The following is a 56,197-nucleotide window of genomic DNA, read 5'->3' as shown; positions in this document are numbered from 1 at the left end:
CGGCAATCGGTGCAAGGCTTCTCCGCCGTGCTGGCGGGCCCGACCGCCGGCAGCTACTACTTCATGCCCGACAACGGCTTCGGCACGCGTGAAAACTCCGCCGATGCGCTGCTGCGCCTGTACGCCGTGACGCCGGACTTCCGCACCGCCAACGGCGGCACGGGCAACGTCATTGCCGCCCACCACGGCACCGGCGCGGCCATGAGCGGCTTTCATGCGGGCAGCTACATCACGCTGTCCGACCCGAACAACCTGCTGTCGCTGAAGATCCAGGCCGACTACACGCGCTACTACAACAACGCCGCCAATCCGCTGGTGGACGCGAGCATCCGCAACGACCGCCTGCTGACCGGCGCCGACCTCGACATCGAGTCCGTGCGCAAGGACAAGAACGGCAACCTGTGGTTCGGTGACGAGTTCGGACCCTATCTCGTCAAGACCAACGCCAAGGGCGAGGTGCTACGCCGCGAAATCGGCATGACGGGCGTGCTGTCGCCGCAGAACGAAGCGGTCATCAATGGCAGCGCCGCGGCGACGCTGGGGCGCTCCAACGGCTTCGAAGGCATGGCGGTCAACGCCAGCGGCGACCGCCTCTACACGCTGCTGGAAGGCACGGTGGCGGGCGACCCGACCAAGACGCTGCGCATCAACGCCTTCGACGTGAACACCGAGGCCTACACCGGCCAGCAGTGGCACTACAAGCTCGACGCCGCCGGCACCAACATCGGCGACATGACGGCCATCAACGACCACGAGTTCCTGGTCATCGAACGCAACGGCGCCACGGCCACCAGCGGCACCCCGTTCAAGAAGATCTACAGCATCGACCTGAACAAGCTCGACGCCAACGGCAACGTCGTCAAGACCGAGGTGGTCGACCTGATGAACATCGCCGACCCCAACGACCTGAACCGCGACGGCAACCAAGCCTTCACCTTCCCCTTCACCACCATCGAGAGCGTGCTGATCCTCGACGCCCACACGCTGCTGGTCGCCAATGACAACAACTACCCCGGCACCGGCGGCCGCGACCTGGGCTCGGACAACACCGAGTTGCTGAAGATCCATCTCGATCACGCCCTGGCCGTGTCGGCGGTGCCCGAGCCGGGCAGCTATGCCTTGATGCTGGGTGGGTTGGGGCTTGTGGGCTCGGTGGCCCGCCGCCGCGCACGCGGCTGACGGCTGCCGCGCCGGAAAAAAGGCCGCCCGGTGGGCGGCCCTCATTTGGCAGGCGTCGTTCAGTAAGCCTGCCCCAATTGCTCAAGGATCGCCGGGTTCTGGTGCTCGCTCACATCGCAGGCGATATGAGCAAGCCCCGAATCCCGCGCTCGGCTCCGCCGCCCCCGCACTGCGTGCGGCTTGAGCAACAGGGTCAGTACGCCTGACCCAATTGCTCAAGGATCACCGGGTTCTGGTGCTCGCTCACATCGCAGGCGATATGAGCAAGCCCCGAATCCCGCGCTCGGCTCCGCCGCCCCCGCACTGCGTGCGGCTTGAGCAACAGGGTCAGTAAGCCTGACCCAATTGCTCAAGGATCGCGGGATTCTCCAGCGTCGAGGTGTCCTGGGTGACCGACTCGCCCTTGGCGACCGAGCGCAGCAGGCGGCGCATGATCTTGCCGGAGCGCGTCTTGGGCAGGTTGTCGCCGAAGCGGATGTCCTTGGGCTTGGCGATGGGGCCGATCTCCTTGGCCACATGGTCGCGCAGCTGCTTGGCGATAGCCTTGGCTTCGTCGCCCATCGGACGGGGCCGCTTGAGCACGACGAAGGCGCAGATGGCCTCGCCGGTCGTGTCGTCGGGGCGGCCGACGACGGCGGCCTCGGCGACCAGCTCCGTGAAGCTGACCAGCGCCGACTCGATCTCCATCGTGCCCATGCGGTGGCCCGAGACATTCAGCACGTCGTCGATGCGGCCGGTGATCGTGAAGTAGCCCGTCTCGGTGTCGCGGATGGCGCCGTCGCCGGCCAGGTAATAGCCCTTGAGCTCGGCCGGGTAGTAGCTCTTCTTGAAGCGCTCGGGATCGCCCCAGATCGTGCGGATCATGCTGGGCCAGGGCTTCTTGACGACCAGGATGCCGCCCTGCCCGTTGGGCACATCGTTGCCGGTCTCGTCGACGATGGCGGCCGTGATGCCCGGGAACGGCAGCGTGCAGGAGCCCGGCACCAGCGTCGTCACGCCGGGCAGGGGCGTGATCATGTGGCCGCCGGTCTCGGTCTGCCAGAACGTGTCGACGATGGGGCAGCGGCCGCCACCGACATGCGCGTGATACCACTCCCAGGCGGCCGGGTTGATGGGCTCACCCACCGACCCCAGCAGGCGCAGGCTGGTCAGGTCGTAATTGCGCGGATGCACGGCGCCGTTGGTTTCGGCGGCCTTGATCAGCGAGCGGATGGCGGTGGGCGCCGTGTAGAAGATGGTGGCCTTGTGGCGCTGGATCATCTGCCAGAAGCGGCCGGCGTCCGGGTAGGTGGGCACGCCCTCGAAGACGATCTCCGTGCCGCCGAGAGCCAGCGGGCCATAGGCGATGTAGGTGTGGCCCGTCACCCAGCCGATGTCGGCCGTGCACCAGAAGATGTCGTCGTCCTTCAGGTCGAAGGTCCACTTGGTCGTCAGTGCCGCGTGCAGCAGGTAGCCGCCGCTGCTGTGCTGCACACCCTTGGGCTTGCCAGTGGAGCCCGACGTGTAGAGCAGGAACAGCGGATGCTCGGCCTCCACCCATTCCGGTTCGCAGGTGCTGGGCTGGCCCGCCGTGAGTTCATGCAGCCACAGATCGCGCCCCGCGTCCCAGCTGATCTCGCCACCGGTGCGCTGGTAGACGATGACATCCTTCAGCGTCGGGCAGACACCGCCTTCCAGCGCCTCGTCGACGATGGCTTTCAGCGGCAGCGCCTTGCCGCCCCGCGCCTGCTCGTCGGCGCAGATCAACGCCACGGCGCCGGCATCCTGCACGCGGTCGCGCAGGCTTTGGGCCGAGAAGCCACCGAACACGACCGAGTGCGTCGCGCCGATGCGGGCGCAGGCCTGCATGGCCACGACACCTTCGACGGACATCGGCATGTAGATGACGACACGGTCGCCCTTGCGGATGCCGCGAGCCTTCAGCGCGTTGGCGAGCTGGCAGGTGCGGGCGAGCAGTTCCGCGTAGGTCACGCGCGTGACGGCGCCGTCGTCGGCCTCGAAGATCAGCGCCGTCTTGCCGCCCTTGCCGGCCTCGACATGGCGGTCCAGGCAGTTGTAAGAGACATTCAGCCGGCCATCCTCGAACCACTTGAAGAACGGCGCGTCGGCGTCGTTGAGCGTCTTGGTGAAAGGCGTCTGCCAGCTCAGCAGCTCGCGCGCCAGGCGCGCCCAGTAGCCGGCGTAATCCTTCTCCGCCTCCGCCACCAGCGCCGCATACCCGGCCTCGCCCTTCACATGGGCGTTGGCCACCCACTCGGGGCTGGGCGCGTAGGTGTTCAGCGTGCTCATCAAAGTCTCCTTGGGTTGATTGGCGCGGACTGTGCTGGCGGCGTCTGACGAAGCCCTGACGGCGTGGTGTCGTTCACGCCACCTAGAATTTCCACCAATTCTGCTCGGCCCACGTCCATGTCCACCGATCCCCAACTCCGCCCCCTGCCCCGCCTGATCTTTGCCAGCCGCTGGCTGCAGTTGCCGCTCTACCTCGGTCTGATCCTGGCCCAGGCGGTGTACGTCTTCCAGTTCTGGACCGAGCTCGTGCATCTCATCGAGGCGGCCTTCGGTGACCAGCATGCGCTGGAGATCCTGGTCAAGAGCATTGGCTACAAGAGTGCCGCCATCAAGGATGCGGCCGACCATGTCATCGGCTACGAGCCCATCACCAAGCTCAACGAGACCATTCTGATGCTGGTCGTGCTGGGGCTGATCGACGTCGTCATGATCTCCAACCTGCTGATCATGGTCATCGTCGGCGGCTACGAGACCTTCGTGTCGCGCATGGAGCTCGACGGGCATCCGGACCAGCCCGAATGGCTCAGCCACGTGAACGCCTCGGTGCTGAAGGTCAAGCTGGCCACGGCCATCATCGGCATCAGCTCCATCCACCTGCTGAAGACCTTCATCAACGCCGACAACTACGCCGAGAAGACGCTGATGTACCAGACCATCATCCACGTCGCGTTCCTGCTCTCGGCCATGGCCATCGCCTACACCGACCGGCTGCTGCCGCAGCCGGCGCACCACGGCGACAAGCACTGAAGCGCCCGACGAGCGCAGCCAGCACCGCGCACACATTTGCTTGCACGCGGTTACCCGAGGTAAGGGTTGGGCGGTCCGTGATCACGCACACGCCTTAGCCGCCTAGGATCGCGCCTGCGGGCGTCGGCTCGCCACAATTCCTGGACGCCGACCTGCCATCCCATCGGGACACCAACGAAGCCATGTCTGACCAAGATCGCCGTGATTTCCTGCGCCGCTGGGCGGCTGCCGCCAGTGTCGTTGCCCTGCCCGCGTGCGGTGGTGGCGCCGGTGGCGCAGCACCGACCGATAGCGGCCCGTCCTCCGCAGCCTCTGCGCCCACGGCATCGGACGCTGCCTCCGCCGCAGCTTCGTCCCCTGGTGCGGACGCCAGCGCGCAGGCCTCCAACGCAAAGGCGCCGGTGCAGTTCATGCTGCGCGCCGCCACGGCCAATGCTCAGGCGCCTTTCAACCTCGGCTTCGCGTTCCGCAAGGGTGATGTCCCCACGGGCTACACCGTCGCCCCGACCAACATCGCCAATTCGCAGGTCGTCATCAAGAACCGCTGGCCCGATGGTTCGGCGAAGTTCGCTGTCATCTCCGGTTTCGCAGCGCTCGACGCCAACACACCGCTGACGGTGCCCCTGTCGTCCACTGCGGCAACGGCTGCCACGGCCACCGCGCTGTCGACGAGTCAATTGAAGGCCATCGGCGCCACCGCAGTGGTGGACGCGGGCGCGTTGGGCAAGGCCAGCTGGTCCGGCAGCGATTGGGAGGCGCCGTTTGCCAACTGGGTCAGCGGGCCGCACATGTCCAGCTGGACCTTCCGCAAGCCCATCGGCACCGATGCCCATCTCGTGGCCTGGCTGGAAGTGCGCCTCTACAGCAACGGCGCACTGGAAGTGCTGCCATGGATCGAGAACGGCTACCTGTTCGTCACCGGCCCGACGAACAAGCGCTCCACCTATTCGTTCACGCTCGGCAGCACTCAGCGCTTCAGCCGTGATGTGGACCTGCCGCATCACTGCCGCTTCCCGCTGGTGGATGGGCAGCTGCTTTCGCACTGGCTCGGCCAGGACCCGGGCGTCATCGCCCGCCAGGACCCCACCTACCTGCAGCAGACGGAACTGGTGCCGACGTATTACGGCACCGTCTCGCCCAGCGCCACGGTCGTCACCTCGTTGCCCACGAGCTTCACGCCGCTGCAGCAGGGCAGCTATTCGAACGCGATGGGACAGACGGCCTACCACCCGGCCATCGGTCTGATCCCGGAATGGGATGTGCTGTTCCTCACCTGCAGCGACGTCACGACCACTTACCGCGCCATGCTGCGCAATGCGTTCAGCGCGGGTCGCTACCCGATTCACTTCCGCGACGAGAACACCAACCGCCCGATCCGCTTCAGCGACTTCCCCAACCTCAGCGTCAACTCGTCGACCAAGCAGCAGTACACGGCGACGGCCACGGGGACGGCGGCGCCCGGCTGGGACATTCCGCACCACCCTTCGCTCGGCTACGTCGCCTATCTGACGACGGGGTCCTGGTATTTCCTCGAACAGCTGCAGTTCGCGGCGACCTACAACTACCTGTACCAGACCGACAACTATCGGCAGGCCAGCAAGGGCATCTTCCTGACGATCTCCGGCGCCGCCACGGTGCGCGGCACGGCCTGGGCCATCCGCACGCTCGCCCAGGCCTCGGTCGCCACGCCGGACGACGACACGCTGCGCCCGGAGTTCCTGAACTCCCTGACGGCCAACATCGATTTCAACTACTCGACCTACGTCGGCCAGCCCAACAACCCGTTCGGCATCGTCGCCCCTTATGGCGACACCTACGGCACGGCCACCGACGGCAAGGTTACCGAAGCCCCCTGGCAGCAGGACTTTTACACCGCCGCGTTCGGCTACACGCTGGCCATGCAGCCGGGCATCACGACCGACGCCATGGCGCGCCTGGGCGCTTTCTTCGCCTGGAAGGCCAAGAGCATCGTGGGCCGCCTGGGCGGCACGAGCGGCAGTGAATGGCTCTACCGGGATGCGGCCCTCTACAACTTTGTCGTCGCCACCAACGACAACCCCGACTGGCTGGGCGGCAAAGGCCCTTGGGAGACCGACTGGGGTGCGCTCTACAAGGCCACGCTCGGCTCGCCCAACCCGGGAGCCACGGGCGACCTGCGCGGCGGCAACTTCCCCGGCGGCACCAGCTACTGGGGCAACATCCTGCCCGCACTGGCCTACGCCGTGCGCCATGGCGTCTCCGGCGCTTCTGCAGCGCTGACCCGTGTCTCCGGCGCGAGCAACTGGGGCCAGTTGATCGCCACCTTCAACACCGATCCGGTCTGGGGCATCAAGGCTCCCGGCACGGCGACCGCCGTTGCCTCGCCGCCCGTGCCGGTCGTGCCGGCGCCAACGCCAGCGCCGGCCCCCACTCCGGCGCCGGCGCCCGCCCCCACACCAGCCCCGGCACCAGCGCCCACCCCCGCGCCGGCGCCTGCACCGGGCGCATCGCCGGCCGAAGCGTCGACGCCTGCCGTGACGTCTTTGCCGACCTGGGCCAAAGGCCTGGCCACCTGGCAGTGGGCGCCCATCGCCGGCACGGCGCTCTCCAAGGTCGAGCCAAGCCCCCGCCCGCTGGGTGCGACGGGCCCCAGTTCCAAGATCGACACCTGGTGCGGCGCTGCGCTCAAACGCAAGGGCAGCGTCTACATCATCGGCGCCGCGGGCGGCCATGCCGACTACGCCGGCAACGAGGTCAATGCGCTGAACCTGCTGGCCGACCAGCCCACCTGGACCCAACTCCGCGCACCGACGGCGAACGCCGACGTCGTCAACAAGGGGCAGTTCTACCTGGACAACCGCCCGGCGGCGACGCACACCTACTACGCGAGTCAGTTCATTGACCGGCTGAATCGCATGGTGGTCTTCGCCAGCGCGGGGCTGAACGGCCCGTTCCCCGACATGCCGGCAAATTACGCCCTGACCGGTGCAACGCGCTCCTTCAGCTTCGACCTCAACAAGAGCGACTGGGACACCCCCGACTACATCGCCCGCCTGCCCAACGACAACGGCAACGTCAATGCCTGCCTGTGCGTGCGCCACCCGCTGACCGGCGACGTCTACTACGCACGCAACAGCGTCAACGACTTCTATCGGTGGACGAGTTCGTCCAACCGCTGGGACCGCGTCGGCACCGTGGCGCGCACACTTTGGTACGCAGGCGCAGCCGTCGACACGAAGCGCAACCGCATCCTGGTGGTGGGCGGCTACGAAGCCGTCGCCCCGATGGTGCTGAATCTCGACGGCAGCACCCAGCAGGTCAGCTTCGGCGGCCTGGGCGCGAGTGCACTGACCCTCAGCGGCGGATATCCCGGCCTTGTTTACGACGAGGTCAACGACCTCTTCATCGCTGCCTTCAACGCCAGCGGCAGCATCAAGATCCTGACCATCCGCGCGTCCGATCTGTTCGTCGCCAGCCCGGGCATCACCGGCACCGCCCCCACGGCGCGCTCCAACGGCATCCAGAACTCCATCCAGTACGTGCCCGAGCTCAAAGGCATCGTCATCGCCAACAGCTACTACGGCGACGTCTACTTCATGAAGACGGCCTGACCCTCGGCCAGGCCCCCGCTCGAAGCGCCGCGCACCGTCCCGCCCGTTCGGGACGGCGCGACTGCCGCCCTACCGCCCGACCATGTGGGCCGGCACGACCCAGGCGTCGAACTGCTCGGCCGTCACATGGCCCGACGCCAGTGCCGCGTCGCGCAGGCTGGTGCCCTCCTTGTGCGCCTTCTTCGCAATCTGCGCGGCCCGGTCGTAGCCGATGTGTGGGTTCAGCGCCGTGACCAGCATCAGCGAGCGCCCCACCAGCTCCGCGATGCGCCCCTCATCGGGCTCGATGCCCACGGCGCAATGCGCATTGAAGCTGGCCATGCCGTCGGCCAGCAGCCGCACACTCTGCAGGAAGTTGTGGATGACCATGGGCCGGAACACGTTCAGCTCGAAGTTGCCCGACGCACCGCCGATGTTGATCGCCACATCGTTGCCCATCACCTGGGCCGCCAGCATCGTGACCGCCTCGCTCTGCGTCGGGTTGACCTTGCCCGGCATGATGGACGAGCCCGGCTCGTTCTCCGGGATGCGGATCTCGCCAAGCCCGCTGCGCGGGCCGCTGGCCAGCCAGCGCACGTCGTTGGCAATCTTGGTCAGGCTCGCCGCCAAGGTCTTCAGCGCGCCATGGGCATGCACCAGCGCATCGCAGGACGCCATGGCCTCGAACTTGTTGGGCGCGGTCACGAACGGATGGCCCGTCAGCCGCGCCAGCTCGGCGGCCACCTGCTCGGCATAACCCGCCGGCGCATTCAGCCCGGTGCCCACCGCCGTGCCGCCCAGCGCCAACTCGTGCAGGTGCGGCAGCGCCGCCAGCACATGCCGCTCGCCGTGTGACAGTTGCGCCACCCAGCCCGAGATCTCCTGGCCCAGCGTCAGCGGCGTCGCGTCCTGCAGATGCGTGCGGCCGATCTTGACGATGCCGTCGAACGCCTCGGCCTTGTGCCGCAGCGTGTCGCGCAACGCGCGCAGCGACGGCAGCAGCCGCTCCTGCAGCGCCTGCACGGCGGCCACGTGCATTGCGGTCGGGAACACGTCGTTGCTGCTCTGGCTGCGGTTCACGTCATCGTTGGGATGCACCAGCCGACCTTCGCCACGCGGTCCGCCCAGCAACTCGCTGGCGCGGTTGGCCAGCACCTCGTTGACGTTCATGTTGGTCTGCGTGCCCGAGCCGGTCTGCCACACGACCAGCGGGAACTCCTGCGGATGAAGCCCGGCGACGACCTCGTCGGCCGCCTGCACGATGGCCGCCGTCTTGCTCGCGTCCTGCAGCCCGAGCCCCTGGTTGACGACCGCCGAGGCCCGCTTCACCTGCGCCAGCGCGCGGATCAGCTCGGCCGGCTGGCGCTCGCCGGAAATATCGAAGTTCTGCAGCGAACGCTGCGTCTGCGCGCCCCACAGCCGCTCTGCCGGCACGTCGATCGGGCCGAAGGTGTCCCGCTCGACTCGCACGGAAGGTGCGACCGGGGGATGGGCGACTGGCTGAACCACAGGGGGAGGTGAAGAGGTCATGTCAGGTTCTCGTCGGTGAGACCCGTCAGCATATTCAGCCCCGACAACCCCTGCGGCCCGAGGGGCGCTGATAATTCCGCCGGCTCAATCGCCCGCGCTTTGCCATGACTACCACCATCCGCCAGCAAGACCTCATCGACAGCGTCGCTGCCGCCCTGCAGTACATCAGCTACTACCACCCGGCCGACTACATCGCCCATCTCGCCCGCGCCTACGAGACCGAAGCGTCGCCCGCCGCGAAGGACGCGATCGCGCAGATCCTGACCAACAGCCGCATGTGCGCCGAGGGTCGCCGTCCCATCTGCCAGGACACCGGCATCGTCAACGTGTTCCTGAAGATCGGCATGGACGTGCGCTGGGAAGGCTTTACCGGCAGCATCGAGGACGCCATCAACGAGGGCGTGCGCCAGGGTTATCTCAACCCCGACAACAAGCTGCGCGCCTCCGTGCTGGATGACCCCATCTTTGCGCGCAAGAACACCAAGGACAACACGCCCGCTGTCGTGCAGATGGACGTGGTGCCCGGCAACACGGTGGACGTCATCGTCGCGGCCAAGGGCGGCGGCTCCGAGAACAAGAGCAAGGTCTACATGCTCAACCCCAGCGACGACATCGTCGACTGGGTGCTCAAGACCGTGCCCACCATGGGCGCCGGCTGGTGCCCGCCGGGCATGCTGGGCATCGGCGTCGGCGGCACGGCCGAGAAGGCGGCGCTGCTGGCCAAGCAGGCGCTGATGGAAGACATCGACATGTACGAGCTGCTGCAGCGCGGGCCGCAGAACAAGCTCGAAGAAATGCGCATCGAGCTCTACCAGAAGGTCAACGCCCTGGGCATCGGCGCGCAGGGCCTGGGCGGCCTGACCACCGTGCTGGACGTCAAGATCAAGACCTTCCCGACTCACGCGGCCAGCAAGCCCATCGCGATGATCCCGAACTGCGCCGCCACACGCCATGCGCACTTCGTGCTGGACGGCAGCGGCCCCAGCTACATCGAGCCGCCCAGCCTGGACCTGTGGCCCGACGTGAACTGGGCGCCGGACTACAACAAGAGCCGCCGCGTCGACCTGAACACGCTGACGCCGGCCGAGGTGGCCAGCTGGAAGCCCGGCGACACGCTGCTGCTCAACGGCAAGATGCTCACCGGCCGCGACGCCGCTCACAAGCGCATCCAGGACATGCTGGCCAAGGGCGAGCAGTTGCCGGTGGACTTCACCAACCGCGTCATCTACTACGTCGGCCCGGTCGACCCGGTGCGCGACGAGGTCGTGGGCCCCGCCGGCCCGACGACGGCCACGCGCATGGACAAGTTCACCGACATGATGCTTAGCCAAACCGGCCTCATCGCCATGGTCGGCAAGGCCGAGCGCGGCCCCGTCGCCATCGAGTCCATCAAGAACCACAAGAGCGCCTACCTGATGGCCGTGGGCGGCGCGGCCTACCTCGTCAGCAAGGCGATCAAGGGTGCCAAGGTCGTGGGCTTCGCCGACCTCGGCATGGAAGCCATCTACGAGTTCGACGTGGTGGACATGCCCGTCACCGTGGCGGTCGACGCCAGCGGCACCAGCGCCCACATCACGGGCCCGGCCGACTGGAAGCAGCGCATCGCGTCGGGCAAGGGTATCGCCATCCCCGTCGCGGCGGGCTGACCCACCCATCGCGGGCCACCCGCTCCACCGGCAACAGCCGGTGGCCGGCCCGGCTACTTGCCGCGTGGGCCCGAGGCGCCGCCGTCCGGTGGCGGCGGCATGTCCTTGGGGCGGCAGGCCAGCGCCCTGCCCTCCGGCGCCGCGCAAGTTCCTTGCACCGTGCGGCTGCCATGGGTGACGCTGCAGGCGTCGCCGGCCTTGGCGGTCTTGCAGGCCGCCAGCGCCTCGGCCGGCGGGCCGCGATGCTCCCCCCCCGGCGGCGGGCCCTCGGGCGGCTGGGCGAAGGCGGCGGTTGCGGCCAGCCACAGGCCGCAGAGCAGAACAGGTTTCATCAGGGACTCCATCTAAAAGACCCCCGGCATCCTGCCGGCTGCGGGTGAACGCCGTGTATGCATCGCGTCCACAATGCTTCACGATGCCTGCGTCCGGCGTCACCCCCAAGCCAGGAGCCCCCGCATGACCCCGATCCGCGCCTACGCCGCCCACACCGCCGGCGCCCCGCTGCAACGCTTGGACTTCGACCCCGGCCCGCTGGGCGACGAAGACGTCGAGATCACCGTCGAGCACTGCGGCATCTGCCACTCCGACCTCGCGATGATCGACAGCGAGTGGTTCCCCGCCAGCTACCCCGTCGTGCCCGGCCATGAAGTCGTCGGCCGCATCACGGCGCTGGGGCCGCATGCCAAGGGCCGGCAGCTGGGCCAGCGCGTGGGCGTGGGCTGGCACACCGGCAGCTGCACCCACTGCAACTTCTGCCTCGGCGGCGAACAGCACTTGTGCGCCCAGCGCCAGCCAACGCTGATCGGCCGCCACGGCGGCTTCGCCGACCGCCTGCGCTCGCACTGGAGCTGGGCCATCCCGCTGCCCGACGCGCTGGACCCTGCCGCCGCCGGCCCCCTGATGTGCGGCGGCGGCACCGTGTTCCTGCCCTTCGTGCTGCATGCCGTGAAGCCGACGGACCGCGTGGGCGTCGTCGGCATCGGCGGCCTGGGCCACCTGGCGGTGAAGTTCGCGCGCGCCTGGGGTTGCGAGGTGACGGCCTTCACCTCGTCGGCCTCCAAGCGCGACGAGGCGCTGGCGCTGGGCGCGCACAAGACCGTGTCCAGCGTCGACAAGGCCGAGCTGAAGGCCGCGGCCGGCAGCCTGGACTTTCTGCTCATCACGGTCGGCGCCGCGCTGAACTGGGACGCGCTGCTCGGCACGCTGGCGCCCAAGGGCCGCATGCACCTGGTGGGCGTCGTCACCGACGCGCTGAGCCTGAAGAGCGGCGGCCTGCTGAGCTGGCAGAAGGGCCTGTCCGCGTCGCCCACGCCGCCACCCTCCGTGCTGGCGACGATGTTGCAGTTCGCCGCCCGCCACCAGGTGCTGCCGCAGGTGGAGCGCTTCCCGATGAGCCGCGTCAACGACGCGCTGGAGCACCTGCGCAGCGGCCGCGCGCGCTACAGGGTCGTGCTGGACGCCGACTTCGGCTGATGCTGCACCTGCTGCGGATAGGGAATGTCCACGCCCAACCGCCGCAAGGTGCGCAGGATGGCCAGGTTGACGTCGGAGCGCACGCCGCCGCTGCCGTTCTCGGGGTCGGCGATCCAGAAGTGCACGGTCAGCTCCAGGCCGCTGTCTGCAAAGCGGGTCAGCTGCACCGAAGGCCCCGGGTCGACCAGCACGCGCGGCACGCCGGCCAGCCCGGCAGTCACTTCCTGGATGACGGCATCGACGTCGCAGTCATAGTCCACCTGCACGGTGGTGGACAGCAGCACGCGCGGGTCCGCCAGTGACGAGTTCTCCACGCGCTGCGTGATCAGCAGCTCGTTGGGCACGATGGCCTCGCGGCCGCCCAGCGAGCGGATGACGGTGAAGCGCGTCTTGATGTCGGTGACCCGCCCCTCGAAGCCGTCCACCTTGACCATGTCGCCGATGCGCAGGCTGCGCTCGGCCAGGATGACGAAGCCCGACACATAGTTGGCCGCCAGCTTCTGCAGGCCGAAACCCAGACCCACACCCAGCGCGCCGCCCAACACGCCCAGCGCGGTCAGGTCGATACCGGCCGACGACATCGCGAACAGCAGGCCCATCAGCAGCAGCAGCGCCCGCACCGCGTTGGCGGCGATCTTGCGCATGGACAGGTCCAGCGTCTCGCGCCGCAGCAGTTGCGCTTCGATGGCCGAGGACAGCCACAAGGCCAGCACCAGCACCAACGTGGCCGTCACCCCGCCCTCCACGAGGTTGCGCAACGTCAAGCGCACGGCACCGAACTTCCAGCCGATGTCGTCCATCTCGTCGAGGATGACCGGCAGCAGCCCCGTGATCCACAGCACCGCGCCGATCCACACCACCCAGGACCCGATCTTCTCGACGGCCTTGATGAGTTGCGACTTCGGCCAGGCGGCGGCCAGCACGCGCGCCAGAAACCGGATGGCGGCCAGCGACACCAGCAGCGGCAACACCAGCTTGAACAGCGCCGGCGACAGCCCCCACACCGGCAGCAGCCGCCGCGCGCCGAACGCCAGCGCCAGCGCCAGCAGCGGGAACAGCGCGCCGTCGACAACCCGCTCGCCCAGCAGCACGCTGTTGTCGCGCTTCGTCGTCGCGCGGGCCAGGGCCCAGCAGAACAGCCCCGCGAACGTCAGGCAGGCCAGCAGCAGCGCCCATTCGCCGAACGCGTCGACACTGAAGACCCGGATCAGCAAGGCCTGCAGTTCGTTCAGGCTCAAAGGTTGGTGCATCGAATTCATGGGCGCCATTTGACCCGACCGCCACGCACCGGCGCCCCTCGGCGGGGCCGAGATGCGGAAACCGCTGGAAACAGCGCGTCAGAGGTCGGCCAGCGCCCGCAGGTGCACGCCGACGCTTCGCGCCAGCGCATGCAGGTTGTAGCCGCCTTCCAGCACCGACACGATGCGCCCCTTGGCATGGCGCTCGGCCACGTCCTTGATCTTGAGCGTCATCCATTCGTAGTCGGCCTCTACCAGGCCGAGCTGCCCGAGGTCGTCGTCGCGATGGGCGTCGAAGCCCGCCGAGATGAAGATCATCTGCGGCTTGAAACTCTCCAGCGCCGGCAGCCACATGGCCTCGACGATCTCGCGCACCTCATCGCCGCGCGTGTAGGGCGGCAGCGGCACGTTGACCATGTTGGTGCCCTTGGGCACGGCGCCGCTGTAGGGGTAGAGCGGGTGCTGGAACAGGCTGACCATCAGCACGCGGTCGTCGCCGGCGATGATGTCCTCGGTGCCGTTGCCGTGATGGACGTCGAAATCGACGATCGCCACGCGCTTGAGGCCGCGCGTGTCCAGCGCATGCCGTGCCGCGATGGCCACGTTGTTGAAGAAGCAAAAGCCCATGCTCTGGTCGCGCGTGGCGTGGTGGCCGGGCGGGCGCACCGAACAAAAGGCGTTGTCGGCACGCCCGTCGATGACCAGGTCGGTGGCCTGCACCGCCGCACCGGCCGCATGCAGTGCGGCGGCCCAGGTGTGGGCGTTGGCCGAGGTGTCGGGGTCCACGGCGGCACGTTCACCGCGCTCGGCGCAGCCGCGCAGCAACTCGCCGATCTCCGCCACATAACCATGCGTATGGGCGCGCTCCACGGCCTTCAGGTCAACGGGCGGCGCATCCTCGAACTGCAGCGCCTGGGCGACGCCCGACGCGATCAACCAGTCGTCGATGGCGGCCAGCCGATCGGGGCATTCGGGGTGGCCGTCGCCCATGTCGTGGCGGCGGCATTCGGGGGGATGGAAGTAGGCAGTGGGCATGGCGCCAGTCCGCGGAGCGGCGATGGTCACGAGCGCGGCTCGCGCGCACGCCCGCCGCTCTCGCCAGGGGTTGTCACTCAAAAGCCCACGCGGCGCGCAGCTGCGGCCGCCGGCGTGGGCTTTTGGGTGGCAACAAGTCCGCTCACGGGCGAACCGGCGCCAACTCTTGCTATGGTGCAGGCCCATGACGCCATCACGAACGCTGACAGCGCAACTGCAAGCGCTGCAAAACCAGATTAGCACGGTCATCAAGGGCAAGCCCGCGCAGATCGCCGATTCCCTGGCCTGCCTGATCGCCGGCGGCCACCTGCTCATCGAAGACCTGCCCGGCGTCGGCAAGACGACGCTGGCCCACGCCTTGTCGATCTCGCTGGGCCTGAAGTTCTCGCGGCTGCAGTTCACGGCCGACCTGCTGCCCAGCGACCTGCTGGGCGTCAGCGTCTATGAGCGCGAACGCAACGGCTTCGCGTTTCACCCGGGCCCCGTGTTCGCGCAGGTGCTGCTGGCCGACGAGATCAACCGCGCCGGCCCCAAGACGCAGAGCGCGCTGCTGGAGGCGATGGAGGAGCACCAGGTCAGCATCGAGGGCGTGAGCCACCCGCTGCCGACACCCTTCTTCGTCATCGCCACGCAGAACCCCAGCGAGCAGCTGGGCACCTTCCCGCTGCCGGAGTCGCAGCTGGACCGCTTCCTGATGTGCATCTCGCTGGGCTACCCCGATGCGGCCGCCGAGCGCGAACTGCTGATGGGCGGCGACAGCCGCGAGCAGCTCAAGGGCCTGCCGGCCGTCATGACACCGGCTGAACTGATGCAGGCCCAGGCCGCCGCGCAGCAGATCCACGCCGCCCCGCCGCTGATCGACTATCTGCAGGCCCTGATCGCCGCGACGCGCTCGGGCCAGTGGTTCGTCGAAGGCCTGTCGCCCCGCGCCGGCCTGGCCGTGCTGCGCGCCAGCCGCGCGCGCGCCCTGCTGCAGGGGCGTGACTATGTGTCGCCCGACGACATCCAGGCCATCCTGCCGCAGACCATCGCGCACCGGCTGCAGCCCCGGGCAGGCGCGGGGCGCGGGGCGCGGGAGCAGGTGCGGGCGATGATCGAGGCGATTCCTTTGCCCTGAGGCGGACCCGGCCCCGTGGCTGGCAGCCGCCCCTGGACGGGTCGCCATCAGCCGGCCCAGCCACCAGAAGTTGCGAATGATTCTCAATAACTCCCATAGAATCCGCCCGACCTTGGGGCCAGCCAGTGCCGTGATGGCAGCAGCCAGCGCCCTTGTGGTCGACGAAATCAATGCGGGCCTGTCCAAGCCCGATGCGCGGAGGGAAAGTGGAGTTCACGCACGAGGGTCTTTACCGGGAGCACCGCTCCTGGCTGACCGACTGGCTGCGTCGCCGGCTCGGCTCGGGCGCCGATCGGGCGGCCGACTTCACGCACGACACCTTCCTGCGGCTGCTGCAGGCGGGTGAATGCCCGCCGGCGCTGGCGCAGCCGCGCGCCTACCTGGCCACCGTCGCACGCGGGCTGCTGGTCGACCACTTCCGCCGCCAAGACCTCGAGCGCGCATATCTGGACGCCCTGGCCGCGCTGCCGCCAGCGCTGCATCCGTCGCCCGAGGAGCAGGTTGCCGTCGTCCAGTCGCTGCTGGCGCTGGACCGTCTGCTTGACGGCCTCGGGCCGAAGCCGCGCGAGGCCTTCCTGCTGGCGCAGCTGGAGGGCTGGGAGCACGCGCGCATCGCCGAGCATCTGGGCGTCAGCGTCAGCAGCGTGAAGAAGTATCTGCACAAGGCCGTGCTGCAATGCCTGCAAATGCTGTGATGCATGACCCGCTGCAGGCCGCAGCCGCGTGGCATGTGCGCCTCAGTGCCGGCGACAGCCCGGCCGACCGTGAAGCCTGGCAGGCCTGGCACGACGAGGCGCCCGAGCACCGGGCGGCCTGGCAGCGCGTCGAACGGCTCAAGGACTTGCTCGCGCAGGCACCGACGGGCTGCACGCAGGTGCTGCAACGAACCGGTCGCCATGGCCGCCCCGCCCGGCGCGCATTGATCGGCGGGCTCGGCGCGCTGGCGCTGGCCGCGGTCTCGTATCCATGGCTGCCCTGGCTTGGCGCGGCGCCGGTGGACTGGGTGGCGACCGGCGCGGGCGAGCAGCGCGAACTGGCGCTGCCCGACGGCACCCAGGTGCTGCTGGCAGCGTTGAGCCGCGTCGGTATCCAGGACGGCCGGCGTGCGCGCACGCTGCAGCTCACGCAAGGTTCGCTGCAGGTGCAAACCGCGCCAGGTGGTCACGACAAGCCGCTGTCCGTGCAGACGCGGGACGGCAGCGTGCGGCCGCTGGGCACCCGCTTCACCGTCACGCTGGCCGCGCAGCACACGCTGGTGGCCGTGCGCGAGCATGCCGTGGAGGTGCTGCCGAACGGCGCCGCCCTCCCCGTGCGCGTGTCGGCCGGGCAACGGGCGCTGTTCACGGCCGCGGGCGTCGAGCCGCCCACCGCGATCGACGGCAGCGAAGACGCCTGGGCCCGCGGCATGCTGCTGGCGCTGGACCAGCCGCTGGCGGGCTTCCTGCAGGCGCTGCAGCAGCAGTCGGGCGTCACGTTGAGCTGCGATCCGGCCGTGACGGGGCTGCGCGTGTCGGGCAGCTTTCTTGCGCGCGACCCGCAGCGCTCCTTGGCCACGCTGGCGGCGCAGCACGGGCTGAAGCTGGTGCAGCGCGGCGCGGGCTGGCACCTGGCCGCGCGCTGAGCGGCGCAGCCGCAAAAAAAGTTCAGGTGCCGTTGTCCTTTTGCGCTGCTCGTTCGGCCCACGGAGGTCAACGCATCGCAACCCACCATGCATTCCAGCCCGCGCGCCCTGCCGCTCCGCTCTTCCCGCCTGTGCAACCACCCGCTTGCCGCCGCCCTGATGGCTGCGGGCTTGCTGGTGTCCGCACACGCCGCCGAGACGCCCCAGCGCGCACCGACGGCCGCCACCGACATCCGTACGTATGACATCGCGCCCGCGCCGCTGGCCCAGGCGCTGAACCGCTATGCAGCCGAGGCCGGCGTCGTGCTGGCGTTCGATGCCGCGCAGCTTGCCGGGCTGACCTCACGCCGCCTGACCGGGCGCTTCGACGTGCCAGGCGGCTTCGCGGCGCTGCTGGCCGGCACCCCGCTGGAAGCCGTGCCGTCGTCGTCCGGCGGCTATCTGGTGCGCAGCCGCGTGCAGCCTGCCGCGCCGGCTCCCGCCCCCGATCTGGCGGTCGACAAGGCCCTCTCCCCATCGCCAGCGGGCGTGCTGCCCTTGGTGTCGATCGTGGGCACCCAACCGGCCAACGTCAACACGCTGGACCGCACGCTGCTGCGCGGCCTGGCCACGCTGAACGGCGACTTCACGAGCCAGCTCAAGCTCAACCCGCATGTGCAGTTCGACGAGTCGCAGCTGTCGTCGGCCACGGGCGGCGAGATCGCACCGGCCGAGATCTCCATCCATGGGGCCAAGCCCTACCAGAACGAGATCCTGCTGGACGGCATGTCGCTCATGAACGACCTGGACCCGGGCAACAAGATCACGCCGACCAGGGTGGACATGGTGCCGGGGGCTTCACAGGCCCAGGCCATCGACAGCAGCCTGCTGTGCGAAGTGACGGTGCGTGACTCCAACGTCTCCGCAGAATTCGGCCGCTTCACCGGCGGCGTCGTGGACGCCAAGCTGTGCTCGGCTCGCAAGCGCCTGGGCGGCAGCGTGGCCATGGGCTACACGTCATCGGCCTGGACGCATGTGTTCATCGACCCGGCGCGCCGGGAAGCGTTCGAGGACTCCTCCACCGCCGACCTGCAGCCCAACTACCGCAAGCGCAACTACCGCGCCACCGTCGAGGCGCGGCCCACAGCGGACTGGGGGTTGCTGGTCAGCGCGGCGCGTCGCACGTCCGACATCCCGCTGCGTGCCTTCACCACCGCCAACGACGGCACCAGCGCGCCCCGTGAAATCACGCAGACGCGCACGCAGGACATGCTGATGGCCAAGGCCGACTACACCCCCGCGGGCGGCACGCACAAAGGCGACCTGACGCTGGTGTACGCGCCGTCCAACAACACCTACTTCAAGGAGGACTACCGCGACAGCGAATACACCATCCGCACCGGCGGGCTGAGCCTGTCGGGGCGCTGGGAGTCGGCCTACGACAACCTGCGCCTCACGCAGCAGCTCACGCACAGCCGCAACGAGCAGTCGCGCCGCAGCGATACCGACTACTACCGCAGCTGGCGCTGGTCCACGGACAAGAACTGGGGCGACCCCAGCGTCAGTAACGCCGCCAGCGGCGAAGGCTCCTGGGGCGACGTCGATCAGTTCCTGGCCACCACGGGCTACTCGCTCAAGGCCACCCTGCGCCCGCTGCAGCTGGCCGCCGCCACGAATCGCGTGACGACCGGCTTCGAGCTGCGCCGCCAGAACGCCGACTACGAGCGTCTCAGCGTCAACCGCTACTACTCCACGGTGCGCGACCTGCCCACCACCGGCGCCATGTCGCGCTGCCAGTTCGCTGATGGCAGCCTGGACAGCGAGGCCTGCTCCGCCACCCCGACGATCAACAAGACCGTGGGCCAGTACTTCGGCCGGCTGCAGACCTACACCACCGGCCGCTTCGAGGCGCAGGCCGAGAGCGGCGCGCTGTTCGTCGAAGACAACATCGGCTGGCAACCGTTCTCGCTGCGCGTGGGCCTGCGCGCCGACAGCGACACGCTGACGAAGAAGACCAACCTGGCGCCACGCACCCAGCTCAACTGGCTGCCCACCGAAGCCGTGGCGCTGGACGTGGGGTTGAGCCGCTACTACGGCCGCAACCTGTTCGCCTATGTGCTGCAGGAGAAGATCAACACCTTGCAGACCACGCAGACCCGCACCGGCACCTTGACCTGGGGCACCGCGACACAGGCCAAGCCGCTGAACCGGCTGGAGAGCCTGAAGACGCCGCACGACGACGAGGTCAGCACCGGCCTCACGCTGGAGCCGGCCTGGCTGGGCGGCGCGCTGAGCCTGCGCTTCACGCACCGCGAGGGCAAGGACCAGGTCGTCAAGCGCCTCGTCACGAAGCAGACCGACTGCAACGGCAACCAGTGCTACATCTACACCAACGATGGCCGCAGCACGACGAAGGACTGGGCCCTGAGCTGGGCCAGCGCCGCAGCCGCCAAGACCGGCCCGGTCGTCACGCGCACCTGGGTGGCGATCAGCAAGAGCGACGTGCGCGCCAACGCTGCCGGCTACGAAGACCCCTTTGGCAGCACGCAGCTGGAAGACGCCATCATCCAGTACGACGGCAGGTTCATGCGCTACTCCGAGCGGCCGGCCGACAACTACAACCGGCCCTGGACGCTGCGCATCGGCGCCGTCAGCACCGTGCCGTCGCGCCAGCTCACCGTCACCAACCTGCTGCGCCTGCGCGGCGCCTATCAGCAGGTGCTGCGCAGCGGCACCACCACCTACGAAGGCGCCACCGTGGATGTCTATGCGCGCACGCCGCTGCCTCGCGCGTTCGGCATCGACACCGTCATCCTGTGGGAGCCGCGCATCCGCGCCGACCAGCGCCTGAGCCTGAAACTGACCATCGAGAACCTGACCAACCACCGCAACACGATGACGGTCAGCAATACCTTCGCGTCCTATGAGCGCGGCCGCTCGGTGGCGGTGGAAGCCGGCGTCGACTTCTGATGACTATGCAGCTGCTTCGATGGATGGCGGCGGCCCTGTGCGCCGCCGCGATGACCGGCACCGTCGGTGCTGACACGACCGACGACTGCCGCCGTCTGCTGGCCAGTGCGGGTAGCACGGGCAGCGCGGGCAGCGACGCCGACGCGCAACGCCGCTGTGCGGTGGCCGTCTACCGCGGCCCGACCGCGGGCTGGCCCAGCCCGCATGTGGACGCAGGCGTGACCTGGCAGGAACTGGCTCCGCGCACGCCACTGCCGGCCCAGCCACCGACCTGGGTCGCGCTGGGCGAACAGCTGTTCTTCGACCGCCGCCTGTCCCGTGACCGCGACATCAGCTGCGCCAGTTGCCACCAGCCGCACCTGGGCTTCGCCGACGCACGCAAGGTCGCCCTGGGCCACGGCGGCGCGGCCGGCACGCGGCAAACGCCGCACCTGTACGGCGTGGCCTTCGTGCCGCAACTGATGTGGGACGGCCGGGCCGCCGACCTGGAAACGCAGGCGCTGATGCCCATCGCGAACCCGATCGAGATGGCGATGGACCTGCCCGCGTTGCAACAGCGCCTCAGCACCGAAACCGACTACCCCGCGCGCTTCGACGCCGCCTTCGGCCCCGGCGGCGTGACGCTGCGGCGGCTGGGCGAGGCGCTGGCCGCGTTCGAGCGCCGCATCGAGGCGCCGCGCACGCGTTTCGACGAGTTCATCGAAGGCCGCCGCGACGCGCTGACGCCGCAGGAACTGCACGGCCTGCATCTGTTCCGTACGCAGGCCCGCTGCATGAACTGCCACAGCGGCCCGCAGCTCACGCAGCACGAGTTCCACCAGATCGGCATGAGCTTCATCGGCCGCCGCCAGGAGGACCGCGGCCGCCAGGCCGTGACGACGCGTCCCCAAGACCTCGGCGCCATGCGCACGCCGTCACTGCGCGGCGTGCGCCGAACGGCGCCCTACTTCCACCAGGGCATCACGCCCAACCTGCACGGGGTGCTGGAGCTCTACAACACCGGCATGCCACAGCCGCCCAAGGGCCATGCGAAGGCGGCCGAGATCCCGCCGCCGTCACCGTTGATCCGGCCACTCAAGCTGACGCTGCAGGACATGCAGGACCTGGAGGCGTTCCTGAACACCTTGTAGCCGCAGTGCCGGCTCGTAGCCCGGATATTTCGCGAGGTACGCGGGAATTGCGTGGCTGCCAGGCGCCGGGGGATGCGCCGAGACGGCCGCAGCCAATGCCCGTAGGCATTGGCGAGGCCTTGAGGTGCAGGCCACAAGCCTGGCGCCGCGCAAGCCCGCGTAGGCCCGTGAAGCCAAAGTGGATATCACCTTGAACGGCGAGATCGCCGTGATCATCGGTGTTGCAGGTCGGAGAGGGCCGGCCTCGCGAAATATCCGGGCTACCCCTTCAACCGATTCCGCGCCCAGCGCTCCTGCGCATTGAAGAGATGCACCCGCATCGCGGCCTGCGCGGCGAGTGGGTCGTGGGCTTCGAGGGCGTCCAGGATGCGCTCGTGCTCGCACAGCGCGTCTTCCCAGTTCTGCGGCGTGTCGGCCAGCGCGCTGAGCTGCAGTGACATGGGGCTGTAGCGGCCGTTGAAGAGCTCCCCGACGAGGCGCTCCAGCACCGAGTTGCCGGTCAGCGCGGCCACGGCCAGGTGAAAGCGGCGGTCGGCGTCCAGCGCCGACTTGCCGGCAGCAATGGCGCGGCGCATCTCGTCCACCGTCGCGCGCACCGCGGCAAGGCCTTCGACGGTCGCGCGGGCGCTGCCTTGCGGCATCAGCCCGCCCTCCAGCACCACGCGGGCCTGCATCATCTCCAGCGGGCTCTCGCCGAACCCCGCCGTCACCGGCGCTTCGCCGCTGCCGCGCACGTAGATGCCGGCGCCCATGCGCACCTCCACGCAGCCGGCGATCTCCAGCGCGATCAAGGCCTCCCGCACCGACGGGCGCGACACGCCCAACTGCTGCGCCAGCTCACGCTCGGGAGGCAGGCGGCTGCCCACGTCGAACCGCCCCTGACGGATCAGCTCGCGCAGCCGGTCGGCAATCTGGTGATACAGGCGCCGGCTGTCAGTGCCCTTGAGCTGTTCGATCATCCCGGCATTTTGCCAGCATTGGCCTGACCAATCCTCCCCACAATGGCCGATGGGGTTTCCACGGTAAGGCCAATTAGCAGGGTCTGCCTAGACTCGCCGTAATGACAACGCTGACATCCGTTGCACCGGCATCGCTTGCCGGCAAAACCGTCCTCATCACGGCAGCGGCGCAGGGCATCGGCCGCGCGAGCGCGCTGGCCTGCCTGGCCGCCGGCGCCGACGTCGTCGCCACCGACATCCAGACCTCGGGCCTGGAGTCGCTGATGGACGAAGCGCCCCCCTCCACCCGCCTGCGCACGGCGCGGCTGGACGTGCGCGACACCGACGCTATCAACGCCCTCGCCGCCGCCCTGCCGCCGCTGCACGGGCTGTTCAACTGCGCCGGCTTCGTACACCACGGCAGCGTGCTGGACTGCGACGAGGCCGCGTGGGACTTCAGCATGGACCTCAACGTGAAGAGCATGCTGCGCACGCTGCGCGCCTTCCTGCCGGGCATGCTGGCCGAAAGCCAGCGCACCGGCGCCGGCGCCTCGGTGCTGAACATGGCCTCCATGGCGTCGTCGGTGAAGGGGTTTCCGCTGCGTTTTGCCTACGGCGCGACGAAGGCGGCCGTCATCGGCCTGACCAAATCGATCGCGGCCGATTACGTGCGACAAGGCCTGCGCTGCAATGCGCTGTGCCCGGGCACGGTGGACACGCCGTCGCTGCGGGGCCGCATCGCCGCGGCCCCCGACCCCGCGCAGGCCGAGAAAGACTTCATCGCCCGCCAGCCCATGGGCCGCCTGGCCACGGTGGCCGACATCGCGCCGCTGGTGGTGTTCCTGCTCAGCGACGCCTCCCGGTTCATCACGGGCCAGGCGGTGTCGGTCGACGGCGGCGTGACCATCTAGAAACACCGTGACGGCAGCACGCACGCCCGCCCATCCCCCCGCATTGGCCTGCTCGGCCGCGCACCCCACCTCCACCACTTCTGATGCGCATTGACGCCCACCATCACTTCTGGCGCCTGAGCCGTGGCGACTACGACTGGCTGGACGTCGGCGACCCGGCGCTCGCGCCGCTGGCACGTGATTTCGAGCCCGCCGACCTGCAGCCGCTGCGCGCCGCGCATGGCGTGACGCAGACGGTGCTGGTGCAAGCCGCCGCCACCGAAGCCGAGACCGACCACCTGCTGGCGCTGGCCGAGGGCGATGCCAGCGTGGGCGGCGTCGTCGGCTGGGTCGACCTGGCCGACGCCAGCCGCCTGCCCACGCTGCGGCGCTGGGCCGCGCACCCGAAGTTCAAGGGCGTGCGCCCCATGCTGCAGGACCTGCCCAGCCCCGACTGGCTCGACACCGGCCCGGCACCGGCCATGGTGACCGCACTGCTGGACCTGGGGCTGCGCTTCGACGCCCTCGTGCGGCCCGAGCACCTGCCAGCACTCGCAAGGTTCGCGGCGCGCTGGCCCGCGCTGCCCATCGTCATCGACCACGCCGCCAAGCCGGCGCTGTGCCAGGGCTGGCGCGCGCCGTGGGCCCGGGCCTGGCGAACGGGGCTGACGGAACTGGCACGGCGGCCACAGGTCTGCTGCAAGTTCTCAGGCCTGCTGACCGAGCTGGACGACCACGCCGAGCCCGCCGAATTGCTGGCACCCGCCTGGCAGACGCTGGTGAGCCTGTTCGGCGCCCAGCGGCTGATGTGGGGCAGCGACTGGCCGGTGCTCAACCTCGCGGCTGACTACGACATGTGGATGGAACTGGCGAGCGAGTGCATCGCCACGCTGCCGGCCGCCGGCCAGGCCGACGTCTGGCGCGGCACGGCGGCGCGCTTTTACGGGCTGGCGACATGAGCCTCGCCCTGCCGCTGGACGCAGCGCAGCGCCCCGCCACCGAGGCCGCGCCTGGCGCGCCGGCGGCAGCCGCCCACCTGCTGGAAGCGCGCGGCCTGGGCAAGGCCTTCGGCGGTGTGAGCGTGCTGCAGGGCGTCGACTTCGACCTGCGCGCCGGTGAGGTGCACGCGCTGATGGGCGAGAACGGCGCGGGCAAGTCCACGCTGATGAAAATCCTCGCCGGCGTGCACCGGCCCGACAGCGGCGAGATGCGCCTGGGCGGCCGGCCCATTCGCCCGGCCAGCCCGCGCGACGCGCAAGACCTGGGCATCGCGCTGGTCCATCAGGAGCTGCAGCTCATGCCCGACCTGAGCGCCGCCGCCAATGTCTTCATCGGCCGCGAACGGCGGCGTGCCGGCTGGCTGCTGGCGCCGGCGCGGCAGCTCGCCGACACACGGGCGCTGTTCGCGCGGCTGGCGCTGGACGTCGACCCGCGCCGGCGCGTCGGCTCGCTGAGCATCGCGCAACAGCAGATGGTGGAGATCGCCAAGGCGCTGTCGCTGCGCGCGCGCGTGCTCATCATGGACGAGCCCACCGCCGCGCTGAACCCGACCGAGGTGGACGAGCTGTTCCGCGTCGTGCGGCAGCTTCGCGCCGAGGGCGTCGGCATCGTCTACATCTCGCACAAGATGGACGAGCTGCAGCGCATCGCCGACCGCGTGACGGTGCTGCGCGACGGCCGGCGCGTCGCCACGCAGGCCATGGCCGGCGCCGACATGGGCGAGCTCATCCGGCTGATGGTGGGCCGCACCTTGAACCAGGCCGTGCCCGACACGCCGGACCTGAGCGCCGCGCCCGTCGTGCTGGCCGCCCGGCATCTGAGCCGCGGCCGCAGCGTGCGCGACGCATCGTTCACGCTGCGTCGCGGCGAGATCCTGGGCCTGGCCGGCCTCATGGGCGCCGGCCGCACCGAGCTGGCCCGGCTGATCTTCGGCGCCGACCCGCGCGACGGTGGCGAGATCCTCGTCCACGGCCGGCGCGTCGAGGTTCGCTGCCCGGCCGATGCGGTGCGCGCCGGCATCGCCTACCTGTCCGAGGACCGCAAGCGCCTGGGCCTGGCCACCGGGCTGGATGTCGAGACCAACCTGCTGCTGCCCAGCCTCGCGCGCTTCGCCGGCCGGCTGGGCCGCGTGGACCGCAGCGCCGCTCGCGCCGCCGCGCAGGGCCTGGTGCAGCGCCTGGGCATCAAGACGCCCTCGCTCGCACAGGTGGTGGGCCGGCTCTCCGGCGGCAACCAGCAGAAGATCGCCCTGGCGCGGTGGCTGCTGCGCGAGCCGGACATCCTCATCGTCGACGAACCCACGCGCGGCGTCGACGTCGGCGCCAAGGCGGAGATCCACCAGCTGCTGCGCGCCTTCGCCGCGAGCGGCAAGGCGCTGATCGTCATCTCGTCGGAGTTGCCCGAACTGCTGGGCCTGGCGCATCGCATCGTCGTCATGTGCGAGGGCCGCATCAGCGGCGAGCTGGCCGCCGCCGACGCCACGCAGGAAGCGCTGATGGCGCTGGCCACCACTCGCCTGGCCGCATGAGCAGCCGCGCCCTGCCCTTCGTCGCCGTGGCCTCGCCGGCCGCCTGGCAACGCCTGCTCGCCTTCGCCAGCCTCGTCGTGCTGGTGCTGGTGTTCGGCGCGGCGTCGAGCAACTTCCTGCAGACCGACAACCTCGTCAGCATCCTGCAGGCGACGGCGGTCAACGGCGTGCTGGCCATCGCCTGCACGCTGGTCATCGTCAGCGGCGGCATCGACCTGTCGGTGGGCTGCCTGATGACGTTCTGCGCCGTCATCGCCGGCGTCGTGCTGACGCACTGGGGGCTGCCGCTGCCGCTGGGCGTGCTGGCCGCCGTCGCGTGCGGCGCGGCCTGCGGCGGCCTGTCCGGCTGGCTGGTCGCGCAGCTGCGCATCCCGGCCTTCATCGCAACGCTGGGCATGATGATGTTGCTCAAGGGCCTGGCCCTGGTCGTCTCGGGCAGCAAACCCATCTACTTCCTGGACACGCCGGGCTTCGACGCGATCGCGCAGGACTCCCTCGTCGGCGCGCTGCTGCCCGCGCTGCCGCTGCCCAACGCGGTGCTGGTGCTGCTCGCCGTGGCGCTGGGCGCCAGCGCACTGCTGGGGCAGACGGTGTTCGGCCGCTACCTCTTCGCGCTCGGCAGCAACGAGGAAGCGGCCCGGCTGTCGGGCCTGCACGTGAGGCGTTGCAAGGTGGCCGTCTACGCGGTGGGCGGCGCCATCTGCGGCATCGCCGGGCTGCTGATGGCGTCGCGCCTGAACTCGGCGCAGCCGGCGCTGGGCCAGGGCTACGAGCTGGACGCCATTGCGGCGGTAGTCATCGGCGGCACCTCGCTGGCCGGCGGGCGCGGCTCGGTGCTGGGCACGCTGATCGGCGCCTTCATCATGAGCGTGCTGGCCAACGGCCTGCGCATCTTGAACGTGAGCCAGGAATGGCAGACGGCGGTGACGGGCGTGATCATCGTCCTCGCGGTCTACGTGGACATCCTGCGCCGCGATGAATGAGCTCGCCCCCTACCGGCTTCGCCGGCCCCCTCAAGGGGGCGCCGCTGGTGGCCCGGCAGAGCCGGTTCCACGGCGGCCGCTGGGGAAGACAAGACCGTAGAACATGAACGGAGACACATGGTGAAACGCCGCTTTCTGCTGCTGGCTGCGCTGCTTGCTTGCGCTGCGCAAGCCCAGCCCCCAACCGTCTACATCCCGCTGATCTCCAAGGGCTTCCAGCACCAGTTCTGGCAGGCGGTGAAGGCCGGCGCCGAGCAGGCGGCCAAGGACCACAAGGTGCGCGTCAGCTTCGAAGGCCCCGAGAGCGAGGCGATGGTGGACAAGCAGATCGACATGCTGGCCGCCGCGCTCGCCAAGAAGCCCCAGGCCATCGGCCTCGCAGCGCTGGACAGCAAGGCCGCCATCCCGCTGCTGCGCAAGGCCCGGGCCGCCAACATCCCCGTCATCGCCTTCGACTCGGGCGTGGACAGCGACATCCCGCTGACCACCGCCGCCACCGACAACCGCGCCGCCGCCGCGCTCGCGGCCGACAAACTCGCGGCGCTCATCGGCAGCGAAGGGGACGTGGCCGTCGTGGGCCACGACCAGACCAGCCGCACGGGCATCGAGCGCGTCGAGGGCTTCGTGAACCGACTCAAGGCGGCCCACCCCAAGGTGCGCGTCGTGACCGTGCAGTACGGCGGCGGCGACCACCTGAAGTCCACCGAAGTCGCCAAGTCCATCCTGCAGGGCAACCCGAAACTGAAGGCGCTGTTCGGCACCAACGAGGGCTCGGCCATCGGCGTCGTCAACGCCGTGCGCGAGATGAAGCGAACGGGCGTCACCGTCGTCGGCTTCGATGCCGGCAAGCAGCAGAAGGACGCCGTCGCCAGCGGCGCGATGGCCGGCGCGATCGCGCAGAACCCTGTGGGCATCGGCTACCGCACCGTCGAGGCCGCCGTGAAGGCGCTCAAGGGCGAGGCCCTGCCCAAGACGCTGGATACCGGCTACGACTGGTACGACAAGACCAACCTGCGCGATCCCAAGATCGCGGCCGTCCTCTACGACTAGCGAGAACCCATCCCATGAAACTGCTCCGCTACGGCCCGCCCGGCCAGGAATGCCCCGGCCTGCTCGATGCCAATGGCCACGTGCGCGACCTCTCCGAATTCATCGACGACGTGGCCGGCCAGGTGCTGACGCCGGCCAGCCTGGAGCGCCTGCGCGGGCTCGACATCGCCTCGCTGCCCCTCGTGCCCGGCACGCCGCAGCAAGGCCTGCGATTGGGCCCCTGCGTCGGCCACGTCGGCAAGTTCATCTGCATCGGCCTGAACTACGCGGACCATGCCGCCGAGTCCGGCCTGCCGGTGCCGAGCGAGCCCGTCGTGTTCGCCAAGTGGACCAGCGCGATCAACGGCCCCGACGACGACGTGAAGATCCCGCGCGGCTCGGTCAAGACCGACTGGGAGGTGGAACTGGGCGTCGTCATCGGCCAGGGCGGCGCCTACATCGAAGAAGCCGACGCGCTCAAGCACGTGGCCGGCTACTGCGTCGTCAACGACGTGTCCGAGCGCGAATGGCAGCTGGAGCGTGGCACGCAGTGGGACAAGGGCAAGGGCTGCGACACCTTCGGCCCCATCGGCCCCTGGCTGGTGACTGCAGACGAAGTGCCCGACCCGCAGCGGCTGGACCTGTGGCTAGAGGTTGACGGCCACCGCTACCAGAGGGGCAACACACGCACCATGGTGTTCGGCGTCGCGCAGATCGTCAGCTACCTGAGCCGCTTCATGAGCCTGCAGCCTGGCGACATCATCTCCACCGGCACGCCGCCGGGCGTGGGCCTGGGCCAGAAGCCGCCGGTCTACCTGAAGCCCGGCCAGACGATGACGCTCGGCATCGACGGCCTGGGCGTGCAGACGCAGAAGACCGTGGCCGCCTGACCTCGCCATGCCCCGCATCACCCGCCTGCGCACGGTGGACGTGCGCTTCCCGACGTCCCGGCTGCTCGACGGCTCGGACGCGATGAACCCCGACCCCGATTACTCGGCGGCCTACGTCATCCTGGAGACCGACCAACCCGGGCTGGCCGGCCACGGCCTGACCTTCACCATCGGCCGCGGCAACGACATCTGCTGCGCCGCCATCGAGGCCATGCGTCACCTCGTCGTCGGGCTGGAGCTGAGCTGGGTCGCCGCCGACATGGGCCGCTTCTGGCGCCATGTCACGTCCGACAGCCAGCTGCGCTGGATAGGCCCCGACAAGGGCGCCATCCACCTCGCCACCGGCGCCGTCGTCAACGCGGTGTGGGACCTGTGGGCCAAGGCCGAGGGCAAGCCGGTGTGGCGGCTGGTCGCCGACATGAGCCCCGCGGAGCTGGTGCGCTGCATCGACTTCCGCTACATCACCGACTGCATCACACCCGATGAAGCGCTGGCGCTGCTGACCCGCGCCGCCGAGGGCAAGGCCCAGCGACTGGCCACGCTGCAGCGCGAGGGCTACCCCTGCTACACCACGTCGGCCGGCTGGCTGGGCTACCCCGACGACAAGCTGCGGCGCCTGTGCCAGCAGGCCGTGGACGCCGGCTTCAACCACGTCAAGCTCAAGGTCGGCCGTGACCGTGCCGACGACATCCGCCGGCTGCGCATCGCCCGCGAGGTGCTGGGGCCGGACCGGCACCTGATGATCGACGCCAACCAGGTCTGGGACGTGCCCGTCGCCATCGCCTGGCTGCAGGAGCTGGCCTTCGCCAAGCCCTGGTTCATCGAGGAGCCCACCAGCCCCGACGACGTCGAAGGCCACCGCGCCATCCGGCAGGCCATCGCGCCCATGCAGGTGGCCACCGGCGAGATGTGCCAGAACCGCATCCTGTTCAAGCAGTTCATGATGCGCGGCGCCATCGACGTGGTGCAGATCGACAGCTGCCGGCTGGGCGGCGTCAACGAGATCCTGGCCGTGCTGCTGATGGCCGCCAAGCTGGGCCTGCCCGTGTGCCCGCACGCCGGCGGCGTGGGCCTGTGCGAATACGTGCAGCACCTGGCCATGATCGACTACCTCTGCATCGCCGGCACGCGCGAAGGCCGCGTCGTGGAGTATGTGGACCATCTGCACGAGCACTTCGTCGACCCTTGCGTGGTGAAGGGCGCGGCCTACATGCCGCCGACGCTGCCCGGCTTCTCCATCGAGATGAAGGCCGCGTCGCTGGCGCAGTACCGGTTTCGAGGCTGACATGGACCTCGGGCTGCAAGGCAAGGTCATCCTCGTCACCGGCGGCGGTGCCGGCATCGGCGCGGCCATCTGCGCAGCGCTGAAGCGGGAAGGTGCCCTGCCCGTCAGCCTCGGCCGCGGTGCAACGGCCGAGCATGCGGCACGCCATGTCGAACTGGAACTGGAGGACGAAGCCGCTGTGCGCACAGCCGTCGACGCCGTGCTTGCCGAGTTCGGTGCGCTGCACGGCCTGGTCAACAACGCCGGCGTCAACGACGGCGTGGGGCTCGATGCCGGCCCGGACGCCTTCCGCGCCTCGCTGGAACGCAACCTCGTGCACGCCTATCTGCTGGCACATCTGTGCGTGCCGGCCTTGAAGGCCACGCAGGGCAGCATCGTCAACATCTCGTCCAAGACGGCCGTGACCGGCCAGGGCGGCACCAGCGGCTACACGGCCGCCAAGGGTGCGCTGCTGTCGCTGACACGCGAATGGGCCGCCGCCCTGAGCGCCGACGGCATCCGCGTCAATGCCGTCGTGCCGGCGGAAGTCATGACGCCGCTGTACGCGCAATGGCTGGGCGGTTTTGCCGACCCCGACGCCCGGCTGGCCGAGATCGCCCGCCGCATCCCGCTCGGGCAGCGCCTGACCACCGCGCACGAGATCGGCGACACGGTGGCCTTCCTGCTGTCGGCGCGGGCTTCGCACACGACCGGGCAGTGGGTTTTCGTGGACGGCGGCTATACGCACCTGGACCGGGCGCTGTGACCTGCCGCGCGCAGGCCCGAGCCATCCAGGATGAGCCTGCATCTGCGCCGCCGCACCGGCAGTGAAGGTTTCAAGCCGGTCCGTAGAATGCCGCCCCTTTCGCCCGCCCGCACCCGGTTTCCATGGACATCGTCGTCAACGAAGAACTCAAGGCCTACATCGAACCATTGACGCCGGATGAGCATGACGCGCTGGAACGCAGCATCCTCACCGAGGGCTGCCGCGATGCGCTGGTGTTGTGGGGCAACGTGCTGGTGGACGGCCACAACCGCTACGGCATCTGCACCAAGCATGGCCTGCCCTTCCAGACGGTGCAGAACCCACGCTTCCAGTCCATGGAAGACGTGCATCTGTGGATGATCAACCAGCACCTGGGCCGGCGCAGCCTGTCGGACTTCCAGCGCGGCGTGCTGGCACTGCGCAAGCGCGAGATCGTGGCCGAGCGCCGCGCGCGCAGCGCCCCACCCGCCGCCGCCGAGGCGCCCGAGGTGACCGAGCCCATGGCGACCGCCGAGGCCACCACGGTCACGTCACCCGCCCCTGCACCGGCGCCCGCCGATGACGCCTTGCAGACACGCGAAGCACTCGCCAAGGCCGCGCGGCTGAGCAGCAGCCAGGTGGTGTTGATCGAGAAGATCCAGAAGCAGGGCGCGCCGGAGCTGGTGGCGGCCGTGAAGGCCGGGGCGATCTCCATCAACGCCGCCGCCGCCGTGGCCACCTTGCCCGCCGAGGAACAGGCCGCCGCCGCCGCCGCGGGTGCCGACGAGTTGAAGCAGGCCGCCAAGCGCGTGCGCGAAGCCCGGCGCCGCACGCCACCGGCCACGCCGGCAGGCGAGACCGACCACACGCCCGCCCCACCGGCCGCAGCGCCCGAAGCCGCAGCGCCAGACACGCTCGAGACGCTGCGCCAGCGCGTGGCCGCCCTCGAAGCCGAGAACGCAGCGCTGCGCCTGCAGTTGGCCGCGCTGCAGGCGGCGGCCGGCGACGCGTCGGGCGCGATGGGGGCCGACACCAGCCCGCCGTTCTGAGCCCCCACGCCCGGCGCGGCCCGGCACAGCACGTATCCTCCGCCCCATGGCCCCGACCGCAGCACTCCGCAGCCGCTGGCAAGCCTGGTGGCAAGCCAGGCAGCCCGTCGCCGACACCCACCGCACCACCCAACGCAACGTCTACATCGTGCCGACGCTGGCCGGCCTGGCCTTTTGCGGCACGCTGGGCGTGCTGCTGCTGGCCAGCATCAACGAGCAGCTGAGCCTGGGCTACGGCCTGACCTTCGCGCTGACCGGCGCGGGCCTGGCGTCCATGCACACCACGCACGCCAACCTGCGCGGCCTGCAGCTGGACCTGAAAGCCCCCGACGGCGTGCATGCCGGCGAGGAGTTCACGCTGGAGCTGCGCCTGCACAACCCGGGCAGCGCGCGCTTCGGCATCGCCATCAGCGCCCTGCTCGACGGCGGCGCCACCGAGCCCGCCTGGGTGGATGTGCCGGCGCTCGGGCACGCCGTGCTGCGCCTGCGCCTGCCGGCGCTGCAGCGCGGCCTGCGCGACCTGCCGCGCCTGGTGATCTCCACGCGTTTTCCGCTCGGCTTCTTCCGCGCCTGGAGCTACTGGCGCCCGGCCAGCCAGGTGTGGGTCTACCCGCGCGCCGAGGAGGTGCTGGCGCCCTTCCCCACGCAGGCCGATGCCGGCAGCGGCGAGGCGGCGTCCACGCAACAATCGGCCAGCGGCACCGACTTCTCCGGCGTGCGCAGCTACCGCCGGGGCGACTCCCTGAAGCAGATCCTGTGGCGCAAGTCCGCGCTGGCGCTGGACCAGGGCCTGCCGCTGTGGGTGCGCGAGACCGAGGCGCCGCTGGCTCGCGACCTCTGGCTGGACTGGCGCGACACGCAAGGCCGCGACACCGAAGCGCGCCTGTCGCGCCTGACGGCCTGGGTGCTCGCCGCCGAGCGCCAGGGGCAGCCCTATGGCCTGCGGCTGGCCGGGCGCGAACTGCCGCCGTCGCTGGGCGCCACCCACCGGCAGGCCTGCCTGGAACTGCTGGCGGGGTTTGCCGCATGACCGCGCGCCTGCCGAACGCCGCCGTCGCCGAGGTCTCCCGATGATCAAGACCTGGTGGTCGCGCCTGCCCCGCGACACGCGCGACAGCTTCTTCCTGCTGGCCGTCATCACGGCCGTCATGGCCCCGCACGCCGGCCACCTGCCGGTCTGGGCCTCCGCACTCACCGGGCTGATGCTTTTGTGGCGGGCCCAGATCGCCTGGCGCCAGCGGCCGCTGCCCAGCCGCTGGTGGCTGGTCGCCATCGTCGCCCTCTACGCCACGCTGACCTGGCTGACCTTTCGCACGCTGATCGGGCGCGAGGCCGGCATCACGCTGCTGACGGTGCTGATGGCGCTGAAGACGCTGGAACTGCGCGCGCGCCGCGATGCCTTCGTCGTGTTCTTCCTCGGCTTCTTCCTGGTGCTGACGCAGTTCCTGTACTCACAGTCCCTGCTGACCGCCATAGGTGCCCTCGTGTCGCTGTGGGGGCTGCTGGCGGCCGTCGTGCTGGCGCAGATGCCGTCCACCGAGCTCCAGGGCGTACCGAGCATCGGCATCGCCGCACGCCGCGCCGCCGGCACCACGGCGCTGGGGCTGCCGGTCATGATCCTGCTGTTCGTGCTGTTCCCGCGCATCGCGCCGCTGTGGGGCGTGCCCACCGAGGCGATCGGCAAGACCGGGCTGTCCAACCAGCTGGAGTTCGGCGCGATGAACGAGATCGCCAACGACGACAGCATCGCGATGCGGCTGAAGTTCGATGGCGCCGCGCCACCGCCGGACCAGCGCTACTTCCGCGGCCCCGTGCTGACCCGGTTCGACGGCAAGACCTGGCGCGCCCCGGACCCGCGGGCCAGCCAGAGCTGGCTGCGCGGCCGCGACGAGCTCGAGACGCCGGGCCCCGCCTTCCACTACCAGCTGACGCTGGAGCCGCTGCGGATTGCGGTGCTGCCGCTGCTGGAGATGAGCCCCGGCGCCCCCGGTACCGCGCTACCGCTACCGGACCTCACGCTCACCCGTGGCCCGGAGCTGCAGTGGCTGTCGCCCCGCCCCATCACCGAACGGCTGCGGCTGCAGGCCACGGCCCACGCCAGCTGGCGCGCCAGCCCGCACATGAACCGGCTGCAGAAGGCCACCAACCTCGAGCTGCCCCCGGGCGGCAACCCGCGCGCCGTCGCCTGGGCGCAAGCCCTGGCCCGTGAGCCCCGCTTCGCCGAGCTGGACGCCGGGGCCCGCGCCCAGGCCCTGGCCGCCGCGCTGCTGAACCATGTGCGCAACAACGACTACACCTACACGCTGTCCCCGGGCCGCTACGGCGAGACCACGCCGCACGTCATCGACGAGTTCTGGCTGGACCGCCGCCTGGGCTTCTGCGAGCACTTCGCCTCCGCCTTCGTCGTGCTGATGCGGGCCATGGGCGTGCCGGCCCGCATCGTCACCGGCTTCCAGGGCTGGGACGCCGAGCCGCAGGATGGCTTCTTCGTCGTGCGTAACGCCAACGCCCACGCCTGGGCCGAGTACTGGGTGGACGGCCAAGGCTGGGTGCGCAGTGACCCGACGGCCGCCGTCGCGCCCACGCGGGTCATCCAGGGCCTCGCGCTGCAGCCGCAGCCCGGCACGTACAACGTGTTGGGCCAGCTCAACCCCACGCTGTGGCGCGCCATGCGCAACGGCTGGGAGACCGTCAACAACCGCTGGCAGCAACTGGTGCTGAACTACTCGCGCCAGAACCAGTTCGACCTGCTCAAGACGATGGGGTTCGAGCGCCCGGACTGGACGTCACTGGGCCAGGCCATCGCCGCCGTCATCCTCGCGCTGGCGCTGGCCGCCGCCGCGTGGATACGCTGGAGCAGCCGCCCGCACGATGCGTGGAGCCGGCTGCGGGCGCGCATCACCGCGCGCCTGGCACGCGCGGGCGTCACGGTGTCGCCCCACGAGAGCCCGGCCGCCTGGGCGCGCGCGCTGCGCGAGCGGCACGGCCAACCCGCCGAGCCGGCCGCGCAGTGGCTGGAAAGCCTGGAGCGCGCCCGCTATGCCCCGGAGGCGACCGCGCCGGCCTGGGCCGATTTCCGCGCCGCGACCCGTATGCTGACCCCGTGAAACCCTTGCGATCCCTCTCCGTCCTGGCTTGCGCCTTCGCCCTGAGCCTGGGCTTCGCCGCCCCGGCCCACGCCGCCAAACCCCGCCACACCAAGGCGCCGCCGCCGCCCGCCATCCAGCCGCTGGGCCTGCGCCCGGCGCTGGTGGCCTTCGCCGACGAGCTGGCCGCCGCGCAGAACTGGGACGCCGCCGCGCTGCGCGAGCAGCTGAGCCAGGCCCTGGACCTGCCGCGCGTGAAGCAGCTCATCCTGCCTGCGGCCACCGGAACGGCCAAGAACTGGACGGCCTACCGCGACCGCTTCATCGAGCCCAAGCGGCTGGACGCGGGTGTCGAGTTCTGGAGCGCCCACGAAGCGGCGCTCACGCGCGCAGAGAGCCAGTACGGCGTGCCGGCCGAGGTCATCGTCGGCATCCTCGGCGTGGAAACCTTCTACGGCCGCATCACCGGCGGCTTCAAGGTGCTGGATGCGCTGGCCACACTGGCCTTCGACTTCCCCGACGAACACCCACGCGCCGCCGAGCGCCAGGCCTTCTTCCGCCGCGAGCTGGCCGAGTTCCTCAAGCTGTGCCGCGAGAACGGCCTGGACCCTGCCGATGTGCGTGGCAGCTACGCCGGCGCTCTAGGCTGGCCGCAGTTCATGCCCGGCAGCTGGCGCCAGCATGCGGTGGACTTCGACGGCGATGGCCGCGTGGACCTGATCGCCAGCCCGGTGGACGCCATCGGCAGCATTGCGCACTACCTGTCCGAATACGGCTGGAAGCCCGGCGAGGCCACGCACTACAGCGTTCGCATCCCGGCCGACCCCATCACGCGCCGCCGCCTGCTGGCGCCCGACATCAAGCCCATGTTCACGGCCGCCGACCTGATCGAAGCCGGCGCCCTGCCCTCCGAGGCCGCCCGCGACCATGCCGGCCCGATGGCCGTCATCGAGCTGCAGAACGGCCCAAAGCAGCCGCCCACGGTGCTGCTGGGCACGCAGAACTTCTGGGTCGTCACGCGCTACAACTGGTCGGCCTATTACGCGCTGGCCGTCATCGAGCTGGGCCAGGCGGTGAAGGCGCGGCGGCTGCAGTCACGATAAGCCCGCCCCGGCCGCGCCGATGTCGGCGTCGCCACGGACTGGCGCCCCCCATGCCCTTGGTCACACGGCCCCGGCGTCTGCTACAAACCGCGCCGACTCAACCGTGGAGATCCATCGATGACGATCCGCCATCGCCTGCTGCCGCTGGCCATCGCCATGGCAGCGCTGGCCGCCCTGCCCGCGCACGCCGCCACCAGCGGCTATGACAAGCCGCCCGAGCCGCTGCTGGGCATCATGCACACGCCGCTGCCGCCCGTGGCCGTTGCCGACCCGACGCAGCACACGCTGCTGATGGTGCAGCAGGCGCAGTACCCGTCGATCAAGCGCGTGGCCGAGCCCTATCTGAAGCTGGCCGGCGTGCGCATCGAGCCGCGCACCGGTGCCCGCCACGACGCATCCAACGGCTATGGCATCCGCGCCTGCCTGGACGGCTTCGCGCTGGTCGACATCGCCACCAGCCAGGAACGCAAGATCGCGCTGCCGGCCGGGGCCTGCCCCAGCGTGCCGGTCTGGTCGCCCGACGGCCGGCGTTTCGCGTTCACCAACACGGTGGCCGACCACACCCAGCTGTGGGTGGGCGACGTGGCCACCGCCCGCGTGCGCCAGATCCCCGGCGTGCGCCTCATCACCGTGCTGGAAGACACCCTGCACTGGCTGGACGGCGGCGCGACGCTGATCGTCAAGCAGCAGCCCGCCGGCCGCGGTGCCGCACCGTCGCGCGCGGCAGCCCCCATCGCACCGGAGATCCGCGAGTCGCTGGGCGGCAAGGGCGAAAGCAGCACCTACGAAGCCCGCGACACGCTGACCGGCCCCGAAGACGAGGCGCTGTTCGACCATTACGCGACGGCGCAGCTCGCCCGCGTGGACGTGGCCAGCGGCAAGGTCACGCCGCTGGGCAAGCCGGCCGTCGTCGCCAACGTGGATGTGGCGCCGGATGGCCGCCACGTGCTGGTCGAGGCGCTCAAGCGCCCCTACTCCTACGCCACCACCTGGCAACGCTTTGCGACCGACACGCTGGTGCTGGACGCCGCCAACGGCAGCAGCAAGCTGATCAGCAGCGCGCCGATTGCCGACCGCGTGCCCGTGCACGGCGTGCCCACGGGGCCGCGCGGCTTCGGCTGGCGCGCCAATGCGCCGGCCACGCTGCTGTGGGCCGAGGCGCTGGACGGCGGCGACTGGAAAGCCAGCGTGCCACAGCGCGACAAGGTCATGATGCAGAGCGCGCCGTTCACCGCAGCGCCTGCCGAAGTGCTGCGCACGCCGCAACGCTTCAGCGGCATGGCCTGGATGGAGAAGGGCGACCGCCCCTTCGTGTACGAGTTCGACGCCAACCGCCGCTGGGTCCGCGTGACGCGTGTGGACGTGTCGGCCCCGGGCAGCGCGCCGCAGGTCGTGTGGGACTACTCGGCCGACGAGAAGTACAAGAACCCCGGCGCGCTCGTCATGCAACGCCTGGCCAATGGCGCGTCGGTGGTGCAGGAGGATGGCGGCAAGGTCTATCTGCGCGGCAATGGTGCGTCGCCGCAGGGCGACCGCCCGTTCCTGGACCGCTATGACCCCGCCACCGGCAGCAGCGAGCGGTTGTTCCGCAGCGGCACCGAGGCGCTGGAGCGCGTCACGGCCGTGCTGGACGGCGGCAGCCGCTTCCTGGTGTCGCGCCAGTCGGCCGTGGAACCGCCCAATGTGCTGATGGCCAAGCTCGGCGCGCCGGTGGCCGGTGCCGCCGACGGCGAGGCACGCTACGCGCTGTCGACCGCCGCCGTGACCCATATCGCCGACCCCATGCCCCAGGTGCGTGGCGCCAAGAAGCGCCTGATCACCTACAAGCGCAAGGACGGTGTGGACCTGTCGTTCACGCTCTACACGCCGCCCGGCTATGTGGAAGGCACGCGGCTGCCCGCCGTGCTGTACGCCTACCCGCTGGACTATGCGGACCCGTCGCAGGCCGGCCAGGTCAGCGGCTCCCAGCAGACCTTCGACTTCCTGCGCGGCTACCGGCTGCTGCTGCTGGCGGGCTACGCCATCATCGATCGCGCGTCTTTCCCCATCGTCGGCGATCCCAAGTCGGCCTACGACACCTACCTCGACCAGCTCGTCGCCGACGCGCAGGCCGCGGTGGACAAGGCCGTGGAGCTGGGCGTGGTGGACCGCGACCGCATCGGCGCGACCGGCCACAGCCACGGCGCGCTGATGACGGCCAACCTGCTGGCACACACCGACCTGTTCCGCGCCGGCGTGGCCACCAGCGGCAGCTACAACAAGACGCTGACGCCGTTCGGCTTCCAGAACGAGCGCCGCTCGCTGTGGGCCGCCACGCCGGTCTACGAGCAGGCATCGGCCTTCTTCCATGCCGACAAGATCAAGACGCCGCTGCTGATCATGCACGGCATGGACGATGCCAACCCCGGCACCGAGCCTGTGCAGGCGCCCAAGCTCTACCAGGCCTTGCGCGGCATGGGTGCCACGACGCGTTTGGTGATGCTGCCGCACGAGCCGCACTGGTACACGGCGATGGAATCGAACGAGCAGGAGGTCTACGAGATGCTCACCTGGTTCGACCGTTACGTGAAGAACGCCAAGCCGCGCTGAGTCAGAAGCCGTCGAGGTCGTCCGGACCCGTCGGCTCGGGCGCCTCGATGGGCGGCGCGACGCGGTCGCTCCAGTAGCGGCGGTGCCGCGTGCGCTCGCAGCTGGCGTCGCCCGGCGGCGCGTCGCTGCGCCAGCGCCACGCACCGCACGACGGGCTGGCCACGACCGCAATGCCCGCCGCCTGGTAGCGCGCCAGCACCGGCGGCGCCGGGTGGCCGAAGCGGCTGCGATAGCCGGCCTGCACCAGCCCCACGTCCGGCCGCACGGCCGCCAGCAGCTCGGCGCTGGACGACGTCTTGCTGCCGTGGTGCGGCACCAGCAGCACCTCGGCATGCAGGTCAGCCTCGCGCTGCACAAGCGCACGCTCCTGCGCCGCCTCCAGGTCGCCCAGCAACAGCACGCGCCGGCCGGCCTGTGAGGTGATGCGCAGCACGCAGGACAGGTCGTTGGGCCGCAGGCCGGCGTCGTAGTGCGCCGGCAGCGGATGCAGCACCTCGAAGCGCACGCCATCCCACAGCCAAGCCTGGCCGGCCTCGCAACGCGGCGCGCTCGGCGCCAGCCGTGTCAGGCCATGGCCAGGCTCCAGGGAACTGCGCAGTTCGGTCACCGGCAAGGCCTGCAGGAGGGCCGCGGCGCCGCCGACATGGTCGATGTCGCGGTGGCTGAGCAGCAGCATGTCCAGCCGCGCGACACCCAGCGAGCGCAGCAGTGGCAACAGCACGCGCTCGCCGGCATCCTGGCCCGGCGCATAGGCGGGCCCGGTGTCGAACAACAATGCATGGCGCTGCGTGCGCACCAGCGCCGCATTGCCCTGGCCGATGTCGGGCGCCAGCAGCTCGAACTCGCCAGCGGGCGGAACAGGCACGGCGGGCCACAGCAACGGCACCACCAGCGCCAGGCCGGCGAGGCGCAGCCGCCACGGCAGCCGCATCACCATCAAGCCCGCGCCCAGCAGTGCCAGCGATTGCGCCCAGAGCGGCGCCGCTGGCACCCACCAGACGGCCCCTGGCAGCGCCGTCAGCAGCCGCAGCCAGCCCATCAAGGCCTGCGTCACCCAGGCCGCCAGCGTCCACAGCGGCGGCGCCACGCCGCCGAGCAGCGCCAGCGGTGTCAGCACGAAGCTGATGACCGGAATGGCCACCAGGTTGGCCAGCAGCCCCACCACCGACAGCTGCGCGAAGCAGACGAGGCTCAGCGGCGCCAGGCCGACGGTGGCGATGGCCTGGGTACGCACGGCCGCCTTCAGCCGGACGCGCCAGCCCTCGGCCGGCTCGGCCCCGGCCGCCATCAGCAGCGCCACGGCGCCGAACGACAACCAGAAGCCCGGCTGCATGAGCGCCCAGGGGTCGACCGCCGTGACGACAACGGCCGCAGCGAGCAGCACCAGCGGCCACGGCCAGCGCAGGCCCGGCGTGCGCAGCGCGGCGACGGCCGCCAGCATGACGACCGTGCGCTGCGCCGGCACGCCCCAGCCCGAAAACAGCGCGTAGCCGACGGCCCCCAACACACCCACCCAGCGGGCCGCAGCGGGCGCCGGCACGCGCAGGCACAGCCAGGCGCTGCGCCGCCAGGCGGCGCCGGCCAGCGCTGCGGCCAGCCACGCGAACATCGTCACATGCAGGCCGCTGATGCTGAACGCATGCGCCACGCCGGTGTCGCGCAGCAGGGCCCAGTCGGCGTGGGCGATCGCGTTCTGGTCGCCCAGGCTCAGCGCCGCCAGCACGCCGGCGAGCTCGGGGTCGGCCACGCGCTGGCGGATGGCCGACCGCAGCCGCTGCCGCAAGGCGTCGATCTCCCACCACGGCGCCGCCTGCAGCCGCTGCGCCGCACGCACGACGCCGGTGGCGCGCAAGCCCTGCTCGAACAGCCACAGCTCGGCGTCGAAGCCGCCTGGGTTGGCCAGCCCGTGCGCACGCTTGAGCCGTGCCGTGAAACGCCAGCGCTCGCCCGCGGTGATGGCCGGCGCATCCGACGCCTGGGCGTCGCCATAAGCCAGCAACATGAGGCGCGGCGGCACGGCTGGCGGCAGCGCGGTGCCGGTCGGCCCGAGCGACTCCACGGCGAACTCGAAGCGCCAGCCCGGCACACCCCCTTGGCCGGTGACAGCCACCGGCAGCGAATCGACGCGGCCGGTGAGCTGCAGGTCACGCCCCTCCCAGGCGGGGTGCAATTCCGGCACGAGGCGCAGCTCGGCCCGCCAAGCCCCCTGCAAGAAGGCCAGCACGGCCACCGCACTGGCCAGGGCCAGCCAGTGGCGCCGCCGCAGTGCCACCAGCAGCACGCCGGCCAGCACCAGCGCGATGAACTCCCCGCGGCTGGGCAGCCGCTCGCAGCGATGGAGCACGGCCAGGCCCGCCAGCCAGGCCAGACCGGCCGCCAGCAGCTCGCGGACACCCCATCGCTCCTGCGCCAATGCCCTTCCTCACCCCCATGCGGTGGAGGTCGGGGTGTAGCATGCCGCCGTTTTTTCCTCGCGCCACCGCGCTTCCCCGCATGAGCTCCTCCGCCATTCAGGCCAAGCTGGCCGAACTGGGCATCACGCTGCCCCCCCTCGCCGTGCCGGCCGCCGCCTACCTGCCCTTCGTGCGCACAGGCAACCTGGTCTTCATCTCCGGCCACATCGCCAAAAAGGACGGCAAGCCCTGGGTGGGCCAGCTCGGCAAGGACACCGACACCGCTACCGGCCAGGCCGCCGCGCGCGCCATCGCCATCGACCTGCTCGGCACGCTGCAGGCCGCCACCGGCGACCTGGGCAAGGTCGTGCGCATCGTCAAGGTCATGAGCCTGGTCAACAGCACCCCCGATTTCACGGAACAGCACCTCGTGACCAATGGCTGCTCCGAACTGCTGGCCGCCGTGCTGGGCGATGCCGGCAAGCATGCGCGCAGTGCCTTCGGCGTGGCGCAGATCCCGATGGGTGCGTGCGTCGAGATCGAGCTGATCGCGGAAGTGCGCGACTGATGTTCCTCCAACCTTCCAAGCTGCCCGCCCGCGCGCTGGCGGTCACCGCGCTGGCGAGTTTCGGCGCTGTCGGCGCGGCGCTCATCGCCCAGCATCAATTCGGCATCAAGCCCTGCCCCTGGTGCGTGCTGCAGCGCGCCATCTTTTTGGTGGTCGGCGCGCTGGCCTTGATCGGCTGGCTCGGCCAGAGCCGACGCGCGCTGCGCCAGGCCGTGGTGGTGCTGATGCTGGTCATGTGCGCGGCCGGACTGACGGCCGCGGTGTTCCAGCACGAGGTCGCGGCGCAGAGCGCCAGCTGCGCGCTCAGCCTGGCCGACAAGATCGTCACCGCCCTCGGGCTCGAGGAGCTGTGGCCGTCGGTCTTCATGATCACCGCCAACTGCGCCGAGGCCGCCGCCTACCGGCTGCTGGGCCTGCCGTACGAAGTCTGGAGCGGGCTGCTGTTCGCCGGCCTGGGCGCGCTGGGGCTTGTGGTACTGACGACGAAGCGCTGAAGCGCTCCCCATTGGGAGCCTGATTCGTGGGGCGCGAACTACTGGAGGCCCGGGTAGGAGATTTCCTGCTTCGTTTCAGACACTGTCCCCGCAGCGACCAATAGTCCAAACAGTGTCTCGATCGATTGATCCGCCGCATCCGCACCTAGAAACGACTTCAGAGTTCGCCGCAACGAGGCGGACTTGACCGGCCGCTTGCTGCCCATCTTCCGAAGGTTGTCCGTGACCTTCTGCAGCAGGCCAGCACGCGCCCGAGGGGCTGAGGGCAAGGCAGTGCCACGCGCGGTCGGCAGCGGAGCAGCGGTCTTCCCCGGAGATTTGGTCGCCACCTTCTTCGCAGCCACCTTCTTCTTCGCCACAGGTGCGGCAGCAGTTTTCTTGACTGCAACCTTCTTCACAGGCGCCAACTGCTTCGCGGCGATCTTCTTTGCCGGGACCGGCTTCTTCACAGGCGCCTTCTTCGCTGCCACCGCCTTCACCGGGGAGACGGTCTTTGTCTTCTTGAGGGCAACTGGCTGCGCATGCCCCTGCTGGCGAACCGCGAATCCCAAGGTCTTGGCGTGCTCCAGGACGGGCTCATAGCCTTTGTCGTTCGACACGACGACAAACTCCGCTTCTGGACTGCGAGAGGCGATGTAGCCCATGTAGAACGACAGGTGGAAGTCGAGCGCGTTCTTGCCTGTCTTGCTGATCGGCACCAGCGTGAAGTCGTCCCCCAGCGATTCGAACCGCTGCTCGATCTGCTTCTGATGGGGGCCGTGGAAAACCCACACCTGGCTCGCCCCTGGCACGATCGCCCGCAGTTCGTCTGCACTCGGCTGCACGTTCTCGTAGTCCAGCAAGACATGCCTGCCCGGCATCATGGCTCTGGCTACCGCACCTCGCGCGACGCGCTGCTTTACCGGGTACTTCAAAGCGTGGGCCGAGAGCTTGGCTCGCACCGCCTCCTGCATGTCGATCCCACTTTGATCAGCGATGTGCGACAAGTAGAGCAGCATGTCCGCAACGGCCTCGGCGATGCGCTGTCGGGTCGCCGGGCGCTGGTGGGCGAGGCCGGACGCAGCAGGCGTCATCCACTGATAGACCCTCGCCATATCCGCCGCAGCAACCATAAGGGCCGTAGACATGTTCTTGGGCGTCAACAGCGATCCCCATTCCCGCTCCTCTGCGAAGTGACGCAACTCCGCCTGCAACTCGGCCAGTTTCATCCGGACATCTCCCTGATCCTCTTTCGTGAAGATCATGCCCGCGCTCGCCAAGCGGATCAGGCAATGAGAAGGGCAGGATTCACTCTCCCAGCACCACGCCCTCCCGCCTCGGGTCGGCGCCGCCGACCCAGCCGGTCTTCACGCGCATCAGCACCTGCAGGCCGCTGGTCAGATCAGACTCGACGACCGCATGGCCGCGCGCGCGCAGGTCTGCCAACTGTGCCGCCGTCAGCGCACCCCGCTCGACGATCAGCGAGCCACCGTTGAAGTGGCCGAAGTTGGGCAGGTCCACCGCCTTCTGTGCTGGCAGCCCCCAGGCCAGCGCGCCAGTCATCACCTTGGCCACGTAATGGATGATGACCGGCCCGCCCGGCGAGCCGGCCACCATGATGAGCAGGCCCCGGCGGTCGAACACCAGCGTGGGCGCCATGCTGGAGCGCGGCCGCTTGCCGGCCTCGACACGGTTGGCCACCGGCTTGCCATCGGGCCCGACCGGGTTCAGCGAGAAATCGGTCAGCTGGTTGTTCAACATGAAGCCGCCCGCCAGCCCGGTGCCGCCATCGCTCATGACGCGATTGCCGAAGGCCGACTCCACGCTGGTGGTCATGGACACGGCATGGCCTTGGGCGTCGACCACGCTGACCTGGCTGGTGCCCGATTCCAGCTGCTCGGCCTGCGGCGCCAGGGCCTGCTTGACTGCGCCGGGATCGCCCGCGGTGGCCGGGGGCATGGCCCGCGGCCCGATCAGTGCAGCGCGCTGTTTCAGGTAAGCCGGCGCAAGCAGGTTGAGCCAGTCGCCGCCGGGCGCCGTGACGAAGGCCGGGTCGCCAATGAACTGCGCGCGGTCGGCGAAGGCCAGCTTGGCCGACTCCGCATAGGCATGCATCCAGTCGGCCGACAGGCCCCGGGCCTTGACCGCGTCGGGCTGGGTGTCTAGCAGGCCGAGGATCTGCATCAGCGTCAGATGGCCCGACGTCGGCGGGCCGAAGCCGCAGACGCGGAAACTGTGCCACTCGTTGCACAGCGGCGGGCGCACGACAGGCCGATAGGCCGCGAGGTCCGCCGTGGTCAGCAGGCCCGGCCGCGCATGGCTCTTGACGCGGCGCACGATGTCTTCGGCGACCGGCCCTTCGTAGAAGGCGCGCACGCCCTGTTTCGCGATGCCGCGCAGCACCGCCGCGTAAGCGGGGTTCTGCAGCACGCTGCCCACCGGCCTGGCGTTGCCGGCTGCGTCGAAGAAATAGCCGCGGGCCTGCGGGTCCCCGCGCAAGGCCGCCTCGCCGCTGAGCAGTTCGAACAACCGCGGGCTGATCGTGAAGCCCTGCTCCGCCAGGCGGATGGCCGGCTCGAACAGCCGCGCCCATGGCAGCTTGCCGTGCACCTTGTGCGCCTCGGCCAGCATGGCCAGCACGCCGGGCGCGCCGGTGGACAGGCCACTCATGATGGCGTCGCGCATGGCCAGCGGCTGGCCGTCGGGCTTCAGGAACATGGCCGGCGTGGCGGCCGACGGCGCCGTCTCGCGGCCGTCCCAGGCCTGCACCTGGTGCCCGTCCCAATGCATCAGAAACGCCCCGCCGGCGATGCCGCTGGACTGCGGCTCGACCAGACCCAGCACCGCCTGCACGGCGATGGTGGCGTCCAGCGCCGAGCCACCTGCGCCGAGGATCTCCAAACCCGCCTGGGCGGCCAGAGGATTGGCCGCCGTGACGGCAAAACGCCGCGCGGGGACCGTGAGGCCGTTGCCCTTGGCGGTGCGCGTGGTGGCCGCCTCGGGCTGCACAAGCGGCTGCGCCTGCGTGGCGGCACAAGCCAGCAGCGCACTGGCAATCAGGAGGGGGCGCAAAGAGGGTGTCAGGGTCATCACCGCATCTTAGGCAGCCTGATCACCCAGGGTCAGAAGTTGCCTGGATCCCGCTCCGCGCCGCGGGTCATAGGCGCCACGCCAGCGCGCATGGCGCCGACTTTCGGCGTTACACGCGCCAACAACCTTACCGGCGGAAACAATATTTCCAGCCTCGTCAGAGCAACGGCACGCCTGTCTTGCTCTGCGCGAACTCACGGGTGACACCATCGGCCAGCTCCACGAGGCGAATGCCGCCGGGCACGACGTCGAACACGCCGAGGTCCGTGATGATGCGGTCCACGACGCCGAGCCCCGTCAGTGGCAACGTGCAGTTCGGGATGATCTTGAAGTCTTCGCTGCCGTCCTTCTTGCGCGCCACGTGCTCCATCAGCACGATGACACGCTTGACCCCGGCCACCAGGTCCATGGCGCCGCCCATGCCCTTGACCATCTTGCCCGGAATCATCCAGTTCGCCAGGTCGCCGGCCGCGCTGACCTGCATGGCGCCGAGGATGCTCAGGTTGATCTTGCCGGCCCGGATCATCGCGAAGCTGTCGTGGCTGCCGAAGATGCTGGAGCCCGGCAGCGTCGTGACGGTCTGCTTGCCTGCGTTGATGAGGTCGGCGTCGACCTCGTCCTCGGTCGGGAACGGGCCGATGCCCAACATGCCGTTCTCGCTCTGCAGCCACACCTCGATGTCCTGCGGCACGTGGTTGGCCACCAGCGTCGGGATGCCGATGCCGAGGTTGACGTAGAAGCCGTCTTCCAGCTCCCGGGCTGCGCGCGCAGCCATCTGATCTTGCGTCCAGGGCATGGTCAAGCCTCCTGCTGAACGGCCTCGGGCGAGGCCGGGTTGCCCGCCGAGGGCAGTGAACGGATTTTGCAGAACGGGGTCATGTCAGGCCGCCACCTTCTCGCGCAGCGTGCGCTTCTCGATGCGCTTCTCGGACGTCGCGTTGACGACGATGCGGTTGACGTAGATGCCCGGCAGATGGACGTCGTCCGGGTCGATGCTGCCGGTCTCCACGAGTTGCTCGACCTCGACGATGGTGAGCTTGCCCGCCATCGCGGCGGCGGGGTTGAAATTGCGGGCCGTACGTCGAAAAACGAGGTTGCCGCTGCGGTCGGCCTTGAAGGCTTTGACCAGCGCCACGTCCGGCACCAGCGCGCGCTCCATGACATAGGTCTCGCCGTCGAACTCGCGCAGTTCCTTGCCGTCGGCCACCACGGTGCCCACACCGGTCTTGGTGAAGAAGGCCGGGATGCCGGCGCCGCCGGCGCGCAGCTTCTCGGCCAATGTGCCTTGCGGCGTGAACTCCAGCGCCAGCTCGCCCGCCAGGTACTGACGCTCGAACTCCTTGTTCTCGCCGACGTAGCTGGAGATCATCTTGCTGATCTGGCGCGTCTCCAGCAGTTGGCCCAGGCCGAAGCCGTCGACACCCGCGTTGTTGGAGATGACCGTCAGGTTCTTCACGCCGCTGTCGCGCAGCGCTGCGATCAGCGCCTCGGGGATACCGCACAGCCCGAAGCCGCCGACGGCCAGCAACTGCCCGTCTGCCACCACGCCGCGCAGCGCCTCTTCGGCACTCGGGTAGACCTTGTTCATGCTTGCTCCTGCTGGACAAGGGCCGAAGCGTATCGCCTGGCTTCTGTCACGTCGATTACGCAAATTTGACTAATGCCGCCAAGCGCCGGCTGTCAGGCGTCGCAGAGCCGGCATCGTCGCCCCGGGTAGCATCGCCCGGACTCCCCTGCCCCGCTCCCCGCGTGAACCACGCCACCATCGACTACCAAAGCGCCTTCCATCTGGCCCCCGTGGGGCTCGTGCTGTCCGCCCAGCGGCAGATCATCGACTGCAACGCCCATGTGCTGCAGATCTTCGGCGCCACGCGCGAGCAGCTCGTCGGGCAGAGCTTCGCCGTGCTGTACCCGAGTGCCGCCGAATTCGAGCGCACGGGCGTGCGCATCGTCGCCAGCCTGGATGCACACGGCCATTACGCCGATGACCGTGTCATGCGGCGGCTGTCCAACGGCGAACCGTTCTGGTGCCATGTGACCGGCCGCGCCCTGGACCCCGCCGACCCGCACGCACGCGGCATCTGGAGCTTCGAGGACTTGTCGGCCCGCCGCCAGATCAGCGCCGACCTCACGCCACGCGAGCGAGAAATTGCGGCCCTGCTCGTCGAGGGCCAGACCAGCAAGCTCATCGGCCGGCGGCTGGGCGTGAGCCCGCGCACGGTGGACGTCTACCGCGCACGGCTGATGAAAAAGTATCAGGCCGCCAGCACGCCGGAACTGATCAACCGGCTGCTGTCTGCCTGAAGCAGGCCGTCAGACGAACACGCCCTGACGCAGCCACTTGGTGGCAACCCACTTCTCGCCTTGCACGACCGGCGAGCCGCCGTGCAGCGTCTGCGTGGACGGGTGCGGCCTGTCATAGCTGAAGAACAACGCATTGCCCTTCACCGGCGCGATGTCCAGGCCGATGTCCGGAAAGATCGTCGAGCCGCCTTCGGTCGGCGTGTTCAGGTACAGCACCAGCGTGCCGACACGCTGACCGCCACGCTTGAGGATGTTGGGCGTGCCCACATGCGACGGCTCGAAATAGTCGTAATGCGGCTGGTACTCCGCACCCGGCCGGTAACGCAGCACCTGCAGGCCCTCGCCATAGTCCAGCGGCCAGCGCACCAGCGTCGAGATGCGCGCCTCCACGCGGCGGATCAGGTCGTTCTCGCTGCGCTCGAAGAACATGCCGTCGCTGGTGCGCGCGGCATTCACTTCGCTGCCATCGGTGCCGGTGGCCACTGTCTCGGAGCGGGCCAGGCGCTTGCCGGCCATCGCAATCATCTCGTCGCATTCTTCGTCCGACAGCAGACCGCCGAACAGCACCACACGCGGCTGGCGCAGCACCATCAGCACCTTGACGTCGCGGTCCCCGGCATTCACGACCGGCGTGAAGCGGCTGAGGTCAGGCTCGGGCATGCTCGTGGCGCCGGGCGGCGGCGTCAGCGCGGCCGTCTGGCCCAGCGTGCGCGACAGTGCGTCACGGGCGACGCGCTCGTCCCAGCCGCTGCTCAGCATGGCGGCCAGCACGGCCTCGCTCGTGTGGCCGGCGCGGGTCTGCTCGGAGATCCATTCAGACAGTTCGGGGGTGATGACTTGTTGACTCATGGCTTGCGACGGAAAACCAGTTGATCCGGAGAAGAGGCCTCGGGGGCCCAACGATAGCCGTCCAGATTGAACGACTTCAGCCCCTCCGGTGTTTCCAGGCGTTGCTGGATGGCGAAGCGAGCCATGAGCCCGCGCGCCCGCTTGGCGAAGAAGCTGATGATCTTGTAGTCGCCGTTCTTCCAGTCCTCGAACTGGCAATCGACGACTCTCGGCTTCAGCGCCTTGCGCTGCGCGGCGCGGAAATATTCCTGCGACGCCAGGTTGACGATGACCGGCGCCTTCTCGGCCCCGGCCAGCTTGTTCAGGTGCAGCGCGAGCCGGTCGCCCCAATAGTCGTACAGGTTGGCGCCGGCCGGCGTGGCCAGACGCGTGCCCATCTCCAGCCGGTAGGGCTGCATGCGATCGAGCGGCCGCAGAATGCCGTATAGGCCCGACAACATGCGCACATGCGTCTGCGCCCAGGCGAGGTCGTCAGCCGACAAGGTGCGCGCGTCCAGCCCGTCGTAGACGTCGCCGTTGAACGCCAGCACGGCGGGCTTGCTGTTCTTGTCCGTGAAGCGCCGCTGCCAGGCCGCATAGCGATCCACATTCAGCTGCGCCAAGGGCTCGGACAAGTCCATCAACTCCCGAACCTGCGCCACGCTCTTGGTACGCAGCACGTCGATCAGCGCGGCGGTGTCATCGAGAAACTGGGGGCGGGTCAACGCGTCGGCCAATTCGGGCGGCGTGGGTGTGTCGTAATCGAGCGACTTGGCGGGCGAAAGCAGGAACAGCATGGGCGCGGATTTTCGCGCCAGTTTGCAGCAGGCCCAGCGATCTGCGCAGGATCAGCGCCCGCGCCGGCGCTCCAGCAACTCGAAAACGCCCATGCCGGCCAGCATGGCCAGCACGAAGACCACCGCCTTCGGCAACCCCAGCCCCAGCGCCACGAGGGCCGGCCCCGGGCAGAAGCCGGCAACACCCCAGCCGATGCCGAACAGCAGGCTGCCGCCGACGAGCCGCCGGTCGATGCGGCGCGCGGCCGGCAGCGCCATCTCGCCGCCCAGCAGCGTTGCGCGCCGCCGACCCGCCACGGCGAAGGCCACCAGCCCGACACCGATGGCGCCCACCATGACCAGCGCGAGCGACGGGTCCCAGGCGCCTGCGATATCCAGGAAGCCCAGCACCTTGGCCGGGCTGGCCATGCCCGACAGAATGAGGCCGAGCCCGAACACGAGGCCGGCCAGCCATGCAGTGACGAGAGGCATGTTCCGCTCCTTCAAAAGCCAGCGACGTGACGCAGCACGAAGACCGTCGCGAAGCCAGCCGCCATGAAGACCAACGTCGCCACAAACGACCGCAGCGACAACCGTGACAGCCCGCACACGCCGTGCCCGCTGGTGCAGCCGGCGCCAAAACGCGTGCCCACGCCGACCAACAAGCCGGCCAGCACCAGCAGGCCCCAGTCGGCGTCGATGCGCACGTCAGGCACCGCCGCAAAAAGCGCGACCACGGCCGGTGCGGCGATCAGCCCCGCCAGAAAGGCGACGCGCCAGCCGACATCGCCCCGGGCCGGCCGCAACAGCCCCCCGAGCACGCCGCTGATGCCCGCGATGCGGCCGTTGAACAAGACGAACAGCGCCGCAGCGGCGCCGATGAGCACTCCGCCGGCCAGGGAAGCCAGCGGTGTGAAGGCCTGCCAGTCAATCGTCATCGCTCACTCCTTCGGGCAGTAAAGCCGGTAGAGCACGGCCAGCACCTGCAGCAGCCGCGCATCGGCCACGCTGTAGAAGATGCGCTTGCCGTCTCGGCGCGTGTCCACCACGCCCTCGGCACGCAGCACCCCCAACTGCTGGGACAGCGTGGGCTGGCGGATGCCCAGCGCCGCCTCCAGGTCACCGACCGCCATCTCGCCCTGGGACAGCTGGCACAGCAGCAGCAGGCGGTCCTCGTTGGCCAGCAGCTTCAGCGCGCCGACCGCCTGACTGGCGGCCTGGCGCAGCAGCTCGGGATCGATGACGGCTGGGGACATGACGGCTCCGTGAATTGACTTCAGTTTACTGAAAAATATAATGTCAATCAACAGAGTGAACGACCAGGAGCCGCCATGGCCGGCAGCAGCATCACGATCGAGGCGTTCTTCGACACCGCCACCAGCACCGTGTCCTATGTCATCGCCGACGCCACCACCGGCAGCGCCGCCATCATTGACCCGGTGCTCGACTTCGATCTCAAGTCCGGCCGCACCGGCACCGCACAGGCCGACCGCCTGATCACCTATTTGCGCGAGCACGACCTGCGGGTGCAGTGGATCCTCGAAACCCACGCCCACGCCGACCACCTCTCCGCCGCGCGCTACCTGCAGGAGCATGTCGGCGGCCGCATCGCCATCGGTGAGCGCATCCGCGAGGTTCAGGCCACCTTCAAGAAGCTCTACAACCTGGAGCGCAACTTCCTGCCCGACGGCGCGCAGTTCGACCACCTCTTCAAGGACGGCGAGGTCTTCCGCATCGGTGACATCGAGGTGCACGCACTGCTCGTGCCCGGCCACACGCCGGCCGACATGGCCTATCTCGTGGAGGACGCGGTGTTCGTTGGCGACACGCTGTTCATGCCCGACGTGGGCACCGCGCGCGCCGACTTCCCCGGCGGCGATGCGCGAACACTCTATGCGTCGGTCCGGCGCCTTCTGGCGCTGCCACCCGCCACACGCATGTTCGTCTGCCACGATTACCCACCCGCCGGCCGGCCGGCCGCCTGGCAAACGACGGTGGCAGAGCAGCGCGCCGGCAATATCCATGTGCGCGACGGCATCGACGAGGCCACCTTTGTAGCCATGCGCAGCGCCCGCGACGCAACGCTGGAGGTGCCGACGCTGATCCTGCCGTCCATCCAGGTCAACATCCGCGCCGGCCGCCTGCCGCCGGCCGAGGACGACGGCGTCAGCTACCTCAAGATTCCGCTGAACGTGCTGGGCAGCAAGCGGGCATGAAAAACCCCGCCGTGGCGGGGTGCGTCATGGCTGCGCCGGCCTCCCGCCGGGGTGCCCCACCGTGGCCTACCTGACCAACAGCGTGTTCACCGCGCTCAAGTCCTCGGCGCGCAACTGGCCCGACGCCTGGCGCAGCTTCAGCCCGTTGACGACGACGTCGTACCGCGCCTTGGCCAGGTCTCGCTGCGTGGTGTAGAGCTGGGTCTGCGCGTTCAGCACATCCAGGTTCACGCGCACGCCCACCTTGTAGCCCAGCTGAGTGGCTTCCAGCGCGAGCTTGCTGGAAGCCTCGGCCGCCTCATAGGCCGCCACTTGCGCCTTCAGCGACTGAACGCCGAAGAACGCGCGGCGCGTGGCCTCGGCGACGCTGCGGCGCGCGTAATCGAGGTCGTTGCGGGCCTTCTCCTCCAGCACCAGGGTTTCCTTGATGCGGTTCTGCGTCAGGCCACCGGTGTAGAGCGGGTAGGTCAGCGTCAGGCCGACGCTGGCCGTCTTCGTCGTGCCGACACCGGAAGACGTCGCCGCCGAGCCGTTCAGGTTGTTGTGCAGGTTCTGTCCACCCACCGTGGCGCTCGCGTCCAGTGTGGGCCGCTCGCCCGCGCGGGCGATCTGGGTATCGAGCTGTGCCACGTTCAGCCCGAGGCGAGCCTTGCGCACGGACGGGTGCTGGTCGTCTCCGGTGGTGACCCAGGTGTCGACGTTGTCGCTCGGCAGCGCCGGCAGCGCCACCGGTTGCGCCAGGCCCTTGGGCTCCACGCCCACGCGGCCGACGAACTGGTCCAGCGTCACGCGCTTCACGCGCAAGTCGTTGTCGGCCGCGAGTTCCTGCGCCACGGCCAGGTCGTAGCGGGCCTGGGCTTCACGGGTGTCCGTGATGGTCGCGGTGCCCACTTCGAAATTGCGCTTGGCCGAAGCCAGCTGTTCCGCGATGGCCGCCTTGTTGGCCTGCGAGGTGGTCAGCGCGTCCTTGGCGGCCAACACGTCGAAATAAGCCGTGGCCAGGCGAACGATGAGGTCCTGCTCAGCGGTCTCCAGGTCGGCCTGGGCCACCTCGAAGCCGCGCCGCGCCTTGTCGATCGTGGGCGCGTTGGCCGCGTTGTAGACCGCGTACTTGCCCTGCAGCCCTGCCGACAGCGTGCGGGAATTGACGCTGGTGCCACTGCCGGGCGGATCGTTGCGCGCCTGCGTGCCGGACGCCGTCAAGCCCAGCGTCGGGCGGGTGAGCGCCTCGGCCTGCGCGGCGCGCGCGGCGGCAGCATCGGCGCTGGCCTTGGAAGCCAGGTAGGTGGCGTCATAACCCCTTGCCGCGTCGTACAGCTCCTGCAGGCTCTGAGCCTGCGCCATGCCGGACAGCACGAGGCCGGCGGCGAGTGCCAGCGGTTGCAGGATCAGGCGTTGCACGGGGACGAGGGGCATGGGATTCCTTGGCTGAAGCGTTGAATTAAGCAGCGACCGGGGTTATAGACGCAAAGCCTGCCGGTGTCCGGCGCCATGCGACGAGTTGCCGCCCTAGGGCGGCAGACGGCAATTGGCGGCGACAGGCGGCCCTCACGCTCAGAAGCGGAACGCTGGCGCCTCGGCAAAACCTGGCAGCCGGCCGGCGACCGTGTCGAACAGCTCGACCGTACGGAACTCGCTGGCGCCCGTGCGCGTGATCAGCACGGCGCGCATGACCGGCTCGCCGCCGACGATGGCTGCCAGGCGCCCGCCGACCTTGAGCTGGTTGAGCAGCGCCTGCGGCACGGCCGCGACCGAGCCCGACAGCAGGATCGCGTCGAACGGCTCCTCGGCGGCCAGACCACCGGCGCCGTCCTGGTTCAGCACCGTCACATTGAGCACGCCGGCCCGCCGCAGGTTGGCGGTCGCCGCAGCGGCCAGCCCGGCGTCGGCCTCCAGCGCGACCACGCGCTGCGCCTTGTGCCCCAGCAACGCGGCCAGGTGGCCCGTGGCCGCGCCGATCTCGAGCACCTTCTCGTGCCGCTGGACCTTGAGCTCCTGCAGCAGGCGCGCCTCCACACGCGGCGCCAGCATGCGGCGGGTCTCCGTCAGCGGCAGTTCGGTGTCGACGAAGGCCTGCGGCCGGTGCGCCTCGGGCACGAAATCCTCGCGGTGCACCACGTGCAGCAGTTCCAGCACGCTGGGGTCGAGCACGTCCCAGGGGCGGATCTGCTGCTCGATCATGTTGAAGCGGGCTTGTTCGAGGTTCATCTTGTTCTCCGGGGACGGTGCGGCAAAAAGGAAAATTCTAGGTGCCCTGCGGTTCGGCCAGCAGGCCGTGCAGCAACAGTGACAGCTGGGCGTCCAGCAGCTCGGCGGCACCCATGGTCTGGTGGCAGACGTCATGCTCACCGAACGAGTGCTCATGCAACAGCAGGTGCAGCATCGGCGCAATCAGCAGGTGCACGGTCGCCTCGACCGGCACCGCACGGAACTCGCCGGAGCGGATGCCGCGCTCGATGAGCCCGCCGATGAGCGCCTTCGACGGCTGGATGACTTCGTCGACGTAGAAGCGGGCCAGCTCCGGAAAGTGCCGCGCCTCGATCATCATGATCTTGCACACGACGCCGGCGTTGCCATCGCCCACCTTGGCCCACCAGGCCCGCATCATCTCGTTGAGCAGCCCGGCGATCGGCCCCGCGTACTGGGCGGCCTGGGCGGCAGATTCAGCGATGTGGATCGAGAGGTTCTCGCGCACCATGGCCTTGAACAGCTCGTCCTTGCTGGGGTAGTAGCGGTAGAGCGTGCCCTTGGCGACCCCCGCGCGCGTGGCGATCTCCTCGCTGCGCGTGGCCGCAAACCCCTTCTCGACAAAGAGCGCCAGCGCAGCGTCCAGCAGCTCCTGCGGGCGTGCGTCCTTGCGGCGCTGACGGGGGACGGTGGTGGTCAAAGCGGCGCAGTTAGTGACCGAGGGGTCAGTAATGTAGCCCTTGACACCGACCTCCTGCAACGGGGAAAGCGCGACGCGCTGGCTACACTGCGCCGCCATTCTTGCCGCATTTCCGGAGCCGTGTTGTGGATGTCATCCTGCTGATCAAAGCCGCCGTCATGGGCATCGTCGAAGGGTTGACCGAGTTCCTGCCCATCTCTTCCACGGGGCACCTGATCCTCGCTGGCTCGCTGCTGAATTTCGTGGGGGAGAAGGCCAAGGTGTTCGAGATCGCCGTGCAGACCGGCGCGATGTTCGCCGTGGTGTGGGAGTACCGCGAGCGCTTGAAGCGCACCGTCACCGGCATCGCCCGCGAACCGCAAGCCCGCCGCTTCGCGCTGAACGTGCTGATCGCCTTCATCCCCGCCGTGGTGCTGGGTCTGGCCTTCGGCAAGTACATCAAGGCACACCTGTTCCACCCCGTGCCGGTGGCCATGGCATTCATCATCGGCGGCCTCATCATTCTGTGGGTGGAGTCGCGCCACAAGCGCCTGTACGGCGAACTGGACCTGGTGGGCGGACGCCGGGCACGCGTCGAGACGGTGGATGACATGCGTCCGCTGGACGCGCTCAAGGTCGGCCTGTTGCAGTGCCTGGCGATGATCCCCGGCACCAGCCGTTCGGGCGCCACCATCATCGGCGGCCTGGTGCTGGGCCTGTCGCGCAAGGCAGCCACCGAGTTCAGCTTCTACCTCGGCATCCCGACGCTGATGGGCGCCGGCGCCTACTCGGTGTTGAAACAACGCGACGCCCTCGCCTGGGCCGACCTGCCGATGTTCAGCGTGGGCCTGGTGTTCGCCTTCGTCAGCGCGCTGTTGTGCATCCGCTGGCTGATCCGCTACATCTCCAGCCACGACTTCAAGATCTTCGCCTGGTATCGCATCGCCTTCGGCATCGTCGTGCTCGCCACCGCCTACATGGGCATGGACATCTGGAAGGACTGACCCGGCACGCCCGGGGCAACGGGGATAATCCGGCCATGCCCATCACGATCAAGACCGCCGCCGATGTAGAAGGCATGCGCATCGCGGGGCGCCTCGCCTCCGAGGTGCTGGACATGCTCACGCCGCACGTCAAACCCGGCGTCACGACCAACGAACTGGACAAGCTGGCGCACGACCACATCGTCAACGTTCAGCAAGGCATCCCGGCGCCGCTGAACTACTGCCCGCCCGGCTACATCCCCTACCCCAAGTCGATCTGCACATCCATCAACCAGCAGGTCTGCCACGGCATCCCGAACGACAAGCCGCTGAAGAACGGTGACATCGTCAATATCGACGTCACCGTCATCAAGGACGGCTGGCACGGCGACACCAGCCGCATGTTCGTCGTCGGCGACGGCTCCATCGCCGCCCGGCGGCTGTGCGCCTTCACCTACGAGGCCATGTGGAAGGGCATCGCCAAGGTCAAGCCCGGCGCCCGCCTGGGCGACATCGGCCACGCCATCCAGACCTTTGCCGAGAACGCCGGCTTCTCCATCGTGCGCGAGTTCTGCGGCCACGGCATCGGCCGCGTCTTCCATGAAGACCCGCAGGTGCTGCACTACGGCCGCCCCGGCACGCTGGACGAACTGGTGCCCGGCATGATGTTCACCATCGAACCCATGATCAATGCGGGCCGCCGCGAGATCAAGGAGCTGGGCGACGGCTGGACCATCGTGACCAAGGACCGTTCGCTGTCGGCCCAGTGGGAGCACACCCTGCTCGTCACCGAGACGGGCTACGAGATCATGACGTTGTCCGCCGGCAGCCCGCCACCGCCCGCCTTCATCACGCAAGCCGCCACCGCGACCGCCTGACGTGCAGCCGCTCGCCAACCTCCGCCTGCAGTTCAAGGCCGGCAAGCAGGCGCTCATCGACGGCTTCCTGGCCGAGCAGCCCACGCAGGTCGGCGCCGAGCGGCTGGTGCGGCGCATCGCGCGCCACGTCGACGAGACGCTGCGCAGCCTGTGGGCGCAAGCCGGCATGCCCGAAGGCGCCTGCCTCGCGGCCGTGGGCGGCTATG

General features: G+C 69.5%; 48 protein-coding genes and 2 pseudogenes (2 of these 50 only partly in view). 31 read left to right on the top strand and 19 right to left on the bottom strand.

All coding sequences use genetic code 11. The features are described 5' to 3' along the window. Both ACG00X_RS17820 and ACG00X_RS17815 read left to right on the top strand, forming a co-directional pair. Positions 1-999: pseudogene (locus tag ACG00X_RS17820) on the top strand (esterase-like activity of phytase family protein) (its annotated part extends 198 nt beyond the left edge of the window); the annotation flags it as partial. Positions 1,000-1,080: 81 nt separating this feature from the next. After that, positions 1,081-1,179, top strand: a pseudogene (locus tag ACG00X_RS17815) (PEPxxWA-CTERM sorting domain-containing protein); the annotation flags it as partial. A 327-nt stretch (positions 1,180-1,506) separates the two neighbouring features. Here ACG00X_RS17815 and acs read toward each other — a convergent pair. Then, on the bottom strand, positions 1,507-3,468 hold the full coding sequence (gene acs / locus ACG00X_RS17810; RefSeq protein ID WP_394489934.1) for an acetate--CoA ligase: 1,962 nt from the start codon (positions 3,466-3,468) through the stop codon (positions 1,507-1,509). 117 nt (positions 3,469-3,585) lie between these two features. Here acs and ACG00X_RS17805 point away from each other — a divergent pair, with 117 nt between their 5' ends. Continuing rightward, complete coding sequence (locus ACG00X_RS17805; protein ID WP_394489932.1) at positions 3,586-4,215, top strand: TIGR00645 family protein; 630 nt, start codon at positions 3,586-3,588, stop codon at positions 4,213-4,215. Positions 4,216-4,397: 182 nt separating this feature from the next. Continuing rightward, positions 4,398-7,805 carry a hypothetical protein gene (locus tag ACG00X_RS17800; protein ID WP_394489930.1) on the top strand — a complete coding sequence of 1,136 codons (3,408 nt, stop codon included), beginning with the start codon at positions 4,398-4,400 and terminating at the stop codon, positions 7,803-7,805. A 69-nt stretch (positions 7,806-7,874) separates the two neighbouring features. On the opposite strand, the gene fumC is transcribed toward ACG00X_RS17800, so the two are convergent. Further along, on the bottom strand, positions 7,875-9,314 hold the full coding sequence (gene fumC, locus ACG00X_RS17795) for a class II fumarate hydratase (protein ID WP_394489928.1): 1,440 nt from the start codon (positions 9,312-9,314) through the stop codon (positions 7,875-7,877). A gap of 104 nt (positions 9,315-9,418) precedes the next feature. Here fumC and ACG00X_RS17790 point away from each other — a divergent pair, with 104 nt between their 5' ends. Next, positions 9,419-10,960, top strand: coding sequence for a fumarate hydratase (locus tag ACG00X_RS17790; RefSeq protein WP_394489926.1), 1,542 nt, complete (start codon positions 9,419-9,421; stop codon positions 10,958-10,960). Positions 10,961-11,013: 53 nt separating this feature from the next. Here ACG00X_RS17790 and ACG00X_RS17785 read toward each other — a convergent pair whose 3' ends face one another. Beyond that, positions 11,014-11,292, bottom strand: a complete 279-nt coding sequence (locus ACG00X_RS17785) for a hypothetical protein (RefSeq protein ID WP_394489924.1) — start codon at positions 11,290-11,292, stop codon at positions 11,014-11,016. Between the two features lie 124 nt (positions 11,293-11,416). Here ACG00X_RS17785 and ahr point away from each other — a divergent pair, with 124 nt between their 5' ends. Continuing rightward, positions 11,417-12,433 (top strand): NADPH-dependent aldehyde reductase Ahr, encoded by a 1,017-nt coding sequence (ahr, locus tag ACG00X_RS17780; protein ID WP_394489922.1) that lies wholly within the window; start codon positions 11,417-11,419, stop codon positions 12,431-12,433. Here ahr and ACG00X_RS17775 read toward each other — a convergent pair. After that, on the bottom strand, positions 12,400-13,692 hold the full coding sequence (locus ACG00X_RS17775) for a mechanosensitive ion channel family protein (protein WP_394489920.1): 1,293 nt from the start codon (positions 13,690-13,692) through the stop codon (positions 12,400-12,402). The genes ahr and ACG00X_RS17775 overlap by 34 nt on opposite strands. A 78-nt stretch (positions 13,693-13,770) precedes the next feature. Continuing rightward, positions 13,771-14,706 (bottom strand): histone deacetylase family protein, encoded by a 936-nt coding sequence (locus tag ACG00X_RS17770; RefSeq protein WP_394489918.1) that lies wholly within the window; start codon positions 14,704-14,706, stop codon positions 13,771-13,773. Between the two features lie 184 nt (positions 14,707-14,890). Here ACG00X_RS17770 and ACG00X_RS17765 point away from each other — a divergent pair, with 184 nt between their 5' ends. From ACG00X_RS17765 to ACG00X_RS17745, 5 genes are all read left to right on the top strand, one after another. Further along, on the top strand, positions 14,891-15,823 hold the full coding sequence (locus ACG00X_RS17765) for an AAA family ATPase (protein ID WP_394489916.1): 933 nt from the start codon (positions 14,891-14,893) through the stop codon (positions 15,821-15,823). A gap of 191 nt (positions 15,824-16,014) precedes the next feature. Continuing rightward, positions 16,015-16,518: a sigma-70 family RNA polymerase sigma factor gene (locus tag ACG00X_RS17760; RefSeq protein WP_394489914.1), complete on the top strand. Its 504-nt coding sequence runs from the start codon at positions 16,015-16,017 to the stop codon at positions 16,516-16,518. After that, the gene (locus ACG00X_RS17755; RefSeq protein ID WP_394489912.1) at positions 16,500-17,444 is read left to right on the top strand and encodes a FecR domain-containing protein; all 945 of its coding nucleotides are present in this window, start codon (positions 16,500-16,502) and stop codon (positions 17,442-17,444) included. Before ACG00X_RS17760 ends, ACG00X_RS17755 begins: the two co-directional genes overlap by 19 nt. Before the next feature lie 87 nt (positions 17,445-17,531). After that, the gene (locus ACG00X_RS17750; protein ID WP_394489910.1) at positions 17,532-20,393 is read left to right on the top strand and encodes a TonB-dependent receptor; all 2,862 of its coding nucleotides are present in this window, start codon (positions 17,532-17,534) and stop codon (positions 20,391-20,393) included. A 5-nt stretch (positions 20,394-20,398) separates the two neighbouring features. Further along, complete coding sequence (locus tag ACG00X_RS17745; RefSeq protein WP_394489908.1) at positions 20,399-21,523, top strand: cytochrome-c peroxidase; 1,125 nt, start codon at positions 20,399-20,401, stop codon at positions 21,521-21,523. 260 nt (positions 21,524-21,783) lie between these two features. On the opposite strand, the gene ACG00X_RS17740 is transcribed toward ACG00X_RS17745, so the two are convergent. Beyond that, positions 21,784-22,482 (bottom strand): FadR/GntR family transcriptional regulator, encoded by a 699-nt coding sequence (locus ACG00X_RS17740; protein ID WP_394489906.1) that lies wholly within the window; start codon positions 22,480-22,482, stop codon positions 21,784-21,786. Between the two features lie 101 nt (positions 22,483-22,583). On the opposite strand from ACG00X_RS17740, the gene ACG00X_RS17735 reads away from it, so the two are divergent. The 13 genes from ACG00X_RS17735 (at position 22,584) to ACG00X_RS17675 (ending at position 38,616) form a co-directional block, all read left to right on the top strand. After that, on the top strand, positions 22,584-23,372 hold the full coding sequence (locus ACG00X_RS17735; RefSeq protein ID WP_394489904.1) for an SDR family oxidoreductase: 789 nt from the start codon (positions 22,584-22,586) through the stop codon (positions 23,370-23,372). Between the two features lie 83 nt (positions 23,373-23,455). Further along, entirely contained in the window at positions 23,456-24,310 is an 855-nt protein-coding gene (locus ACG00X_RS17730; RefSeq protein WP_394489902.1) for an amidohydrolase family protein, read from the top strand. Next, positions 24,307-25,878: a sugar ABC transporter ATP-binding protein gene (locus ACG00X_RS17725; RefSeq protein WP_394489900.1), complete on the top strand. Its 1,572-nt coding sequence runs from the start codon at positions 24,307-24,309 to the stop codon at positions 25,876-25,878. Before ACG00X_RS17730 ends, ACG00X_RS17725 begins: the two co-directional genes overlap by 4 nt. Beyond that, complete coding sequence (locus tag ACG00X_RS17720; protein ID WP_394489898.1) at positions 25,875-26,861, top strand: ABC transporter permease; 987 nt, start codon at positions 25,875-25,877, stop codon at positions 26,859-26,861. The genes ACG00X_RS17725 and ACG00X_RS17720 overlap by 4 nt, the downstream gene beginning before the upstream one ends. 117 nt (positions 26,862-26,978) lie before the next feature. Beyond that, positions 26,979-27,911: an ABC transporter substrate-binding protein gene (locus ACG00X_RS17715; protein WP_394489896.1), complete on the top strand. Its 933-nt coding sequence runs from the start codon at positions 26,979-26,981 to the stop codon at positions 27,909-27,911. Between the two features lie 14 nt (positions 27,912-27,925). Then, a complete protein-coding gene (locus ACG00X_RS17710; RefSeq protein ID WP_394489894.1) occupies positions 27,926-28,780 on the top strand; it encodes an ureidoglycolate lyase in 855 nt (284 codons plus the stop codon). A gap of 7 nt (positions 28,781-28,787) precedes the next feature. Next, positions 28,788-30,065, top strand: coding sequence for an L-fuconate dehydratase (locus ACG00X_RS17705; protein ID WP_394489892.1), 1,278 nt, complete (start codon positions 28,788-28,790; stop codon positions 30,063-30,065). A gap of 1 nt (position 30,066) precedes the next feature. Next, complete coding sequence (locus ACG00X_RS17700) at positions 30,067-30,810, top strand: L-fucose dehydrogenase (RefSeq protein WP_394489890.1); 744 nt, start codon at positions 30,067-30,069, stop codon at positions 30,808-30,810. A gap of 122 nt (positions 30,811-30,932) precedes the next feature. Continuing rightward, on the top strand, positions 30,933-31,838 hold the full coding sequence (locus tag ACG00X_RS17695; RefSeq protein ID WP_394489888.1) for a ParB N-terminal domain-containing protein: 906 nt from the start codon (positions 30,933-30,935) through the stop codon (positions 31,836-31,838). Positions 31,839-31,884: 46 nt separating this feature from the next. Next, complete coding sequence (locus ACG00X_RS17690; RefSeq protein WP_394489886.1) at positions 31,885-32,868, top strand: DUF58 domain-containing protein; 984 nt, start codon at positions 31,885-31,887, stop codon at positions 32,866-32,868. Positions 32,869-32,908: 40 nt separating this feature from the next. Further along, positions 32,909-34,945, top strand: a complete 2,037-nt coding sequence (locus tag ACG00X_RS17685; RefSeq protein WP_394489884.1) for a transglutaminase TgpA family protein — start codon at positions 32,909-32,911, stop codon at positions 34,943-34,945. Next, a complete protein-coding gene (gene mltB / locus ACG00X_RS17680; protein WP_419964736.1) occupies positions 34,942-36,027 on the top strand; it encodes a lytic murein transglycosylase B in 1,086 nt (361 codons plus the stop codon). Before ACG00X_RS17685 ends, mltB begins: the two co-directional genes overlap by 4 nt. A 117-nt stretch (positions 36,028-36,144) precedes the next feature. After that, the gene (locus ACG00X_RS17675) at positions 36,145-38,616 is read left to right on the top strand and encodes a S9 family peptidase (RefSeq protein WP_394489880.1); all 2,472 of its coding nucleotides are present in this window, start codon (positions 36,145-36,147) and stop codon (positions 38,614-38,616) included. Position 38,617: 1 nt separating this feature from the next. On the opposite strand, the gene ACG00X_RS17670 is transcribed toward ACG00X_RS17675, so the two are convergent. Continuing rightward, positions 38,618-41,029 (bottom strand): DNA internalization-related competence protein ComEC/Rec2, encoded by a 2,412-nt coding sequence (locus ACG00X_RS17670; RefSeq protein ID WP_394489878.1) that lies wholly within the window; start codon positions 41,027-41,029, stop codon positions 38,618-38,620. An 80-nt stretch (positions 41,030-41,109) separates the two neighbouring features. Here ACG00X_RS17670 and ACG00X_RS17665 point away from each other — a divergent pair, with 80 nt between their 5' ends. Together ACG00X_RS17665 and ACG00X_RS17660 are read left to right on the top strand one after the other, a co-directional pair. After that, positions 41,110-41,577 carry a RidA family protein gene (locus tag ACG00X_RS17665; protein WP_394489876.1) on the top strand — a complete coding sequence of 156 codons (468 nt, stop codon included), beginning with the start codon at positions 41,110-41,112 and terminating at the stop codon, positions 41,575-41,577. Beyond that, positions 41,577-42,071 (top strand): disulfide bond formation protein B, encoded by a 495-nt coding sequence (locus tag ACG00X_RS17660; RefSeq protein ID WP_394489874.1) that lies wholly within the window; start codon positions 41,577-41,579, stop codon positions 42,069-42,071. The genes ACG00X_RS17665 and ACG00X_RS17660 overlap by 1 nt, the downstream gene beginning before the upstream one ends. 38 nt (positions 42,072-42,109) lie before the next feature. Here ACG00X_RS17660 and ACG00X_RS17655 read toward each other — a convergent pair whose 3' ends face one another. From ACG00X_RS17655 to ACG00X_RS17640, 4 genes are all read right to left on the bottom strand, one after another. Next, positions 42,110-43,315, bottom strand: coding sequence for a PIN domain-containing protein (locus ACG00X_RS17655; RefSeq protein WP_394489872.1), 1,206 nt, complete (start codon positions 43,313-43,315; stop codon positions 42,110-42,112). A gap of 43 nt (positions 43,316-43,358) precedes the next feature. Continuing rightward, positions 43,359-45,140 (bottom strand): gamma-glutamyltransferase family protein, encoded by a 1,782-nt coding sequence (locus ACG00X_RS17650; RefSeq protein ID WP_394489870.1) that lies wholly within the window; start codon positions 45,138-45,140, stop codon positions 43,359-43,361. A 157-nt stretch (positions 45,141-45,297) separates the two neighbouring features. Next, positions 45,298-45,936, bottom strand: a complete 639-nt coding sequence (locus tag ACG00X_RS17645) for a 3-oxoacid CoA-transferase subunit B (protein ID WP_394489868.1) — start codon at positions 45,934-45,936, stop codon at positions 45,298-45,300. Positions 45,937-46,020: 84 nt separating this feature from the next. Beyond that, the gene (locus tag ACG00X_RS17640) at positions 46,021-46,728 is read right to left on the bottom strand and encodes a CoA transferase subunit A (protein ID WP_394489866.1); all 708 of its coding nucleotides are present in this window, start codon (positions 46,726-46,728) and stop codon (positions 46,021-46,023) included. A gap of 161 nt (positions 46,729-46,889) precedes the next feature. Here ACG00X_RS17640 and ACG00X_RS17635 point away from each other — a divergent pair, with 161 nt between their 5' ends. Beyond that, positions 46,890-47,444, top strand: a complete 555-nt coding sequence (locus tag ACG00X_RS17635; RefSeq protein ID WP_394489864.1) for a LuxR C-terminal-related transcriptional regulator — start codon at positions 46,890-46,892, stop codon at positions 47,442-47,444. Positions 47,445-47,453: 9 nt separating this feature from the next. Here ACG00X_RS17635 and ACG00X_RS17630 read toward each other — a convergent pair whose 3' ends face one another. The 5 genes from ACG00X_RS17630 to ACG00X_RS17610 are packed head-to-tail and all read right to left on the bottom strand — an operon-like array spanning position 47,454 to position 50,304. After that, complete coding sequence (locus ACG00X_RS17630; protein WP_394489862.1) at positions 47,454-48,293, bottom strand: 2OG-Fe(II) oxygenase; 840 nt, start codon at positions 48,291-48,293, stop codon at positions 47,454-47,456. After that, on the bottom strand, positions 48,290-49,069 hold the full coding sequence (gene yaaA / locus ACG00X_RS17625; protein ID WP_394489860.1) for a peroxide stress protein YaaA: 780 nt from the start codon (positions 49,067-49,069) through the stop codon (positions 48,290-48,292). The genes ACG00X_RS17630 and yaaA overlap by 4 nt, the downstream gene beginning before the upstream one ends. 51 nt (positions 49,070-49,120) lie before the next feature. Then, on the bottom strand, positions 49,121-49,540 hold the full coding sequence (locus ACG00X_RS17620) for a DUF6691 family protein (protein ID WP_394489858.1): 420 nt from the start codon (positions 49,538-49,540) through the stop codon (positions 49,121-49,123). An 11-nt stretch (positions 49,541-49,551) separates the two neighbouring features. Then, entirely contained in the window at positions 49,552-49,986 is a 435-nt protein-coding gene (locus tag ACG00X_RS17615; protein WP_394489856.1) for a YeeE/YedE family protein, read from the bottom strand. 3 nt (positions 49,987-49,989) lie between these two features. Then, the gene (locus tag ACG00X_RS17610; RefSeq protein WP_394489854.1) at positions 49,990-50,304 is read right to left on the bottom strand and encodes a metalloregulator ArsR/SmtB family transcription factor; all 315 of its coding nucleotides are present in this window, start codon (positions 50,302-50,304) and stop codon (positions 49,990-49,992) included. Between the two features lie 75 nt (positions 50,305-50,379). Here ACG00X_RS17610 and ACG00X_RS17605 point away from each other — a divergent pair, with 75 nt between their 5' ends. Next, positions 50,380-51,264 carry an MBL fold metallo-hydrolase gene (locus ACG00X_RS17605; RefSeq protein ID WP_394489851.1) on the top strand — a complete coding sequence of 295 codons (885 nt, stop codon included), beginning with the start codon at positions 50,380-50,382 and terminating at the stop codon, positions 51,262-51,264. A gap of 66 nt (positions 51,265-51,330) precedes the next feature. Here the strand turns inward: ACG00X_RS17605 and ACG00X_RS17600 are convergent, their stop codons facing one another. The 3 genes from ACG00X_RS17600 to ACG00X_RS17590 all read right to left on the bottom strand — a co-directional run bounded on the left by ACG00X_RS17600 (position 51,331) and on the right by ACG00X_RS17590 (position 54,151). Continuing rightward, positions 51,331-52,680: a TolC family outer membrane protein gene (locus ACG00X_RS17600; RefSeq protein WP_394489849.1), complete on the bottom strand. Its 1,350-nt coding sequence runs from the start codon at positions 52,678-52,680 to the stop codon at positions 51,331-51,333. Between the two features lie 138 nt (positions 52,681-52,818). Beyond that, complete coding sequence (locus ACG00X_RS17595) at positions 52,819-53,472, bottom strand: protein-L-isoaspartate O-methyltransferase family protein (RefSeq protein WP_394489847.1); 654 nt, start codon at positions 53,470-53,472, stop codon at positions 52,819-52,821. A gap of 37 nt (positions 53,473-53,509) precedes the next feature. Further along, the gene (locus tag ACG00X_RS17590; protein WP_394489845.1) at positions 53,510-54,151 is read right to left on the bottom strand and encodes a TetR/AcrR family transcriptional regulator; all 642 of its coding nucleotides are present in this window, start codon (positions 54,149-54,151) and stop codon (positions 53,510-53,512) included. Between the two features lie 125 nt (positions 54,152-54,276). Here ACG00X_RS17590 and ACG00X_RS17585 point away from each other — a divergent pair, with 125 nt between their 5' ends. The 3 genes in view from ACG00X_RS17585 to ACG00X_RS17575 are tightly spaced (at most 35 nt apart) and all read left to right on the top strand, a layout consistent with a single transcriptional unit that may run on beyond the window. Next, on the top strand, positions 54,277-55,134 hold the full coding sequence (locus tag ACG00X_RS17585) for an undecaprenyl-diphosphate phosphatase (RefSeq protein WP_394489843.1): 858 nt from the start codon (positions 54,277-54,279) through the stop codon (positions 55,132-55,134). Positions 55,135-55,169: 35 nt separating this feature from the next. Beyond that, positions 55,170-55,991, top strand: a complete 822-nt coding sequence (gene map / locus ACG00X_RS17580) for a type I methionyl aminopeptidase (protein ID WP_394489841.1) — start codon at positions 55,170-55,172, stop codon at positions 55,989-55,991. 1 nt (position 55,992) lies between these two features. Further along, on the top strand, positions 55,993-56,197 hold the start of the coding sequence (locus tag ACG00X_RS17575) for a [protein-PII] uridylyltransferase (RefSeq protein ID WP_394489839.1). It continues 2,384 nt past the right edge of the window; the window shows 205 of its 2,589 coding nt (coding positions 1-205); the start codon lies at positions 55,993-55,995; its stop codon lies beyond the right edge, outside the window.

Source organism: Pelomonas nitida, from assembly GCF_043555975.1.
Lineage (GTDB): Bacteria > Pseudomonadota > Gammaproteobacteria > Burkholderiales > Burkholderiaceae_C > Pelomonas > Pelomonas nitida.
Note: the sequence above shows the minus strand (reverse complement) of the source record. Positions and strands in the feature narration are given on the sequence as shown.

Excerpts from the sequence above, each read along its gene's own strand:
- acs (WP_394489934.1), bottom strand. The coding sequence starts at position 3,468 with ATGAGCACGCTGAACACCTACGCGCCCAGCCCCGAGTGGGTGGCCAAC.
- ACG00X_RS17805 (WP_394489932.1), top strand. The coding sequence starts at position 3,586 with ATGTCCACCGATCCCCAACTCCGCCCCCTGCCCCGCCTGATCTTTGCC.
- ACG00X_RS17800 (WP_394489930.1), top strand. The coding sequence starts at position 4,398 with ATGTCTGACCAAGATCGCCGTGATTTCCTGCGCCGCTGGGCGGCTGCC.
- fumC (WP_394489928.1), bottom strand. The coding sequence starts at position 9,314 with ATGACCTCTTCACCTCCCCCTGTGGTTCAGCCAGTCGCCCATCCCCCG.
- ACG00X_RS17790 (WP_394489926.1), top strand. The coding sequence starts at position 9,419 with ATGACTACCACCATCCGCCAGCAAGACCTCATCGACAGCGTCGCTGCC.
- ACG00X_RS17785 (WP_394489924.1), bottom strand. The coding sequence starts at position 11,292 with ATGAAACCTGTTCTGCTCTGCGGCCTGTGGCTGGCCGCAACCGCCGCC.
- ahr (WP_394489922.1), top strand. The coding sequence starts at position 11,417 with ATGACCCCGATCCGCGCCTACGCCGCCCACACCGCCGGCGCCCCGCTG.
- ACG00X_RS17775 (WP_394489920.1), bottom strand. The coding sequence starts at position 13,692 with ATGAATTCGATGCACCAACCTTTGAGCCTGAACGAACTGCAGGCCTTG.
- ACG00X_RS17770 (WP_394489918.1), bottom strand. The coding sequence starts at position 14,706 with ATGCCCACTGCCTACTTCCATCCCCCCGAATGCCGCCGCCACGACATG.
- ACG00X_RS17765 (WP_394489916.1), top strand. The coding sequence starts at position 14,891 with ATGACGCCATCACGAACGCTGACAGCGCAACTGCAAGCGCTGCAAAAC.
- ACG00X_RS17760 (WP_394489914.1), top strand. The coding sequence starts at position 16,015 with ATGCGCGGAGGGAAAGTGGAGTTCACGCACGAGGGTCTTTACCGGGAG.
- ACG00X_RS17755 (WP_394489912.1), top strand. The coding sequence starts at position 16,500 with ATGCCTGCAAATGCTGTGATGCATGACCCGCTGCAGGCCGCAGCCGCG.
- ACG00X_RS17750 (WP_394489910.1), top strand. The coding sequence starts at position 17,532 with ATGCATTCCAGCCCGCGCGCCCTGCCGCTCCGCTCTTCCCGCCTGTGC.
- ACG00X_RS17745 (WP_394489908.1), top strand. The coding sequence starts at position 20,399 with ATGCAGCTGCTTCGATGGATGGCGGCGGCCCTGTGCGCCGCCGCGATG.
- ACG00X_RS17740 (WP_394489906.1), bottom strand. The coding sequence starts at position 22,482 with ATGATCGAACAGCTCAAGGGCACTGACAGCCGGCGCCTGTATCACCAG.
- ACG00X_RS17735 (WP_394489904.1), top strand. The coding sequence starts at position 22,584 with ATGACAACGCTGACATCCGTTGCACCGGCATCGCTTGCCGGCAAAACC.
- ACG00X_RS17730 (WP_394489902.1), top strand. The coding sequence starts at position 23,456 with ATGCGCATTGACGCCCACCATCACTTCTGGCGCCTGAGCCGTGGCGAC.
- ACG00X_RS17725 (WP_394489900.1), top strand. The coding sequence starts at position 24,307 with ATGAGCCTCGCCCTGCCGCTGGACGCAGCGCAGCGCCCCGCCACCGAG.
- ACG00X_RS17720 (WP_394489898.1), top strand. The coding sequence starts at position 25,875 with ATGAGCAGCCGCGCCCTGCCCTTCGTCGCCGTGGCCTCGCCGGCCGCC.
- ACG00X_RS17715 (WP_394489896.1), top strand. The coding sequence starts at position 26,979 with ATGGTGAAACGCCGCTTTCTGCTGCTGGCTGCGCTGCTTGCTTGCGCT.
- ACG00X_RS17710 (WP_394489894.1), top strand. The coding sequence starts at position 27,926 with ATGAAACTGCTCCGCTACGGCCCGCCCGGCCAGGAATGCCCCGGCCTG.
- ACG00X_RS17705 (WP_394489892.1), top strand. The coding sequence starts at position 28,788 with ATGCCCCGCATCACCCGCCTGCGCACGGTGGACGTGCGCTTCCCGACG.
- ACG00X_RS17700 (WP_394489890.1), top strand. The coding sequence starts at position 30,067 with ATGGACCTCGGGCTGCAAGGCAAGGTCATCCTCGTCACCGGCGGCGGT.
- ACG00X_RS17695 (WP_394489888.1), top strand. The coding sequence starts at position 30,933 with ATGGACATCGTCGTCAACGAAGAACTCAAGGCCTACATCGAACCATTG.
- ACG00X_RS17690 (WP_394489886.1), top strand. The coding sequence starts at position 31,885 with ATGGCCCCGACCGCAGCACTCCGCAGCCGCTGGCAAGCCTGGTGGCAA.
- ACG00X_RS17685 (WP_394489884.1), top strand. The coding sequence starts at position 32,909 with ATGATCAAGACCTGGTGGTCGCGCCTGCCCCGCGACACGCGCGACAGC.
- ACG00X_RS17675 (WP_394489880.1), top strand. The coding sequence starts at position 36,145 with ATGACGATCCGCCATCGCCTGCTGCCGCTGGCCATCGCCATGGCAGCG.
- ACG00X_RS17665 (WP_394489876.1), top strand. The coding sequence starts at position 41,110 with ATGAGCTCCTCCGCCATTCAGGCCAAGCTGGCCGAACTGGGCATCACG.
- ACG00X_RS17660 (WP_394489874.1), top strand. The coding sequence starts at position 41,577 with ATGTTCCTCCAACCTTCCAAGCTGCCCGCCCGCGCGCTGGCGGTCACC.
- ACG00X_RS17655 (WP_394489872.1), bottom strand. The coding sequence starts at position 43,315 with ATGATCTTCACGAAAGAGGATCAGGGAGATGTCCGGATGAAACTGGCC.
- ACG00X_RS17650 (WP_394489870.1), bottom strand. The coding sequence starts at position 45,140 with ATGACCCTGACACCCTCTTTGCGCCCCCTCCTGATTGCCAGTGCGCTG.
- ACG00X_RS17645 (WP_394489868.1), bottom strand. The coding sequence starts at position 45,936 with ATGCCCTGGACGCAAGATCAGATGGCTGCGCGCGCAGCCCGGGAGCTG.
- ACG00X_RS17640 (WP_394489866.1), bottom strand. The coding sequence starts at position 46,728 with ATGAACAAGGTCTACCCGAGTGCCGAAGAGGCGCTGCGCGGCGTGGTG.
- ACG00X_RS17630 (WP_394489862.1), bottom strand. The coding sequence starts at position 48,293 with ATGAGTCAACAAGTCATCACCCCCGAACTGTCTGAATGGATCTCCGAG.
- yaaA (WP_394489860.1), bottom strand. The coding sequence starts at position 49,069 with ATGCTGTTCCTGCTTTCGCCCGCCAAGTCGCTCGATTACGACACACCC.
- ACG00X_RS17620 (WP_394489858.1), bottom strand. The coding sequence starts at position 49,540 with ATGCCTCTCGTCACTGCATGGCTGGCCGGCCTCGTGTTCGGGCTCGGC.
- ACG00X_RS17615 (WP_394489856.1), bottom strand. The coding sequence starts at position 49,986 with ATGACGATTGACTGGCAGGCCTTCACACCGCTGGCTTCCCTGGCCGGC.
- ACG00X_RS17610 (WP_394489854.1), bottom strand. The coding sequence starts at position 50,304 with ATGTCCCCAGCCGTCATCGATCCCGAGCTGCTGCGCCAGGCCGCCAGT.
- ACG00X_RS17605 (WP_394489851.1), top strand. The coding sequence starts at position 50,380 with ATGGCCGGCAGCAGCATCACGATCGAGGCGTTCTTCGACACCGCCACC.
- ACG00X_RS17600 (WP_394489849.1), bottom strand. The coding sequence starts at position 52,680 with ATGCCCCTCGTCCCCGTGCAACGCCTGATCCTGCAACCGCTGGCACTC.
- ACG00X_RS17595 (WP_394489847.1), bottom strand. The coding sequence starts at position 53,472 with ATGAACCTCGAACAAGCCCGCTTCAACATGATCGAGCAGCAGATCCGC.
- map (WP_394489841.1), top strand. The coding sequence starts at position 55,170 with ATGCCCATCACGATCAAGACCGCCGCCGATGTAGAAGGCATGCGCATC.